Source organism: Mucilaginibacter sp. OK283 (assembly GCF_900110415.1).
In the GTDB taxonomy this organism is placed as follows: Bacteria; Bacteroidota; Bacteroidia; order Sphingobacteriales; family Sphingobacteriaceae; genus Mucilaginibacter.
Genome location: NZ_FODR01000004.1, coordinates 1 through 57,671, shown reverse-complemented (window position 1 = coordinate 57,671; position 57,671 = coordinate 1). Strand labels below are relative to the sequence as shown.

The following is a 57,671-nucleotide window of genomic DNA, read 5'->3' as shown; positions in this document are numbered from 1 at the left end:
CAGCATTTTCAAAACCATATCGTTGTTCTATACTTCTGCTATTAAAGGTGGATGTGGCGCTGGTGGTAATATCACCCGGCGTAATGGTATGATGCAGGACATTCAATCCGAATTTCAGCATGTGATCATTGCCCATGGAAAATTGAAGGTCTTCTTTCAGGTTGATATCCGTAATTTTTGAAGTTGCCTTAAAATCGGAATTGCCTTGAAAGCTTTGTATGGCGTAATTATAGTTACTGAATACCAGGGATGTATTGGAAAACAGCTGGTTGTTAAATATATGGTTAAACCTGATTGTGCCTGTGGAATTACCCCAATTAGTGCCAAATGTGTTTTTTATACTTAAAACATCCTTGCCAAGGTATCCCGAAAGGTAAATCGCGTTCTTGTCATCAAAATGGTAGTTGGCCTTAGCATTAATATCATAAAAGTAGAGGGAACTGCCTTTAATGGACGAATCTGATGAGGCTTTTAAAAAAAGATCGATATAGGTCCGGCGTGCGCTGACCATAAACGATCCTTTATCATTTATTAATGGCCCCTCCACTTTGAGACGGGAGGAAATCAGGCCCAGTCCGCCCTGAGCAGCAAATTCCTTTTTATTGCCGTCGTTCATTTTGACATCCAGCACTGAAGACAGCCTGCCGCCGTACTCGGCCGGCATGCCGCCTTTGTAGATACTGACGTCCTTGATAGCATCGGAATTAAAAGTTGAGAAAAAGCCAAAAAAATGCGAAGCATTATAAACCGTTGCTTCGTCCAGCAGGATCAGGTTCTGATCAGAAGCCCCGCCACGTACGTAAAATCCCGTATTTCCTTCCCCTGCTGACTTTATACCGGGTAACAGGGAAATAGTTTTTAGTATATCTCTTTCGCCCAATAATACCGGTACCTGGTTAATCTGCGTCATACTTAGCTTTTCAACACCCATTTGCGGTGAAACGATCTGATCATTATTGGGCTTGTTCGAACTGATTACTACTTCTTTCAGTTCGCTCTTTGGAGGTAATTCTATATTAATTGTTTGATTTTGGTGCATGGAAACCTGGCGTGTAACTGTCTGATACCCTACGTATGTAAACAAAAGGGTATATTCGCCCTCATAAGCCGATATCGAATAAAAACCATAGCTGTTGGTCGCTGTTCCGTTTTGAGGGAGTTCTTTTATTTTTACCGTAGCACCGATCAGTTGCTCGCCGGTTGCTCCATCCCTGATAATACCGCTGACCGTATGTTTTTTTTGTGCGAAGGATGACGATACTGATGTTATCAGGATTATAAAGAGTAGTACTTTAATCATAGAATTGAGCTTTTGGGGGTTATTAATACTAAAAGTACTGTTGGCTGCTATTGACTTTTACAGAATTATATCAAACCCCATTTAATTTATACGTAGTGCCATTTGTTATAGAAACACTAAAGACAATACCCATAAAAGTATTTCGGAAATCCATGCTAACGGCCGATTTGCAGTTTCCGGGTGTTTAGATAATTTAGGGACATTGTTTATTACGTGGGACGGCAGGTATAGAATAAGGCGAACCCTATCTATTTAATTAAATAGCAAAATCAGATATGACGCAAACCGAAATTGAGCTGGAATCCAAAAGCAGAATACAGTGAATAGTTTAATCTGATATCTATTTAATGACAACGAGCAAGGGCGGTATGCTGATGAACATAAACGGGAAAGATCTTTATGTGGCGTTTCAAAACACTTATAAAAATGCCCCGACAATTGTATTTCTTCACGATTCTTTGGGTTGTGTAACCCTCTGGAGGGATCTGCCTCAAAAACTCGCAGACGCAACACAATGTAATGTATTGGCGTATGACCGTTTAGGTTACGGTCAATCTGAACCAATGAACTCGTACAAAAGGCCGGTTAACTATTTGGAATTAGAGGCAGATGTGTTGAATGATCTGTTGAATACATTTGACATCGATCAAACAATTCTGTTTGGTCATAGCGACGGAGGCTCCATTGCCCTGATTGCAGCAAGCAAATATGCGGTACGGATTACGGCGGTGATATGTGAAGCCGCTCATATTTTTGTGGAAGATGTGACGTTAAGGGGGATTTCTAAAGCGATAGAAGCATATAGGAACACCGATCTGGCTGAGCGTCTGCAAAAATATCACGGTAATAAGGTGGATACCATTTTTAAAGCCTGGACAGAAACCTGGACGGGAAGCGACTACAGAGATTGGAATATTGAGCACTTTTTACCATGTATTAAATGCCCGCTTTTGTTTATTCAGGGAGAAGCAGATGAATATGGCACATTGAATCAGGTAGAAAAAACAATAAGCGGAATAAGCGGTAAGGCAGAAAAGTATATTATCCCGGATGTAGGCCATACACCTCATAAAGAGGCAGCCGGATTAACCTTCAACTCCGTAAAAGGATTCATAAATAAAATATATGCCTGACCGGAATTTAATGGCTGCATCGGCCAAACTCTTTATATTTTCTCCTAAATGTCGGTTTACCGGGCCTTTTGTAGAAGGAATCACGGGCTTGGTATAAATTCCACTGTCTGCCGGATGAAATATCCTATTTTTGTTTTACTCAATCCTCCAGATATATGGACCGATATACCGATGCGCAGAAGAATGACCAGGCAATTAACGTATTGATTAATACGCGTTACCGGCTTCTGCGACATATTATATTCTTACTCGGGCTTTTTTTCTTTATATATAGCTCCGACTGGTCTAAGGAATACGGCGAGGCGTACAGATATTTCCGATTGTTCGATGTTTATTTTGGTTTTGTCGCGATGACTTACCTGAATATGTACGTATTGGTGCCGATTTTTTTCTTTAAGGGCCGATATTTTATTTATATGATTCTGCTGATACTGATGGTCTTCAGCACATTAGTGTTAGTATCCTATCTGTTGGATGCTTATTTTGAGGCTAGCGGAATTGCAAAATCATTATCGGATTCGGATAATATCGGCTTGTATGCAGGCACGGGTGTATCTATTGCCATTATTCTGGTAACCACCATGATGAAACTTTTCGGACAATGGATCAAAGACAAGGAGCGGATTACCGAATTGAATAATTTAACCCTTAGAATGGAGCTGAACGAGCTGCGAAACCAGATCAATCCTCACTTCCTGTTCAATATGCTGAACAACGTAAAGGCGCTAATCCGCATCGATCCGGAAAAAGCGACTACGGTTATCATGAAACTTTCCGAATTTTTAAGGTACCAGTTATACGAGAACGGCGAGGCGAAGACCTCTTTACTCTCAGAACTGGATTTTCTTTCTAACCTGGCGGAATTAGAAAATATCCGCCGTGATAAACTTTCGGTTACTATGGAGGCGGCAATCCCCCAGGGCCGTCTGAAAAACATCTTTTTGCCGCCAAATCTATTTACCACGTTCCTGGAAAATGCCATTAAATACAGTGTGGACATGACGGAAGAGCAGGAATATATCCGCATTAATATCTCGGTTAACGATGGAAATCTTTATTTCAAGTGCCGTAATTCCAAAGGCCCGGATATCTGGCCTGCTGACCGTAAAAACAGTGGTTTAGGGCTGGCCAACATCAAACGGCGGCTCGAACTGTTGTATAAGGATGATTTTATGCTGAAGATATCTTCAACGGATGAAGAGTATTTCGTAGATTTAATCATACCCTTATGAATTGTATCATTGTAGACGACGAGCCCCTGGCCAGGGACGAAATGGAAATATTGATCAGGGAAGTTTCGTCCCTTGAAGTGCTGAAGAAATTTTCCAATGCATTTGCAGCTATGGAATTCCTGGCTAAAAACGAAGTAGATTTGCTTTTTCTGGATATCGAAATGCCTGGCTTGAACGGAGTTGATTTCGCAGCCAGTATCCCGGGAAAAAGCCTGACCATCTTTACCACAGCCTATCCCCAGTATGCGCTCCGGAGCTATGAGCTTGATGCTATTGATTATTTGCTGAAGCCTATTGACAAAGTCCGGCTGGAGAAAGCGATCCGTAAAGCGGATATGTATAACAAGCTATTGTCTGACGATACTGCGAAAAACACCGTAGAGTCTAATACTAACGACTTTTTTTTTATCAGATCAGAACGAAGGACCTATAAACTTAACTTCACTGATATTCTTTACATCGAAGGGTTAAAAGACTATGTGGTCATCTACACGCAAAATCAAAAATTGATTACTGCTATGAATATCAAAACCATCCATCAAAAAATACCGCAGCGTTTATTTTTCAGAGTAAGCAAATCTTTTGTTGTAAATATGGAACAGGTTACTTCCTATGATAATCATGCTGTATATATGGGGGAAACGGAAATTCCGCTTGGAGAAATCTACCGGACTGATTTTGTCAAAAAATATGTTGAAGGACATTTTGATCCAGGGCTCTAAAATTGCTGTTTGTCAACCAAACATGAACGGAGGACCTTTAGTCATAAAAAAGAGGCTGTATCATAAGCCATTTTAGCGTTTAAGTCATCCTATTAAATTCTTTAAGCAAGTCATCTCTTAATAAAAACGGCAATTTCCAAATCTGGAATTGCCGTTTTTATATTCATCTTTATATTATTTTCTGGCTATCAACATTCAATTTTGTTCTATAATTATAATTTTTGACTTGCGAGACCGACTCTTGGGTAGCCCATTCAGACAAAAATATAAATTGTATCCAAATTGTTTTGAACCATAATTTGATCAGGTCCATTGTTTGTAAAATTGATCAGTTAAACAGCTCCTCGAGCTTTTTCTGCAGTTCGGGACCGTGAAGGTTCTTTGCAATGATAATTCCGTTTGGATCAACAAGGAAATTCGACGGGATGGCATGGATTCCATATGCTTTCATTGCGCCCCCGTCAATATTGGCCGGGGAAAGCAACTGAGTCCAGGGCATACCGTCATCTTTTATCGCTTTTATCCATTTACCTTTATCTTTTTCAAAATCTATCGATATGCCTACAACAGTAAAATTCTTTGTTTTATAAGCATTGTAAGCTTTTAAAACATTGGGGTTTTCTGCACGGCATGGATGGCACCATGACGCCCAAAAATCGACCAGTACATATTTACCTTTAATGTCTTTGAGCTTAACGATCTTGCCTGATGTGTCAGGCTGGGCAAATACCGGTGCCCTGGAACCCACATCTGTTGCTTTTGATCCCAAAATCACCGCATTGATAATCTTGCCATTATAACTTTCCTTTAATTCAGGATCAAGTGTGCCCCAAAGCTCATCCACTTTTTCAACTACAACATAAGGTCCCATCAATTCGGTTATGGCCTCGATGCTGAAATAGGACTTAGGGTGAGATCGCACATAAGCCTTAAGCAGTTCTTCTCGCTTTATGGTTGTTTCGTCAATCTTTGCCTTGAGTTCAGCAGCTCTTGGCAGCACCTTTCTATCAGCGGCTTTAATTTTAACGTATTCGTCCCAAAGTGGTTTCCGCTCCTTCGCAATCACCTCTAAAGGCGCCATAAAACTTTCATATGCTGAATTTATTGCAGAACCTACCACTCTTGCTGTCGAAATGGAATCCTTTGCGACAATTTTAAAACTGCCGGGTTCAATGTATATACTCTTAGAATCGCGCCAGGCCAGTTTGATATCTGTTGCCCGCGTAGGCTTAAAAGTAAAGTAGGCTCGTTGAATACCTGAAACTTTCCCTTTAAACTCAAACCTGCCATTGATTACAGGTGTGCTGTCCGCAACATTAATCCCGCGTTCATTATAATTGTAATGAACCTTACCGTCCATATCTTTTTTGACAAATGATCCCTCTATCACAAACTCTTGCCTCTGCGCATAGAGCGACATCGGAAACAGGGTAATCAGCATTATAATAATCTTTTTCATGTGGTATTTTTTAATCTATAAACATTTTTTATAACTAATAATTTGCGTTAGATCGGCATCGCTGCAGACGAGTGATCAAATGTCCTATGGAATGCAAGGACCTTATGCCGGCTCGCCGGTCCATTATTCCAGTACCTGCTTTAACTTAACCGTTAGCGCATCTCCCCTGAGGTCTTTCGCGAGAATCTTTCCTGAAGGGTCGACCAGGAAACTGGAAGGGATATTTTTTATACCGAAATAGGTCATCAGCTCGAAACTCTTGCTGCCTGATCCCCGAACCTGCACCCAGGGCAACTGATCTTGTTTTAAGGCCTTCACCCATTTGTCTTCCTTTTCATCGCAGGAGACTGATAATATCGTAAAGTTCTTATCCTTAAACGTTTGATACGCTCTTAGTAAATTGGGGGTTTCTGCCCTGCATGGCGCACACCAGCTTGCCCAAAAGTCGACCAGGACGAACTTCCCCCTGTAATCTGCGAGACGAATCGTTTTCCCAGTCGGGTCATTGAATGCAAAATCCTGCATTTCTCTTCCAATGGAACCATTTTGGATGGCTGATAACTGCGCCTGGATCATTCGACCTTTAACAGTGGTTCTCATAGCCGGTTGTAAGCTTTCAAACAGGCGTTTAGCCTTATCATATGCTCCTGTATTGGCAATTTTAAGCAGGAGTTCCAGACTCAAATAGCTTCCCGGATGCTGTTCTACATAATTGTCGTTCTCAGTAACAAAGTATTGGCGGTAATAGGATTCCGCCTGATTTTTCAATTCCGGTACTTCCGAAGCGGGTGCCGATTTTAACAGTTCTTTTGCATGGCTATACTTTGCGTAAATACTTGCCATTTGAGTGCAATACTGTACATACTCGTTTTGTGTATTTGACCCTGTTACCGACATTTCCTTAAAAGTGGCTGGCGTGGCCGCGTCTCCGCTCAACTTTTGTTCTCCGGGTTCTGCGAATAGCATAAATGACATTTTTGATTTGCCTACCGGCATAATCACGTTTACAGCTGTTGTTTCTGTCCATGAGGATAGCCATTCGAATTGACCGTTATGAACGGGTATTTTAACCTTTTCCTGCTTCGATTTCACAGAAGCATAAATCAGCAGGATGGAATCCGCATTGAGATTTTTGACATTCCCTGTTATCTTTAACTGGCCGAAGGCAAATGCCGGCAGCACAAGCAACATAACGCATAATATCGTGTATGATTTTTTGTAGCTCATTACTTGAATTTTATTTGGTCCCGCTTGTCTCAAAATGAATGCTGACCATTGACTGGCCAGCATTCAAGACCGACATCGGTGATGTTCGCGTATAGCATCGACCTTGTCCAATATTTATTTCAATAGCCCGGATTTTGAACCAGGGCCGGATTATTCGTCACCTGCAGTGCCGGGATCGGATATAGAACGTCCGTAGACTGCCATGCCGATCCTTTGACCGGGGCGAGCACAGCATCTGCACGGCCTGTGCGTTTCAGGTCAAACCAGCGATGTCCGAATTCACCGAATAGCTCGACCTGTCTTTCGTGTTCGACGGCCAGCAACAACTCTGCCTGGTTCTGAGCGGTTGCCGGATGGAGCCCCGCCCTCGAACGGATAACATTGATGTCAGCCAGGCTTCCGGTAAGATTGTTCTGCTGCGCCCTCGCTTCGGCTCGGATCAGGTATTGTTCAGCCAGGCGCAGTACGACAAAAAATTCTGTATTCGCGGCGGTGATCGTTCCGTATTTAGCGATGTAGTATTTACCACTGGCTGATGTTTTCACCCAGCTGTCAAAACGATCATCCTGATAATCCGGCCTCAGGGCATCCCGCTCAAAAGCGGCCGCCAGTGAAGCGGTCATCGCATGGTTTGGATCAGCGCTCGCCGTGAGCGGGATAAACACCCTGGCTATAGAAGTATAACCATACTGATTCGTATTAAAAGCCCAGATAGTTTCAGTGCTGGCCTTCAAAAACACGTTGCTTAATTTGGCAGGAAGGCTGTACATGCTGGATTGAGCGATCACCCTGGAGGCTTCTGCTTCAGCGTTGACATAATCTTTATTATACAGGTAAACACGGGCCAGCAAAGCAGTGGCAGCCCAGCTGTTTACCCTGGTCCGCAAGCCGGCCGACCAGGAATAATCCTGGGCCAGCGATCCCTGCGCATCTTTCAGATCGCTGATGATCTGGCTGTAGATCTGTGAAACTGTACTTTGCGGCTGGGTCCTGGTCACAGCGATGTCCGTGGTGGTGATCAGCGGCACCGCTCCATACAAGTTGACCAGGTAGAAATGGCAAAACGCCCGCATAAATTTAGCCTCGCCAATCAGCTGTTTTTTGAGGGTCGGAGACAAGGATGACGCACCCATTCCCGCAATGATTTCGTTTGCCTGGTAAATGATCTGGTAGTTTTGCAGCCATACCGTATTCACCGTACCCGTCCCGGGTATCAGGCTGTTATTTGCGAATTCATCAGTTGGGGTAGCAGGCAGGTAAAGTTCGTCTGCTGAGCGTGCTGGTAGCGTACTGGCGAAAACACTGTAATTTGTCGTCAGATTCGCAGAGGCGCCGGTGTACATAAATGCATACATGCCGTTTACGGTGGCCTGCGCGGTGAGGGAATCCTGGAAGGCAGCAGTGGACGGGATCTGATTTACCGGAACGGCTACTTCTATCGCTTTTTCGCAGCCGGTGATGGCAACTACAAAAGGCAGCAGCATATATATAAAACCTTTGATAAGGTTAATTTTAAAGATCTCTTTCATGGTCATTTATTTTAGAATGAAAATTGCAATCCGGCGGTGAACATTTTTAAAGGGGGCAAAACTGAGCCCTGCGTTTCGGGATCCAGCCCTTTATAATTGGTTACAGTTACCAGGTTTTCTCCACGCAGGAAGATCTGACCGTTTTTAACCTTTACCGCATCGAGCCATTGCCGGGGGAATGAATAACTCAGCGAGAGGTTCCGCAATCGCATAAAAGAAGCATCAACAATCACGGCATCTGAAGAAAGATACCTGGTGTAGGAGTTATAAGCTGCTGAAGAAGTTGATGCGCTGGGCTTAAAGGGCGATTGCAGCAGATCATCAAGCTGCGAGCCGAGCAAACCGGGAAATGCGGTTTGCGCAATGCCTTTCTGCTTAACAAAGTTGATTAAAAAATCCAGTCTGAAACGCTTGTAACTCAGGCCTGACGTGATACCTCCGTAAAACTTCGGATCACGGCTGGCAATAATATAAGTATCATTGGCCAATCCGCTGGTGACAGCACCATCGCCGTTCCGGTCCGCGAACTGGGCAACGCCGTCAACAAAGCCCGTGTTTTGATAGCCGATAAACGAACTGACCGACTGGCCCACCTGATAAGTGTTGGCGTAGAGCGTCGCTACCTGCGCGGGGATGGAAAGAATCTTGTTCCTGGCTGTTGTAAAATTACCCGAGAGGTCCCACCTGAACACTTTGCTTTTGACCGGAACGGTATGAAGGTTAAATTCCCAACCCTTGTTTTGTACCTGCATATCAAGATTTTCAGTATAACTGGCAAAGCCGCTTTGGGCCGGCAGCGGAGAAGAATTCACCACCATATTGCCGGAGCGGTTCAGGTAAAATGCCGAAGTTAACCGGATACGATCATCCAGGAATCCCAACTCCAAAGCCACTTCAAACTTGCGGTTCGTTTCCCACCGGTAATTCGGATTGGCTATTCTCGTTGGGTAAAACCCGGGGTTTCCGCCGTAACTTGTACTTGTACTGGTGTAGGTGTCCAGGTAGCCGTAATTACCCACCTGATCATTACCAGTTATGCCGTAACTGCTGCGCAGCTTGCCAAAGCTAAATAGATTAATATCCTTTATAAACTGTTCTTCAGAGAACAGCCAGGCAGCCGCAACCGAACCGAAATTTCCGAATTTTTTATCAGGTCCGAAACGGGATGAACCGTCTCTGCGGAAAGTACCGTTAAACAGGTACTTGTCAGCGATATTGTAATTGATCAAACCGTAAGTGGAGATATATTTATATTCCTGCGACAAACTGGAAACAGTCGGAAAACTTGCCGCATTGCCCAGGTTATTCAGCAAGCTTTCTGACGCGAAAGTAGATGCCTGGATGTAATAGGGCATGGCAAACATATTATGCTGATACGAACCGCCAATAGTTGTACTCAGTTTACCCTTCCATATTGGGGTTTCATAATTTAACTGAGGTTCAGCTATTAATGTCTTGCCGTTACTGCTCGTATATATCCCCTGCGACGGGAGTGAATATATCGGGTTAAATGTACTGGCAGGAACGGTATAGCGGTAAGTTTGACTAACGATATCATAACCGGCATTTGTTCTGAATGTCAACCCTTTGACAATCAAATAGGAAAGATTAGCACTGAAAACCATATTGCTCGTTCCCATATCAAAGGTTTGCCTTGAGGTGGCTATCGGGTTATTGAAATCGGTGACCCAGTATAATTTGCCGGCGGCATCATATAAAGGATAATTGGCCGGCATGCTGATAGCCGCGGAAGTATAATCAGCGCCGGGCATATTGTTAGAGCCAAATGTTAAATTAGCCCCCAAGCTCAGTTTCAGGCGATTATCACCGGAAGTATGCTGGGCCCCCATATTGAAACCACCTCGTTTGTAACCGTATCCGCCGTAAAGCACTGATTGCTCATTATGGTAATTGCCGCTTAACAGGATGGATGATTTATCGGTTCCCATGGACAGCGACGTCGATGCGTCGGTAATTTTGGCCGTATTGCCGATCAGCATATTCTGGTAATTGGTGTTGGCATTCTGATCCCAGACCATCAGGTCAGGAGCAAGGGCAGCAGTCGGCGTTACATTATCATTGGCGAATCCCTGGCGACGTAAGGCCAGATAATCCGATGAGGATAGCAAGGCTCGCTGTTTAACAACCTCCCCTATTCCGCTCGATACATTGAAATTCAGTGCCGGTTTGCCTTTCACCGCTTTTTTGGTCGTAATCAGGATAACGCCGTTAGAGCCCCGTGAACCGTATATCGCGGTTGCGTCGGCATCTTTGAGGACAGTGATGCTTTCGATATCAGTCGGATTGATGTTGTTTAAAGGGTCTGTCGTCCCGTTAGGCTGTCCGGAAGTGATAAAACCGCCGATCTGCTGATCTGTAGCTGTGCCGTTATAAGGTACGCCATCCACTATATACAGAGGCTGATTGCCGGAATTGATTGAATTTCGGCCACGAATCAGCACGCTCGAGGTGGAAGCCGCGACCCCGGAGCTTTGTTTCACATATAAGCCGGGAACGAGGCCTTGCAAGGCTTGTATCGGATTAGTTAGCGGCTGCCGTTCAAGATCGGCAGCGTTGATCTGGACGGCGGAGCCTGTGTTCAGGCGCTCAGTTGTGGTATAGTATCCTTTATTAATCACCACCTCGTTTAAGCTGGCCATGGATGGCTTCATTTCAACTTTTTTAAGGTCGGCGGTTACTTTTAACCGCACGGTTTCGTAGCCGATGAATGAAATTTCGATCAGGGCGTTTTCCGAAACATCTTTCAACTGCACAAAGCCATTGACATTAGTAATCAAAATGGGGCCGTTTTGCAGTATTTTTACCGTCGCGCCCTGAAGCGGATTACCTTTTTCGTCGGTGACAGTAACAATAAGACTCAATTTGGTTTCAAAGACCTTCCTGATCCGGTCCAGTAAGGACTGTTCCTTCGCTTTCAGCAAGATGTTTTTATCTACGATTTTATAAGTCAGCGGCAAATTCGCCAGACAGGCCGAAAGGGCCTCCTCTATCGATACATTTTTGAGGTCAACAGTGATGGGTAGTGCCGGCAGTTCATTTTCATCAAAAAGAAATACGTATTTGGATTGTGTTTCTATCTCATGCAAAACCTGCTGCAACGGTACGCTCTTTCGATGAATCGTAATCTGCGTATAACCCTTCGCGCTGATTTGCGTAAGTAGTATAAAAAACAGAAAAGCGGTCAAATTTATTCTCATGATGATCTTCCTCCTTTTTTGAGGACTTACTGAAAGCCATAGCCTGGGTATGGCCATAGAAATGGCATTAAAATTCATTACATTTGTTACTGTAAGGTTAACATTAGACTCAACTCAGAAATTGTTTGTCTGTCCCGGACCCCGGTCGGGGACAAAAGGGTTAACCTGACATTCTCCGCGGAAGTGCTTCGACTCACTTTCGCGGTTTTTAAGGACCCTTATCCGGTGGGTTATCGTAAATATCTTATCATATAGTGTGCTTTTTAATGGTTAATTGATAATGGTTATTTTATGGCCTTCAACAATAAATTTGACATTGAAATAGGTCAATATTTCCAATGCTTCCGATAATTTTAAGGTGCGGTATACTTTACCTGTAAATCTCTTTTCAGGTATATCACCGACATAATCCACCTCAATATCATACCAACGGGCAAGCTGCCGCATAACATCTTGAATATCCGCTCTTCCAAATTGAAAAAAGCCGTTTGTCCAGGCCATTGCGGCTACGGTATCTGTTGGGATTATGGTGAATATCGAGCTGGCAGAAGTTAATCTCGCCTGTTCCCCCGGTTTCATTATTTGCGCTCCGGCCCGGCCGGATATCTTTATCGAACCGCTCATTAAAGTAGTCGCCAGATAAGGTTCATCGTGATAAGCATTGATGTTAAAATGCGTACCCAAAACCTCCACGATCTGTTCATCAGTCTTTACCTTGAATGGCAGGGATCTGTTATGAGCCACCTGGAAATACCCCTCCCCTGTCAGCTCAACCACACGTTCTTTTTGATGCGCGAAGGATACCGGATATTTTAGAGAAGAGGCCGCATTCAACCACACCTGGGTACCATCCCCTAGTATGATATGGTAATCACCTCCCCGGGGTGTTAAGATTGTATTAAATTTCGCGGTTTGTTGCCCGGTTGCCAAGCTATCATTCTGTTTATCGCTGCCTGCAAAGTATACCCTGCCATTAAGTGTCCGCTGCAACCCGTTATTATAGATGATAACAGCGCGGCGTGATCCGGGCATCAGGTCATGCGATTTAAAGGACACCAGTTCAGATGTGCTGTTTTGGGTAAGATATTTTATCGTGATAAGGGCGGCGATACTGATGAAAATGAGAACGGCTGCCGCTGATACAAATTTCTTCCAGTTGATATGGTAAATCCAGGCTTCCTGCCGGAGCGAAAGTCTGTCCTGTATGCTGGCCCACATGGCGTTTTCGGCATCTTCCAGCTCTGATTCTGAGAGCGAGGCATTTTGATCTCCTCTAAATGTTAAAAACCACTTTTTTATTAAGAGTTTCTCTTCCTCTGTACAAGTACCATCTTTATATTTTTGAAGAATATCAGCTGCTTTTGATTCGCGCATATTGAAATAATATTAACTCAATATTACCATGACGGGTCAAAAGCACCAAGGGGGTACATCTTTTTAAAAAAAATGCAAAAAAAATCACTCCGACAGCAAGAATGCGATAATTAAGATCAGTTTCAGTCTAAGGCGAAGGATTTTTAGCGCCCTTTTGATTTGCTTGGTTACCGTTTCTTCGGAAATACCTATTTTTTTTGCTATTTCCTTGTGAGAATAATTTTCTTTACGGCTCAGGATGAAAATTTCACGCATTTTTGGTGGCAACGACTGAATTTCGCGGTCTATTAACGCGGAAATATCCTTTTCCCGCACCAGATAGTCTGTTGTAGACTGAGGAAGATCAATAAATTCCTGAAAAGAGGCAACGTAGTCACTTTTGATTTTTTTATGCGCGAAGATATCCAGCGCCCGGTTTCTTACTGCACGGAAAAGATAAGAAGGCAGAGATGTTTTTAGAAGAAAAGATTCCCGGTTACTCCATAGCCTGATAAATAAATCCTGCACAATGTCCTTCGCTTCTTCCTGATCTTCCAGTTTTTTATACGCATAACTGTAAAGCAATTTGTTATAACGCGTAAAGATCTCCTTTAGAGCCTGTTCATTCCCCTGTTGTAACAGAGTGACCAGCTTATCATCAGGAAGATCAGTATATGTGCCCATGTTTAATCAGATCTCTAAATTACAACATTTATGGGTTCCAACAAGTATATTGGATATTCCGTGAGGCCTGACCATGAAATTCCGCACCCTAAGTTCATTTAACTGTCTAAGGGCATAATTAAATATTTATATATAAGAGATTAGTCGTAATCAAAAATTATCGGAACGATTCCGCTTGTTTTGTCATTATTTTCTAAACATTGAAACCGGGGTCAACATTCACCGTTTTTCTTGCGGACAGCTAATTGACAAGCAGCGTTATCACAAAACCCAAAATACCGTCGTCATTTACATGCCCTCATAAAGCCGCTTCATACCGGATGGTATGAGTACACGTGCCCGGGTTAATCGCGCCAGGTTACATTTTTTGCTTATAATAAGGACATACCCGTGATGAAGCGTCATCTTAAATGTCTCTGTTAAGAAGCCCCGGGTTACCGGGGCTTCTAATTTCTGAACTTATCAGAACTTCCGTATTCAGTTACTGTTGCTTAAGCGGCATCAATTGCTTCGCGGAGTGCTTTGGCGGCGGCCGCAGGATCTTCGGCACCATAAATGGCGGCACCGGCTACGGCTACCTGGGCACCGGCTTTGATAACTGCAGAGACGTTGGTCAGGTTTACTCCACCTGCTATTGAAACAGGCACACCTGCCCTTGCTGCTTCATCGATCAGTACCTGGATAGAATATCCTGCTGTCCATTGTTCGTCCAGACCAGCATGCAGTTCAACAAATTCGACACCTAATTTAATCACTTCCTGAGCTCGTTTTACGCGGTCGGGATAGCCAATAGTATCCACAACAACCCCTTTACCGTGCGCTTTGGCTGCTTTAACCGCTCCAATGATAGTTGCATTTCCTGCTGCTCCCATGACCGTAACTAAATCAGCCCCTGCTTTAAATGCAATATCGGCCTCCAGTTCTCCTGCATCGGCGGTTTTAAGATCAGCAAACACAAGTTTGTCAGGATGTGCATTTTTCATCGCTGTGATCACGGCGGAACCCATATTCTTTATAAGTGGAGTACCTAATTCAATGATGTCCACATAAGGAGCCACTTTAGCGGCAAGCGCTAATGCGTCCCCGGTTGTCAATAAGTCGATTGCTACTTGTAATTTTGCCATTTTTCTATTTATTAAATTTTACTGATATGATTGATTATTATTTATTCCATGTTAGCATGACGCTTCCAAAGTTCTTCGGCAGATGTACCATCAATTTTCCATAATTCTATAAAAACCGCGTCTCCCAATAAGAGCAATGCTTGTTCAAATAAGCTTCCCGCATACTGCTTTGATCGCGCCCCGCCATGATCCTGTTTTTCAGCGGCAGGTATCAGTATATGCGTGTCCGCAATTTTTGCAAGAGCCGACGATGTATTAGTGCTTACCGCAATTACACTGGCCCCAACCTGTTTTGCTTTTTCCGCTGCTCTTACAATTGTTCCAGTACTACCGGATCCCGATGCTGCCCATAACAGATCACCCGCGTTAATCGCTGGCGTAGTCGTATCGCCAACGAAAAACACTTTTAACCCCAGGTGCATCAGGCGCATTGCGACCGAGCGCATAGAAAAGCCCGAACGCCCCGACGCTATGAGAAAAATGGCATTGGCTTGTTGGATACTTTCTACCAGCTCCGAAAAACCGGAGTAATCGATATTTTCGGTCAGCGCTATGTTTTCCTGTAATATCAGTTTAAGATTGTTATGAATGGCTATTGCCGTCTTTTCACTTTTTTCATATATCAAATCCATTGGATAGCGTTTTTAATTCGGTGACAAAAGTATTCCGCGCCCGGACAGAAACGGTTACACAAAAAGCCCGATCAGGTGGACTATCAGGAAATTCCATCAAGTCAAAGTCATAAATAAACTAGCATTTACCTATCATTTCCGAATAGTCCACTATAATTAGCCGATTATCCACTACATTAAAATCGAAGTACCTACCTTTATAAAATGATGAATCAGTCAAAAGAAAGTCGCCTGGAAAGTGCGATGATCTACATCAGAAACTTACATAACTGCCCGCCCAGTTATTTAAATGATCCGGGCAGGAAGGATTTTTTTGAAATTGTATGGTTAAAAAATGAAGATCCGTTACATGCTTTAAAAACAAATGATTTCGAAGTAAAAGGCGACTGGATTTACCTGATCCCTCCTTACCGGGTACACCAGCTGAATAAAGCGGGAAAGAATGGTGAGTTAATCTCCTTTAAAAGGGAGATCCTGGAGGAGGAAGACAAAGAGTTTTTGCTGGATATTTTTAAAATATTTAACGTGCAGGGAGAATTTTCCTGTTTAAGATTAGATAAAGCTGCCGCGGAAGACTTAAGCGGTATTTACCAATTATTGATTACGGAATATCAGAAATCGCCAGATGAACTAATTATTCTGAAGGCATTACTTAAAGTCTTCCTGTTGAAACTGATCAAAGTTAAAGAGCAGGAATTTACCGGACATGACATTCACCAGAAAAGGATCTATGAGTTTTTAATGCTGCTGGAAGGTAACTATCTACAGGTTCGTAATATTGATTTTTATGCAGGCAAACTGGATATCAGCTCCAAAAGGCTTAATCAGATTTTAAAGGAAAAACTGGGTAAGACAGGTACACAAATCATCCATGACCGGATCATATTAGAGGCAAAGCGGCTCATTATTCACAGTGAACATACGATCAAAGAAATTGCGTATGAGCTGGGGTTTTCTGACCGTCCGTACTTCAGCAGGTTTTTCAAAAAGCAGACCGGGCAAACAGCGGAAGAGTTTCAAAAACAGGCGCAAAGTCATTTAAAATTAAAAGCTAATACCTTAATTTGATACAAATTAAATCAGGCATCAATCGTGAATAAAGAAAATTTACCGGTAGCGGCATTGTTAAAGTCCTTTGAACAATACTTCCCGCTAAACCATCTTGAACGTCAGGAAATACCCGCGAGATTTACAGAGCGCAGTGTCAAACGACGCGGCTTTATTTTGCAGCAGGGCGATATTTGCAAATACTTTACTTTTATTGTGTCCGGCTGTTTCAGGCAATATGCAATTGACGAAAATGGAAAGGAGCACAATTTGCAGTTCGCAGCCGAGAATGAATGGATCACTGATCTTTCGAGTTTCTATGCTGAAGAGCCCAGCGGCCTTTATATCGAAGCGGTTGAGCCGTCTGTAGTACTACAGATCAAACACGATGATCTGCTCTATTTATATACTAATTATCATAAGTTCGACCGTAATTTTCGGATTATTGTTGAAAGAAAATACATAGATCTCCAAAACCGTGTAATGCAGAATATCAGTGTTACAGCGGAGAATAGATATATCAACTTTATGGACCGTTATCCGAATTTGGCTAACCGTTTACCCAATATTCAAATCGCCTCTTACCTCGGTATAACGCCTGAATTTCTAAGTAAGGTCAGAAAAAAAATGGTCCATAAAAACTAATTCTTAAACAAGTTTAAGAATATTTCTTAACAAAGGTTATTGGCCCGTTAACGTTAGTCTGCTCACTTTTGTATCGTTAAATAAATAGAACGATGAAAGGATTAGTAAAACTAGTGGCATCCGTGAAAATTTCAAAACTTGCAATTACCGCATTTTTAATATTGTGTGGGTCTGTTGCTGCAAAGGCACAGGAATATGTGTCGTTAACACAACCGGCGAAACCCGGAAGAGCGCCTGGTGCAAAAGTAAAACTGTTAAGCACGAACGGAAAAACCAAGACTTACCTGTTGGTGCTGGCAACCGGCGATGAAGTAACCTCGGGTATAGCAGAATTCGCACAAAAATATCAGGTAAAAAATGCGCACTATACGGCGTTTGGCGATGCGACCTCAGCCAAACTTGGCTGGTATGATAAAGATCGCAAAATGTTTAAGCTCACTGACATCAGCGAACCTTCTGAAGTAACCGGCCTGACAGGCGATATTTCCCTTTATAATGGTAAACCATTCGCGCATTCACATGCCAGTGTAGCGACAAGTGACGGCTTATGCCATGGTGGGCACTTGCTGGAACTGATCGTAGGCCCCACATTTGAATTCTACATTACTGTTGAACCTACAGCAGTTTATAAGAAAGTTAGTCCTGAATTTAATGCCCTTGTCGTAGATCCCGATTTAGAAAAATAGTAATCGTGGCTCTAAACAGGCTATTCTAAGAAAGAAATAAATAAAAAAAATGAAATTTATAAATAAGAAATCAGGCATAATGCTTGTTATCATATCGCTGATATTTTCACTCGGAACCAATGCCCAGGACCTGAATCACCTGAGAGGTTTTATGCAGGCGGGGGCGACACCTGACAATGCAATTCCCTATGGCAACAATCCCAAAGCGGGACACTACCTGAACACGGGGAACGCCCGTATTTACTATGAAGTTTATGGCAAGGGAAAACCCCTGGTCATTTTACACGGCGGGATTTTCGGATCAACTTATGAAATGGGAAGATTTATTGACAGCCTATCCAGGACTTATCAGGTAATCGCTATTTCAACCAGAGGTCATGGAAAGTCAGAAATGGGTACCACCGAACCCACCTATGAGCAGAAAGCGAATGACGTGAACGCTATCGTACAGGCAACAACCAAAGATAGCGTTATCGTTTTAGGATTCAGTGACGGCGGTTATACCGCCTACTATTTCGCAGGTATATATCCGGAAAAGGTAAAGAAACTGATTACGATCGGTGCAGGAGAATGGCTAAAGGGTTCAAGAACATTCAACGTAACCCGGAAAGACGCGTTTGGCCTGGATAGCCTTTATTGGAAGCAACAACTGGCGCTGTCACCTCAGCCTGAAAAGTTAGATGCCTGGCTGGCATCGATCAATAAGTATTACAATTCTGTAAATATAAGCAGCGAGGTGTTTTCTAAAGTTCACTGCCCGGTATTGTTGATGGCGGGCGAGCTTGATCAAAATGCACGGCTTAAAACCGTGATCGCAGCTTATTATATGTTTCCTAAAGTTCAATTGGCTATAATACCCAATGCTCCGCACCCAGCCTTTTTGGTGAATTTTCCGGCGGTATGGGCAGATATTGTGCCTTTTCTGCAACAATAATTGATACGTAGAATGAACAACAGGTTTATATTTTACAAATTTCAAAGATCCATATGAGCACTATAAATGAAAAACAAGCTGCAGAACAATTGTTGTACGGCTATGCAGCAGTATTGAACAAGGCAAACCCCGCATCAATTTCTTCCTTCTATGCCTTTGATGGCCTGTTTATGCCTGACGGATTTAAAACGTTGACGAAAAAAGATTTAGACGCAGCAGGCAGTAAATTCCTTCAGAACAAGACTTTTAAGATAAAATACGATATACAAAGCGTTACAGTAGGAAACGAATTCGCCTTCATTGACGCTACCGCCTGCACGACAATCGTCCCAAATGGCGGCGAAGAAATACACCAAAGCAGCAGGGATTTTTTTGTATTACGGAAAGACGGTACAGATTGGAAGATTTACCGTTACCTGTTTAACAAAGGACAGAACTAAAATATTTCGCTTTAAAGACAAAACCATACCTGGCATGAAAGCAGCATTAATTTATCGTCCCGGTGGTCCCGAAAACTTTGTTTTAGAGGACTTACCGTTACCTGAACCCAAAAGCGGATGGGTACTGATTCAAGTTAAAGCTTTTGGACTCAACCGTTCGGAATTGATGACCCGAAAAGGCTTTTCCCCTGACGTCAGTTTTCCGCGGGTGCTGGGTATTGAATGTGTTGGTGAAGTAATAAACGATCTTTCGGGGGAATTTCAGCCGGGGCAAAAGGTAGCCGCCTTTATGGGTGGTATGGGCAGGGATTTCAATGGCAGTTATGCAGAATTTGCATTGTTGCCCAAGCCTCTGCTCAGTTCCTTTGAAAGCCAGCTGTCCTGGGAGCAATTAGGAGCTATGCCGGAGATGTTTCAGACGGTATATGGTTCACTGCATCTGTCCTTAAAGATCCAGCCCGGCGAAACTATTTTGATTCGCGGTGGGACTTCCTCTGTTGGCCTGCTGGCTGCACAGCTGGCTAAAAACAGCGGTCTGACTGTGATTGCAACAACCAGGAACCCGGATAAAAAAGAAATGCTGCTGAAAAATGGTGCAGATCAGGTAATGATTGACAACGGCGATCTGACCACGCAAATTCATGCGGTTTATCCTTTCGGCATAAATAAAGTGTTGGAACTGATTGGTACTGCTACGCTGAAAGATTCGCTCAGCTGTGCCGCCCCCGGTGGCATTGTATGTATGACTGGCATGCTGGCGGAGCAGTGGTCTTTTAATGAATTTGCACCCATGGAATATATCCCGGCCACCGTCAGCCTGACCGTTTATGACAGCGGGCAGATCAGGGTCGATGTAAAAAACTTTCAGCAATTTATCAGGGACGTAGAGGCAGGGAAAATCAAACTCCCAGTCGGCCGCACTTTCAGCCTGGCAGATATAGCGGCGGCACATCAATTGATGGACAGTAATGCCGCCGGGGGAAAGGTTGTAGTGCTGCCTTGAAGCCTTGTACATTTAATTGATCTATAGACTTATGAAAAAACTAATCGCTTTGACTTTACTAAATGGCTTCCTGTTGACCCATTCCCCTTCCTATGGGCAAAATATCAAATTAAACGCGGCAAGCCTTTCCCCTGTCCAGGTTTCCATGACTGTCCGGAAACTGGATGGAGAAGACGTGGTAAAAGTTTGTAAGGATACTGCGGTTAAGGCCGTGGATCAGCCAACATTTGCCAGATTGAACAAAGTTATTTTTAAAAACGGCAGCATCGAGGTAAAAGTGCTCAGCAGGCTGCTTAAAACCGCCAAAAAAGACGACCGTGGTTTTATAGGCATCGCATTTCACATCAATGACGACAATTCCAAATTTGAAGGAATTTATATTCGTCCCACAAACGGCCGCGCGGACGACCAGGTCCGCAGAAATCATACGGTGCAATATTTCTCATTTCCGGACTATCCTTATTCCCGCCTAAGAAAAGAAAATCCCGAAGTATATGAAACACATGCGGATATCGGGTTAAACGAATGGATAAAACTGAAAATAGAAGTAAAAGGAAATCAAGCCAAACTCTATATCAATGACAGCAAGTTTCCAGCTTTTCTGGTCAACGATTTAAAACTCGGCCCTGATACAGCGGGAGGCATTGGCTTATGGGTAGATGTGGGAACCGAAGGTTTTTTTCGCGATCTGCGAATCCTGCCAACTAATGAATAAATTAATGAATTTGAACTCAACTCTTGAGTCGGGCATCGGTGCGCCCAACCTTTCCATTAATAAATTTGAGGAAGAAGTTTTGCAGGGCCTTACAGAAACGCCCAAAAGACTGCAATCGAAATTCTTTTATGATGACCACGGCGATTTGCTGTTTCAGCAGATCATGGCATGCCCGGAGTATTACCTGACGGGTTGCGAACTGGAAATTTTCAGCAACCGGACAGCAGAGCTGGCCGGCAATATCTGTTCATCGGGTGAACCCTTTGATCTGGTAGAACTGGGTGCAGGCGATGCCACGAAATCAGAACACCTGCTTTCTTACCTTGCAGATACAGGGGTAGATTTTAATTATTTACCCATCGACATATCAGGTAATATTCTTCGTGTGCTGCAAGAAAGAATAGAACGAAAAATACCGAAACTGTCGGTTATTCCCTTAGCAGGTGAGTATTTTGAAATGCTTGCGCAGACTTCACTACGAGGCCAAAGACGCAGGGTGATCCTGTTTTTAGGGGCCAATATTGGAAATATGAGTGAAGAAGAAGCCGTTTCGTTCTGCGAAACCTTGCGTGAACATCTGCTGCCGGGGGATCTGCTGATAATAGGTTTTGACCTGAAAAAAAATCCGCGAACGATCCTTAATGCCTACGATGACGCTGCGGGGATAACGGCGAAATTCAATCTGAACCTGCTTTCAAGAATCAACAGGGAACTTGAAGGCAATTTTGACCTGGGACATTTTGAACATTATCAATCCTACGACCCGGAGAACGGAGCTTGTAAAAGCTACCTGGTCAGTTTATGTGATCAGCTGGTTTCTATCGGAGGGCAATACGTCCATTTTGCCAAAAATGAAACGATTTACATGGAGGTATCGCAAAAATATACTATTGCCGAAACAGACAGGCTGGCTGAACGGAGTGGTTTTTTGCCTGTTCAACACTTTTTGGACTCAAAAGAATGGTTCGCAGACATCTGCTGGAAAGCTATTTAACAAAAATCTCCGCTTAATGGATAAGCGGTATACATTCATATATACAAATCAAATGAATAATTCAATTAAAAGCGTGCTCGTTACCGGCGCAAGCAATGGAATTGGTTTCGACCTGACCCAAAAATTATTGGCCGAAGGAGCTGAAGTGATTGCCGTTACACGTTCCGGCAAAGTTGCTGATTACACGCATCCAAAACTTACCGTATTTCAGGCTGACATCAGCAATGCAGAAAGCATCAATAAAGTAGCTCAGCAGATCGAAGCAGCCGGGATCAAAATAGATGTACTTATCAATAATGCGGGCGTTGGTCTGGACTTAGGTGATGAAGTGCCGACAGCTGAATTGATGAATGCCACCTTTGCGACCAATACAACTGGAACAGTTTTGTTCACAGAAGCATTATTAAACAATTTAAATGAGGGCGGACAGATCGTGTTTTTATCGACCGCAATGGCTCTGCTTCGTAATGCTGCGCCGAATGCACCGGCTTACCGGATGTCTAAGGCCGCAATTAACATGTATGCCGTTATGCTTAGCCAAAGGCTCGCTGAAAGGAATATAAGGGTAACGCCATTGCACCCTGGATGGGTACAGACCAGAATGGGCGGTGATACCGCACCGGTTACTATTGAACAATCAGTCAACGGCATTTTCAAAGCCATTACTGAAAATACCGAGACTGGTAAATTCTGGAATATAGAATTAGGCATGCTTGAAGAATATTAATTACAGCTTAGTTTTAAAGTCAAAAAGATTAGGCAGGCATTAATATGCCTGCCTAATCTTTTAATAATTAAGGCACGTTACATCGTAATTCCGCCGTCTACCGCAATAGCCTGCCCTGTGATTCTTGGCGACGTCATTAATAGAGACTAGCGCTTGCGCAATATCTTCCGGAGCCGATCGCTATCTTATTCCTTTCCCAGCATTAATAATAACAGGATACCCGGATCTGCTATCGTTTGTACCCCATTGAGCAAACGTCATGATACCGATACGGTCACCTTTAGTCATAAGCTTTGTAGCCGGCCCGCTTATGCAACAGGTGCCATCGCCGCTCGTTGCCTTACGAACGTAAGTTTCGATACGTGCCCCATTAGCTTGACTACAGATCAATACTTTTTCGTTTTCTAAAATTTTTGCTGCTACTAAAATAGCCTCGTCGAGCTGCAAAAAATCTTCACCGGAAGGATCTACTGCTGTAACCAGAATATGTTGTATCTCAGATTTAAGGACGATTAGCATATAAGCGAATATTACAAGTTCCAATTTTAGTACTGTTCTTTATCGTTTGGGAATTTTCGGGACTTAACATCTGAAACATAAGAGGTCGTTGCATTTGCGATCTGGCTGTACAGGTCAAGGTATCGACGGAGGAATCGCGGGGAAAAATCCTTGGAAATACCTAATAGGTCGTGCATAACCAGCACCTGTCCGTCAACGTGTTTACCTGCGCCAATTCCGATAATCGGAATTTGAAGCGACTCTGTGACTTTTTTACCTAAAGTGGCGGGAATTTTCTCTAATACGATGGCAAAACAACCTGCATCCTGTAAAAGCTGTGCATTGTGCAACAAAGTGTTTGCCTCATGTTCATCTTTGGCCCGGACAGTATAGCTTCCAAATTTGAAAATAGACTGAGGTGTAAGCCCAAGGTGCCCCATCACCGGAACGCCCGCCTGGATGAGCCTGTTGACCGATTCTATAATTTCTTCTCCGCCTTCCAGCTTAAGCGCATGCGCACCGGCTTCTTTCATCAGCCGTATCCCTGAACTGAGCGCTTGTTTGCTGTCGCCCTGGTAAGAACCAAAAGGAAGGTCCGTGATGATCATTGCTCTTTTGACCGCTCTTGCTACACTCTGTGTATGATAGATCATATGCTCAAGCGTTATTGGAAGCGTAGTATCATAACCTGCCATGACATTTGCAGCTGAGTCACCCACCAGGAGAACATCCACACCTGCCTCGTCAAATATCCGGGCCATCGAAAAATCATAGGCGGTCAGCATGCTGATCTTCTCACCGGTGTTCTTCATGTCCTGAAGAACTTTACTTGTAATTTTCGGAAATGCTGTTTGAACTGACATTGAATCTTTTTTTATTGCCGCCGAAATCAGCTGCAAATATTTACCTATTGTTGTTGATGCAATATTACAAATCGCTTAAGTGGCCGGTTTGTCGATATGGCTTGACAATTTGTTTAAATGGAGCAACCTGAAAAAATTGGTTTTAAAATGGCAAAAAAGAATATCAGTAAAATCAATATCGTAATTTCACATCAATGAAGGAAATCAAGACCTTTTCACTTTCAAGACATAGCCGTCTTTTTGCTGTACCTGATACCAGCAGGGAATATTTGTTTATTCCTGCTGAGGGGCATCCATACCTGGAAGAACCATACAGGGCCGAGAGCTACGCCATTGCTTACCTGAAAGAAGGGGCCCTCTTCTTACAGGCCGGGCTCAACCGGTATGAGATTAATGCGCCATCCATTATCACGCTCGGCCCTTCGGTCATCCGCAGTTTCCGTAAGCGGAGTGAACTGTTGAAAATGGATATTATATTTTTTAAAGACGCCTTTTTGCTGGAAAAGTATGTCGATGTTCTTTTTTTTAACAATTACGATTTCTTTGAAAACGCTGATTTGCATGTATTCAACTTAAACGAGGTTTATGGTATTAAATTCAGCAGGTTTTTTGAAATTATTCAACTAACCCTCGCAACGGCTAATTATAATCAGGCTCCGATCATCCGCAATCTTATCTTCGCAATCATCTATGAGATTGATGCTTACCATCGGCTCCATAGCGCAGCAAACCAGTATTCACTAACCGGCTATACACTTTTTTCAAAATTCAAACAATTGCTCAGCCGCAATTTTATGCACGAACGCAGACTTGAATTTTATGCTGATCATCTTCATGTAATGCCCAAGTCACTTTCTGCCGCAATCAAAAAGCAATCGGGCAGGTCTGCCGGTAAATGGATCGACGAAACAATAGCCCTGGAAGCCAAGGTTCTGCTGCAAAATAAAATGCTTACCGTTTCCCAGATCAGCGATATGTTAAATTTTTCTAACCAGTCGGTGTTCAGCAAGTTTTTCAGGGCAAATTCCGGCATGTCACCTGTAGCCTATCGCAAAAAACTCCTGTAATTCCTGTATTTTTTTCAAAGGATCTGTAATTCTTCAAACGAATGAATTTGCGCAGATAAGTCATTTCGACAAACACTGAGGTGGTTTGGGCAATTTTATTGCCTGTTTTTAAAGGAATTTTGCCATATCAAAACTTTTCAGGGTTGGATATGACTGAGCACAAAGATTATTCGTTACAAAATCGCAGGCAGACACTATTAAGAGCCGCCGAGGACCTTTTTGCCCAACATGGCTTTGATGGAACATCGATCAGGATGATATCGAAAGAACTCGGTATCAACTCGGCGATGATTAGTTATTACTTTGGCTCGAAAGAGGCACTCTATCTGCAAATATTCCGAAACAGGTTATATGAAATAGCAGAAGAAATCAGCCGGTTCGATCAGCTCGGCCTTGATCCCGTTCAAAAACTCGAAGCCTACCTGGCAGTTTACATCAGTAGGATATCCTCCAATAAAAGTTTTCACCGGCTATTGTACAACCAACTGGCAACCGGACAATATCCGGCCATTATTTCCATGGTCTCAGAAGCAAGGGCTCAGATATATTCCTTCCTGCTTAAAATTATTAAAGACGGTATCCAGTCCGGGCATTTCAATGTCATTGACGCAGAGATTTTCGCACTCAATATCCTGTCATTTATACCGTCTGTATTCACAGGAAATTTGCTTTCACTTATTCATTTAGGCGAACCTATGAGAGATGATTTCACCCGGCGGATGATCGATCATATAATGCTGATGGTTATTCCTTCAGGAGGCCAATCTAATAAATTGTGTAATGTTTAATTATAGCTTTTACAATATGAAAATTCACCTGGCAGCTGCCGCTTTTTTGTTGGTCAGTTTAGCCGCAGGTATACAGAATACGTACGCGCAAGCGCCTGATGCCGGCTTCCGTGTTTCACTATCGGAGGCAGTGCAGTTTGCAAAAAGCCAAAACAAGTGGGTACAAGTTGCCCGCGCTGAAGAAAGTGCGGCTGGTGAAGACCGGCTGGACGCTTATCGGGCTGCACTGCCAACAGTGAATGTAAACGGTTCCTACCAGCGCTTTTCTGATCTTACTTTATTTACTGAAGGTCTCAGTCATTCCACTACCGGCCCGCGAAAACCGACGCCAAATGCTGCTGCATTGGGGATCGATGCCTTATTTAATATTTACAGTGGCGGACGCCAGCGGGCTTTTCAAAAAGAACAAACCTCCCGTCAGTCATTGGCTAAACTCAATACAGAAGACCAATCCGGAAATATTGCGCTGCAAACTGCCAGCCAGTATCTTGATTTGGTCCGGCTTGCTGATTTGAAAAAGTACATCCAGGATCAGTTAAAAAGGGCGCAAACCCGCCTTAAGAATATTAACACGCTTTATAAAAATCAAAAGGTTACTAAAAGTGATGTATTACGCGCCGAAGTAATGCTGTCCAATGTAGAACTATCGTTGCAACAAACAGAGAATGATATTAGTATAGCTAATCAAAAACTGGATGTGCTGATGAATGTGCCGGACAGTGTGCGCCTTAATCCGACCGATTCTGCGGGCATGCTGAAGCCCCGGCCAGACTCGCTGCTGCAATTGATCGAACGGGCGGGAATATCTTCTTACAGCGTACGTAAGGCAGCAGAAAATGTGGAAATACAGCGTGCGAGGGTCAATGGCATCCAAAGCGCCAATATGCCCACTTTGGGTTTCTATACTGCTTACGGGCTGAATTACCCTAACTATTTATTTTTCCCCTCAGTAAATCAGGCCTATGCAATCGGTTTTGTGGGTCTTAAAGCGCAATATAGCATTTCGTCACTTTACCACAATAAAAGTAAAGTGGCTGCCGGTAAACTCAGGGTTAAAGAACTGGAACTGCAGCAGCAGGCAATCGCCGATAATATTACTATCGATGTCAAATCTTATTACATCAAATATATGGAGGCACTGAACCGTATTTCGGTAAATCAGCGCTCTGTGGAACAATCACAGGTCAATTACCGCATCGTAACTACCAAGTACTTTAATCAACTGGCTTTATTAACGGATTTGCTTGACGCCGACAACCTCTACCAGGAATCGAGGTTCAACCTCGTCAAAGCCCAAACCGACGCACTCACCATTTACTATCACCTCTTATACACCAGTGGCAACTTGTAATTAATGCCTTTGACATGAAAAAAGAAAATCAAAAAATCCACCCCGGAAATATCGTCATAACGATCATCGCCATTATAGTCGTCCTGTCCGGAGTATTTTATTTTATCCAATACTGGGGTTTTAGCCGGCATTATGAGGAAACCAATGATGCACAGGTAGAATCCTACATTAACCCGGTATCTGCAAGGGCAGGCGGGTACATCGAACAGGTTAAATTCGAGGAACATCAACTGGTTAAACGGGGCGACACACTGGTCATACTTGATGACAGAGAATACAAAGCACAACTCGAAGCTGCGGAAGCCGCTATTGAGGACGCTCGGGCTCAACTTACTGTTTTGTCGGCCGGAATCCGTTCATCGGAATTAGGTACTGATGTCAATAAAGATCAGATCAAAGGCGCGGAGGCAAAATACGTGCAGCAGCAGCAGGATATCAGGCGTTATAAAAATCTGGTTAAGGAAGAAGCTGCGACCGGGTCGGATCTGGAACAGGTACAGGCTCGCTATGATGTTGCTGCAAGTGATTACAGTGCCGCCCAAAACAGCCTTAAAACCAATCAGGCACGGGTTGCCGAAATGAAAACACATTTCGCACTGCTTAAAGCAGATATCAAACGGAAGCAGGCCGCGTTGGAATTGGCGAACCTCAATCTCTCCTATACCGTCATAAGAGCACCTTATTCCGGGAGATTGGGCCGGAAAAACATATTGGAAGGCCAGCAAATCCAGCCAGGTCAGCCGCTGGTCAGCATCATCAATGAAAATCAAAAGTGGATCACCGCAAATTATAAAGAAACGCAGGTGGAGGGGATGTATATCGGCCAACCGGTAGAGATCAGGGTTGATGCCATAAACGGTAAGGTTTTTAAAGGTAAGATAGAAGCCATTGCAGGCTCGACCGGTTCCAGATTTTCCTTATTACCAGCGGATAACTCAACCGGAAACTTTGTTAAGATTATTCAGCGGGTCCCCGTTAAAATTGTATTTGATGCAAAAGACACAGATCAGTTTATACCAGGGATGAATGTTACTGTCGCCGTTAAAAAGAAAGCATCATGAGCAAGCCCATCTATTTTAAAAACTGGATCAATGACTGGCAGTGGGGTGTGAGGATTGCCTTATTTCTAATCCTGCTGGTCTCGCTCATGCAGTTCGGTATGTTTTCGCTGACTCAAAACTACATGGTTTCTTACCTTGGTGCACAGGCTGAGGATATTTCGTTTGCGCTCTTACTAACCTACGCCGGTATCATCTCGATACTGCCTGTTCAGTTCCGGTTCCTGAAATATTTTGAAACAAGAAATTATCTGATCGTCAATATCATCCTTGCTGTATTCCTGAATTGCTTATGCGTGAACTGCCAGGACATCAATGTCTTTTTTGTCCTCCGGTTTTTACAAGGAATATTAGTTGGTAACACTGCTGCCTGCGCGCTGATCCTGATCTTTACACGCTTGGAAAGCGAACGCGCACAGGCGATCGGTTCGGCCGTATTTTATGGCACCATTCTCGCCAATACGGTACTAATAGGTTTAGTTGCCGCAGCAGTTGTAGTTTCAGCAGACTGGAAAATCACCTACTATTACCTGATGGGGTTCCAGATACTCACACTTATCATTTGTTTGCTGGTTTTGCGGGGAACATCAGGCCATAAAGCCTACCCTCTACACCAGATCGACTGGGCCGGGTTTATCCTGTTTTCATGTACTGTTGCGGCTTTTGCTTATACCATGATCTACGGTTCAAAATATTATTGGTTTGCAGACCCGCGGATACTTTGGAGTACATTAATTACGGTGTGTGGTGCAGGGCTCTTTTTTTACAGGCAATCGATTATCAAAAGGCCGTTGATCAATATTAAGGCCTTTAAATACCCGAATTTTTTGATTGGGCTTTGCCTGCTGGCCATCTATTATGGAAGTAAAGACAGCATTAACCTGGTTTATAATTATGCGGGCGGGATTTTGAAATGGAGTACGCTCCAGGTAATTTGCCTCGGATTGTGTAATGTGGGCGCTATAGTGATTTCGCTGATCGTCTCTACACAGCTCACCTTAGCTAAACGGCATTCCACCAAAGGCTTTCTGGTAGCCGGTTTTCTGCTCATGGTCGGTTATAATCTTTGGATGTGTTTTATCATAACACCCGATCTGTCTTTTACCGACCTGCTATTTCCTGTCATGCTGCAAGGGGCAGCTTCGGGTTTTTTGTTTGTTCCTATTATCATTTTTACGGTCTCCTCTTTGCCTGCAGAAACAGGCACAACTGGCCTTGTGGTGGCTGCATACGCCCGGTTTACGGCATCTTCTAATTCAGTTGCTGGGTTTTACAATTTGCAATTGTACTTCAACCAGCACTTCAAAGAAGGATTTTTGGGATACCTGACAGCAGACAACGTAATCACAGCCGACCGCCTCAAGGGATACCAGGCGATCTATGCAGCTAAAGGATTTTCTCCGGATCAGGCAACGGCCCTGGCTAATGCGGTGCTCGGTCAAAATCTTGCACAGCAAACCCAGTTACTGACTAACCGTGCCGTATTTCTAAGCATTGCGTTATTGCTTTTCGGGGTGGCTATGCTTATACTGATGATACCGGCGATCAATAAAACCTTTTTACACTGGAATCGGCGCATGGTTGTGCCATCAGGTAACCTTTAGATTTTCAGAAGACTTAATACAAATAAATTAATCAAATTATTCACTACTTAATCAAACATTATGGAAATCACAGCAGCTGTCGTTAAGGAACAAGGCAGCGAATTTGAATTGGCAAAAGTAATTTTAGATCAACCCAAATCCGACGAAGTATTGGTCAGGATCGTAGCAACAGGTATATGTCATACCGATATGGTTGCGCGCGATTTCGTCATGGGGTCTCCCAACTTTCCCGTGATCCTGGGCCACGAAGGGTCGGGTGTTATCGAAAGTATCGGCGAGGATGTTCATCACCTGAACGTGGGTGACCACGTGGTACTGACCTATGGCTATTGCGGGGAATGTGAGATTTGCCGGTCTGGTACACCAGCATATTGTTATGAATTTTTCCCACGAAATTTCTCAGGTGCCCGAGTGGACGGTTCCCATAACCACCATTACCCTGATGGAAAAGTGATCAATGATAACTTCTTTTCTCAGTCCTCCTTCGCAACTTATGCTATAGCCCATAAGAATAACGTTATTTCAGTACCAAAAGATGCGCCATTGGACATATTAGGTCCGTTAGGCTGTGGGATTCAAACAGGTGCGGGAGCTGTGATCAATTCTCTGAAAGTTAAAATAGGAAGCACCATCGTCATCACAGGGACCGGGGCTGTCGGGTTAGCAGCATTAATGGCAGCAAAGGCATCTTCAGCGACAACGATCATCGCCGTTGATATCAACGAAGAACGATTAAACTTTTCAAAAGAATTGGGTGCAACCCACACGATCAATAGTTTAACTGAAGATGTGCAGAAACGTATTCGGGAAATATTGCCTAACGGTGTACAGTATGGCATCGATACAACCGGCAGAAACGAAGTAATCAATAATGTGTTATCCAGCCTAGCTCCGGTGGGCGAAATGGTTTGCATTGGCGTGGCGCGCAAACCACTGGAGCTGGAAACCAACATCTTCCTTACTAAGGGTTATAAGATCAGGTGGATCAACCAGGGAGACAGTGTTCCACAGGAGTTTATTCCCAAATTAATTCACATGTATCAGCTGGGGCAGTTTCCTTTTGACAAACTGATCAAAAAATATGCGTTTGAGGATATTAATGAGGCTGTCGAAGATTCGGAAAAAGGGCGAACAATCAAATCTGTGCTGTTAATCGGCGAGTACAAACAATAGGCCGGCAATCTGTTAAGTACATATCCCCTATTGCGGATATGTGCTTATATATCAAAGTTCATTAATGTCTGACCCTTTATTAATAATCAAAACAAGAGAAATCATGAACAAAACAATAGGTATTCTCGCAGGAAGTCTGCGCAAGGAGTCATTTTCAAAAAAGATAGGAAACGCCGTATTGGCTATGGCACCAGAAGGATTCGAGTTTAAAGTTATCTCTTTAGCTGATCTTCCAATATATAATCAGGACTTCGATGACAACAATGAAGTTCCCAAAGCCATCGTCGTGTTTAGGGAAGAAATGAAGAAAGTTGATGGCGTTATATTTATCACACCGGAATATAACCGGTCAGCACCGGCCGTTTTGAAGAATGCCTTAGATGTAGGCTCAAGGCCTTACGGAAAGAGTATATGGAATGCAAAACCTGCTGCCGTTTTCAGCAACTCGCCTGGAAATTTATCTGCTTTTGGCGCTAATCACCATTTGAGGCAAAGTTTGGTATTCCTGAATATGCCTACTATGCAGCAACCGGAAGTTTACCTACCGAAAGTAAATGAGCTGTTTGATGAAAACGGAATTTTAAAAGAAGGTAGCACCCAAGAATTTCTGCAAAAAGCAGTAAATACTTATATAAACTGGTTTAAAAGAAATGCTATATAATTTATAAATCAATAATTATGAAACAAGAAGAATATCGTTCTGCGGCTACGCACGCTGAACCTGGGAAGGCTCCGAATATGAAAGTTAAGTTGTTGAGTACAGTTGGAGATGTTCAGACTTATATTTTGATTTTTTATAAAGGAGATGAGGTAGTATCCGGTTTGACAGAATTTGCTTTAACTTATGATGTCAAAAGCGCCCATTTCGAAGGAATAGGAAGCGCCTTCAGCGTGGAGCTAGGCTGGTTTGATTTCGAAAGACTGGAGTACCAGGTAATTCCGGTCGGAATTGCAGAAGTTACCTCATTGATGGGTAACATCACATGGTATGAGGGCAGACCAGTCGCCCATGCGCATGCGACAGCTTCAGAAAGAGGCGGCTCGGTAAAAGGGGGACACTTATTGGCAATGATCGTAGGGCCGACTGTAGAGGTTATAGTTACGGTAGAGCCCACAGCTTTGAATAAAAAATTGAATTCCGAATTTAATGCAACGATGATTGATCCCGATTTATAATGGTAACAAAATTTGATCCATTATATAGAAACAAACGCGACTGAATTCATACCCGAGGCAGTAATTAAAAATTCGGGAAAATGCTAAAAACGTTGCCTGAACAGTCAAACTGTAAAGCAATACAGCTAATAAACTTCAGGATTAAATATTGTTTTTTATCTTAGAAGGTTTTCGGAAAACCCCTGATGAAAAAAATAAGCGCCTCGTCCGATGAAGAATTGATCGCCCTGTTAAAAGATGGTGATTTCCCTGCATTTGGCGAATTGTATGACCGCTATTTAACCCCAATGCTCGCAAAAGCCTTTGACCGGCTAAAGAGCCAGGAGGACGCTGAAGAAGTGGTTCAGGAGCTTTTTATAAAATTATGGCGGCGGAGAGCACGTATAACCCTTCAATTTTCGTTTAAGACTTATATTTTTGCCGCACTGCGCTATGAAATACTCGATTTTTTAGCCAAACAATTATACCGAAAAAACCACCTTTCCATCGATGAAACAGATCACCTGCAGGTTTTAGTCCAGGGAGAAGGATTTTATTCACTGGAAATGAAAGAACTCCAGCAACAGGTGAATGAAATAATCGATAACCTCCCGGAGAAATGTCAGCTGATATTTAAAATGAGCCGAAATGAAGGCTTGAGTTCGAGGGAAATTGCCGATGAACTCAATTTGTCGCACCGAACTGTGGAAACACAAATAAGCAAAGCCATTAAAACGCTCAGGCAGGCATTAAAAAATATAAACTTTCTGCTTTTTTAAACTTAATCTTTCGATTTCTAAAAAAAAGCAACAAAAACTTAACTTTTTTTTCATGTCGCGTACGTGTTATTCTGAAAAACACAGGCTATAGTATTAGTAAATTGATGCTACAGCTATGGATGTTCCTGAAAATATCAAATATCTAAGCCTTAAATGGAAAAAAGGCAGTTTAACTGAGGCGGAAAAAATTGAATTAAGGAACTGGTATGACGCCCCTCTACCTGAATTTCTGGAACTGGAAGGTACTGATGAACAGCGATTGAAAGCACTGCTGTTTAAAAGGATCAGTAAAGAGCTGGGTAATGAAGAGAAAAGCACGGTCAGACAGTTTCCGATATGGCTAAAAACAGCTGCAGCTGTGCTATTGTTCTTTGGTATGGCATTCCTGGCCTATCAATATTTTAATAAAGCAGCCGCACCATCTGCAAATCAGCAGGTAGTAAGTACCGGGGATATTCGGAGGGTCATTTTACCAGATAGCAGTGTTGTATGGCTAAAGGGAAAAAGTAAGCTAACGTACCCGGAAACTTTTGGAAAAAACAACAGGGAGGTGTCGCTTACCGGTGAGGCGCTTTTTGAAATCAGACACGATGCGCGCTGGCCATTCGTGGTAAGGTCCGGAAACTACTTAACTACCGTATTAGGAACCAGCTTTAACCTGAAAACAGGAACCGCCGACCGGGATTTTGACATTGCCGTCCTTACGGGGAAAGTTGGTGTCTTAAGAAGAATATCAGGGCAGGACAGCAAGGTGGTTTTTGTGTCGGCCAACCAAACATTCAAGGCCGAAGTGGGGAAGGTAGAAAGTATTGACAGCCGGGTGAAAAAAGAAAGCATTCAGTCCATTACGGCGGGAACGCAGTATGATATGGCCTTTGAGAAAACGCCATTTGAGGAAATAATGCGTCGTTTTGAACAAAAGTTTGATGTTCATTTTGAAGGATATACCGGAGAGTATAAGTCCTGCAAAATAACGGCCGATCTTACTAATCAATCTCTGGAACAATCACTCAGGCTCCTTTGCGGGTCAATTAATGCCACCTATAAAGTTCATGATAACAAAATTCAGTTAACAGGGGGAGGCTGTTTCGATGAATAGATAGTCTTTACTAAATTAAAACGGAGGTGCTTCCAACACCCCCGTCAATTGGTTCCTAATTTTTTTAATCTCAAAATTCAAACCTAACAAATGTATAAAAAAGATTTGACATGGCCTTTCTGTGCCTTATCCAAACGGCTCATTCACAAACAACATTCGGGTAAAGCAGCATCCATTGCGTTGAATATTAAAAGGGCACTTTTCAATGGCCGCCCGGCACAGTTCTTTTTACTTGCTGTATTCATCATGCTCTCCTGCCCCGCGGTTGCACAATCTTCCGCGGAAAAGATCATTACGATTGCTTTTAATAACGTTTCGCTCGAAAACGGCATCAAGCTGCTCGAAAAGCAGAGCCATACCAAGTTCGTTTATAATGACAAGCTACTTGATAAAAAAATAATACTTAATCAGTCATTTACCGGTCAGCGCCTTTCAGCAGTCCTTAACTGGATACGCGACAAGTATGGTATTAACTACGAGATCATAGATGACCAGTTTATTGTACTGAAAAGCAGCAGGCCCCTGCCGCTTCCGACCGGGCCACCTGCTACCGGTGCCCGGCAGCCTTCCTTAACGGGATTTGTACAATCAGGTGTGGTTAAAGATGAAAACGGCGAGCCGATGCCGGGTGTTACCATTCATCTTAACAATGCAGCAAACGGTGCTCAGACCGATAGCCACGGAGTTTTCAATATCGGAATCCCCAATGACGAATCCATCCTGATTTTCACCTTTATAGGTTATAAAACCGCTGAACGAAAGGCTACCAGGAACCAGGAAATGGTCTTTTTGCTGGAACCGGACCCGGCCAGGCTGGACGAAGTTCAGGTCATTGGATACGGCACTGCTACCAGGAGAACAAGTACCGGATCACAGGCTGAGATTTCAGCACAAAATCTGATGAATACGCCTGCAACCAATCCCGCCTCAGCCATTCAGGGCAGAATGGCCGGCGTTTACGTTTCGCAGGGTAATGGTTTACCCGGCAGCCCGATGACATTTACGATAAGGGGAACAAACTCCCTGGCAGGCAGCAATAATCCGCTTTTTATCGTGGATGGTGTCCCTTATCTCGCCGATGCGATATCTTCGATGGATGCCGCCAACGGCGCGACCAGCCCGCTTAACAGCATCAATCCTGCAGACATCGAGAACATCACGGTACTGAAGGATGCTGATGCCACGGCCATATACGGATCGAGGGGGTCAAACGGAGTTGTACTGATCACTACAAAAAAAGGTAAACAAGGCGATACACGCGTCGAAGGACTTGTTAAACACGGGGTGTCGAAGGTCAACCATTTTGTTAAAACCCTTTCCACCCCGGAATATCTGGCGATAAGGCGAAAAGCCTACGCGAATACAGGTATTGACCCTGCTACGGATGCCGCATTTGATTTAACACGGTGGGATCAAAATGCTTATACTGATTTTCAGAAACTCCTGATCGGCAACACGGCACATACGACAGATGCGAACGTCGCACTAAGCGGCGGGGACGCGCTGACCAATTTCCGTATTAGCGGAACACATCACCTGGAGGGCAACGTCTTTACCCCGGATCAGGGATATAAACGCAGTTCCCTTAATTTCAACCTTGGTCATAAATCCTTTGATCAAAAATTTGAAGTTAACTTATCTGCTATTTATAGCGCGGATGAAAATGACATCTCGGTTCTGGATCAAACTTCTGCAGCTTATTACCTTCCGCCAAATTTCCCGCTGCATAATCCCGACGGCAGTCTTTACTGGAGCGGTGTCGCCTACGGTGTTCCGCGCAATCCGCTGGGCCAGCTCAATCAGGTGCAATCCAACAAAGGCAGTAACCTGATCAGTAATATGACACTTGCTTACCATATGGTCAAAGGCCTGACCTTCAAAACCTCTCTCGGATTCAGCCGGTCAGATATGGATCAAAAACGATTATCGCCAAAATCATCAATGGATCCGGGCATCAGTTATAATGTGTCGGGGAGCATGTTTGCCTACAACGTAAGCAATAATTACATTATTGAACCACAGCTTACCTACTCAACAAAGATATCAATGGGGGAATTAAGCACTTTACTTGGGGGAACCTGGCAATACCAAAGCTCCAGAACACCTTATTACACGCTTGCAACTGATTTTCCTTCGGATGATTTACTGGAAAACCTGGCTTCCGCACAAAATGTGAGCACCAGCAGCGGGTCCAGTCAATATAAATACGTCTCTGTTTTCGGGCGTGTAAACTATAACTGGGAACAAAAATATATTCTGAACCTGAATTTCAGAAGGGATGGGTCCTCCCGCTTCGGACCGGATTCCCGCTTCGGAAATTTCGGATCAGCAGGCGCGGCATGGGTATTTACGGAAGAGAAATTTGCGAAAGCATTCCCTTTGATCAGCTTTGGGAAACTAAGGGCAAGCTATGGTGTTGTCGGCAGTGACCAGATCGGTGATTATCAATTTCTGGACTCCTACGTCTCCGTACCATATGTATATAATGGTGCGACCGGCCTGGTGCCGTCCCGTATTGCCAATCCCACCTACCGCTGGGAGCAAACCAGGAAACTGGAAGCGGCGATAGATCTGTCGTTTCTGAAAGATAAACTTTCCTTTACCGCCGCTTTCTATCGAAACCGTACCGGCAATCAGCTTGTGTCCTATCCGCTCAGCATACAGGCAGGGTTTTCCAGTTATCAGGCCAATATGCCGGCCAATGTGGAGAATAAGGGCTGGGAGTTTACTTTATCTTCTCAGAATATTAAAAGCTCGTCGTTCCGGTGGAGCAGTGAATTTAATATCTCGTTCAACCGGAATAAGTTACTGTCCTTTCCCAATATTCAAAACACGTCCTATTACTCCCGCTATGTTGTCGGAAGACCGCTCAGCAGCGTTTACCTGTTTAAATATACCGGCTTCAGCCCGCAAACAGGCCTGCCAACTTTTGCAGACCTGAACGGGAACGGAACCATCAACTTCGGCTTTGCCGAAACCGGACGCGGGGACCGGTATTTCGCGGGATATACACAGCCTAATTACTACGGAGGGCTTTCCAATACGTTCATTTACAAGAACATTACACTGGACTTCCTGTTCCAGTTTGTTAAACAAAAGGGAAGATCGGTTTTATCCCAGTCATTTTATCCTCCGGGAATGATGTATAACGGAGCAGCAAAGCCTGTTCTTCAATACATCAATGCGGGCTTGCCGGGCCAGCCGCAGATCACCAGTACCTATAATAATGCCTATAACGCATATTCCAATTATGTTTCATCCGATGCAATACTTACGGATGCTTCCTTTGTCAGGCTGAAGAATATCAACGTCGCTTATGATTTTACAGGCGACTGGGTAAAACGGATGAAGCTGCAGAAGCTCAGACTGCAGTTACAGGGACAAAATCTGTTCACTGTTACCAATTACCTGGGGTTTGATCCGGAGTCTCAGGGTTTAAACGTCCCACCGTTGAGGACTATCGTCGGTGTTATTCAATTTACCTTTTAATTTAACTGCCATGATTAATATATCAAAACTTATTAAGTCAGCCGGTTTAGCCTTTCTTATTTTCATTAGCACGGGCTGTCAAAAATTACTGGACATCAAACCTCCCAAGAATGAACTTCCCTCTGAAATAATTTTCAACTCGGTAGAATCGGCAAGAGGAGCCTTGTCGGGGGCATATAGTCAATTATCAGGATCGCAAAGTTATAGTTTGAACTTAACTCTCGCCGATGCCCTGGCCGCCGATGAATTACACTCTCTTTCCGGTTCGGCCCGGTACGCCGCATTGGAAAACAATACCTACGAGCCACAAAGCAGCAGCTACACGTCAGATATATGGACAGATTCTTATACATCGATCTACAGTTTCAACAGCATTATCGAACGATTGACAAACAATACTGCTGTAGGAGAAACTGCCGCGAGGCAAATGCGTTCCGAAGCGCTGGCTATGCGCGCTTATTGTTACATGCAGCTCGTCAGTCATTTCGGTGATGTTCCGCTGGTGGTCAGCACCAACGTAAACGTGACAGCCCTGCTACCCAGGAGTTCCGCTGCTGCCGTTTATACACAGATCATACAGGATTTAACCGAGGCAAAAGCGGGTTTGAGCGAAGCGTATATCTCCAATTCCGGCGTCAGCGGCCGTTCCCAGGTCAACCGGAGCGCCGCGACTGCCTTGCTGGCCCGGGCCTATCTGGCTACGGGCAACGCGCAAGGCGCCGTGAGTAATGCAACGGAAGTAATTAACCATACGGATCTGTACGGATTATTGCCCGGAAGCCAGCTTAGGAACGTTTTTCTTGCAGGTTCCAGGGAGGCGATCTTCCAACTGGGTTCGGCGCTTAACGAAACCTCTGGTTACACCAATGAGGGACAGGAGTTTGTCAGCGGCATTTATACATTCGCCTTACCCTATACCTTAACTGATGCACTGTTAAATTCATTTGAACCAGGTGACCTGCGCCGATCCGCCTGGGTGCGTGACGTAACCCTGGATGGCGTGAACGCATCGGAAGCATTTAAGTATGAGAACTCTGATAATGATGATGCTGTCGCATCCGGAAGAAACGAGGCCCCGACAGTTATCCGCCTCGCTGAAATGTATCTGCTGCGGGCAGAAGCGAATACAGGCCTTGGTAATACCACGGCAGCCTTAACGGATGTCAATATAATCCGTAACCGTGCCGGGCTTCCCGCGCTCACAACCGGTATAAACTTAAATTTAGCTATCGAGCATGAACGAAGAATAGAGTTATTCTGCGAGCGCGGCGACCGCTGGCTGAGCTTAAAAAGAACCGGACGGATCAATGCGGTACTTAGCGCCGCCAAACCTACCTGGCAATCCTTCGCTCAATTATTCCCTATACCGCAAACGGCTATTGATGCTAATCCGAACCTTACACAAAATCAAGGATACAGATAGATGAACATGGTTTGGTATCCCGCGCCATTTTGGCGCGGGACATCAGCCTCAAACTTAAATTAATGGACAACAATATAGTAAGACTGATCGGGCTGTCGCACCGGTACGGAACCTCATGGGCTATCCGCGACATTAGTTTTGAAATCAGTGAGCATGGCGTACTGGGCTTATTAGGCTCTAACGGCGCAGGTAAATCTACCACGATGAACATCATGTGCGGTGTACTTAACCAGACAGAAGGCATAGTCGAGGTCGGTGGTTTTACCATGCAGGACAACCCTATAGCGGCCAAAAAACTAATCGGATTCCTGCCGCAAAATGCCCCCCTTTATATGGAGCTTACGGTGAAGGAATACCTCACCCAATGCGCCTATCTCCGGTTGATTTCCAAAAAAGATGTGCCTTATGCTGTCGACAAAGCGATGGAAAAGTGCGGTGTTTCGCATTTTAAAAACCGGCTGATCGCCAATTTGTCAGGAGGCTACAAGCAACGGGTGGGGATTGCACAAGCCATCATTCATGAACCGCGGCTCGTCGTGCTGGATGAACCCACAAACGGGCTTGACCCCAACCAGATCACAGAGGTACGTAAACTGATTAAAGCTGTAGGTGAAGAAAAAGCGGTTATATTCTCATCCCATATCCTTTCAGAAATACAGGCTACCTGCAGCAATGTCAAGATGATCGAGAACGGGAGAATGGTTTTTTCTGACAGCATGGAAGCCTTCAACAACTACATAGAACCGGATAGCCTGGTTATCACGCTTCAGAATCCCCCACCCTTCGAACTGCTGGAACATATTGATGCGGTAAAAAGTGTAGAGGTATTGAGCGATACCAGATTCCGGATTCATTTTACTGGGGGGCCGGAAATCTGTGAACATCTTATCCGGCGGAGTATCGACCAGGATTGGCGCATGCGCGAGATCACGCTGGAGAAAAGCTCCCTCGATCAAATCTTTGCCCAATTATCAACCAAAACATCTAAGAATTAAGCATGAAAAACATTTTAAGGATTGCCCGGATCGAACTGAGCCTTTTATTCTATTCGCCGGTAGCATGGATCGTATTACTGGTATTTATCATCCAGTCCGGCTGGGGATATATGTCCACCCTGGAACGGCTGGAACAAGCTCAGCAAATGGGAATGAACCTTAGCGGCCTGACCGATAATGTTTTTGCAGGTTTCAAAAGTTTGTTTCCAAAAATGCAGGAATACCTATACCTGTATATCCCACTGCTGACGATGGGCCTGATCAGCAGGGAGACGCATAGCGGATCCATTAAACTATTATATTCTTCGCCGATCAGGGTTTTCGACATTGTTGCCGGGAAGTACCTGGCGATGATCACCTACTGTTTTCTTCTGATGTGTATATTGCTGGGGCTGGGTGTGTTATCTATCTATACGATCAAGGACGTTGATTTTACTTTTATTCTTTCCGGCATCATCGGACTGTATCTCCTTATATGTGCCTATTCAGCAGTAGGCCTCTTTATGTCCAGCTTAACAAGTTACCAGGTGGTGGCAGCCATCAGTACACTGGTTGTTCTGGCTGTCTTAAATTTTATTGGCGGCCTGTGGCAGGATATTGAATTTGTCAGGGATATTACTTACTTCCTTTCTATTTCCGGGCGCGCGGAAGAATCCATCAACGGGCTTTTAGGAAGCAACGATGTCCTGTACTTCCTGATCGTCATTACCATGTTTCTCGGTCTGACGTTTCTGAAGCTGCAATTTGAGCGCAGAACCATTTCTTTGTCGCTCAAAGCCGGAGGCTATACCGGTTTAATTGCCTTGATGCTGCTGATCGGCTATATCGGCTCGCTACCTCAGTATATTTTTTATATAGATATGACGGCGGATCAAACCCGTACATTAACAAAACCAAGCAGGGACGTGATTGCAAAGATTAATGAACCTGTCGTCATGACCACTTATGTGAACCTTTTGGATGAAAATTATTTTATGGGAATGCCCATATTTCAGAACAATGATAAGAAGTCCTTTGATAAGTATTTCAGGTTTATGCCCTATATGCGAATGGATTATGTTTATTACTGGGATCATTCTGAAAACGAGCGCCTGTACAAGGAGAATCCAGGATTAACTGATGAACAATTGGCCAGAAAAATGGCAAAAATTAACGGGATGGATTTCGATAAGTTTCAGCGACCGGAACAGATCAGAAGGATCATTGATCTCAAGCCCGAGCGAAACAGGTTAGTCCGGACACTTTCGTATAAAGGTAAGAAAGTGTTTCTCCGCATGTTTGATGATATTATGAAATATCCGTCAGAGAAAGAGACATCTGCCGCATTGAAAAAACTGATAACAGAATCCCCGAAAGTAGGTTTTGCCACGGGACATCGCGAACGGGATATCACCAGGACCGGGGACAACGATTACGAAGTGTCCACCAATGAAATAGCCTTTCGCTACTCTTTGCTGAATCAAGGTTTCGATATCCGCTCTGTCAGTCTTGCCGGCCCCGGGCTGCGTAAGCAAGTGGATGTACTGGTGATCGCTGACCCGCTGACAGCGTATACGCCCGGGGAATTAACAAATCTTGCGGGCTATATCAATGAGGGCGGAAACCTGCTGATCGCGGGTGAACCAGGTAGTCAGGCTATCTTAAATCCTGTTTTGAGTTTAGCAGGTGTTGAAATGGGAGACGGTATGCTCGTGCAAAAGAGCCGGAACTTTGAGCCTTCCTTCGTATTAAGCGGGCTGGCTACAAAAAACTGGCTGCAAATTGCAGGCAACGCTGAGTATTTAAATAAAGACAGCGCTTTTGTGACCACGCCGACGGTGGCTCCTCTAAAAGTTCTTCCTAATTCGCCTTTCCGGGAATTACCAATTCTGGTAACACAGGCGGCCAATACCTGGTTGAACCCAGATCTCCGGGTCGATAAAACAAAAGAATTGACAGATGTCCGAAAGAATGAAGACAAAAAATCTTACCCGGTAGCCCTGGCCCTTCGCCGGGCAATCCCCCGCGGCGAACAGCGCATTTTTGTTATCGCTGATGCCGATTTTATGAATAATGCCGAATCAAGGAGAAGAACTCCCCGGTCAATCAATTTCGCTTTCGTAACGGAATTGTTCAAGTGGTTCAGTGATGGCGAGTTTCCCATTGATACCACCCGTCCCGAGCCTCAGGATAACCGCATTCTGATGAATAGCACTCAGTTAACCTGGATACGCTGGGCATGGATGGGCATTCTGCCTTCGCTTATCGCCCTTTCAGTTTCTTGGACCTTAATTGCCAGAAAAAGGCGATAGACTTTTACAGAAAGTTTACATCGTGTGCCGTTTTAAGTAACCATCCGGTCGGCAAGGTCGGTAAACCCGTTTCGAACTTCAAACCAACTATAGTGCCGTCTACCCGGCCTTTTTAAAATGAATTATAATCAATCAATATGCAAATTCCCAAATTGTCCTTTTTCGCTGGAATATTAATCCTGTCCTCGGCAGCAATAGCGCAGCAAAAACCACTGCCGCTTGATCCCGCTGTACGTACAGGCAAACTTGCCAATGGCTTTATCTATTACATCCGGCACAACGAAGAACCTAAAAAGCGCGTCGTCTTTTACCTCGCCAACAAAGTGGGTTCGGTGCTGGAATCTGAAGACCAGCGTGGATTGGCGCACTTCATGGAACATATGAGTTTTAATGGCACCAGGCATTTTCCCAAAAACGAACTGGTAAATTACCTGCAAAAAAGCGGTGTACGATTCGGGGCAGACCTGAACGCTTATACGAGTTTTGATGAAACCGTCTACCAGCTGCCGCTGCCGACCGATAACCCGGAACTCCTGCAAAAAGGGATCGCCATCATGCGGGACTGGGCACAGGAAGCCTCGCTGGATCCGGTTGAGATCAATAAAGAACGCGGGGTGGTACTGGAAGAAAAACGCCTGGGCAAGGGCGCACAGGAACGTATGCGCAGGCAATACTGGCCGCAAATCCTGAATAACTCCAGGTACGCGGTACGGATTCCCATTGGTACAGATGAAGTACTGAACAATTTTAAACCCGAAGCCATCAGGAGATTCTATCACGACTGGTACCGTCCTGACCTGCAGGCGCTGATCGTAGTGGGTGACATCGACGTGAACCGGATGGAGCAAACCATCAAATGGCAGTTCAGCAGCCTGAAAAATCCCCTGCATGAGAAAACACGCACGAAGTATGGTGTAGCGCTAACCGGGAAGAATCAATTCATCTCTGTGACAGATAAGGAAATGACGGCCACCGTAGCAGAGGTGCTGATCAAGCGACCGATGCTCCCTGTACATACCGCTTCCGAATATCGTAAGTCTGTTGTCCGCGAACTTTACAACCAGATGCTCATTGAACGTTATGCGGAACTGACCCGCCAGGCTAACCCTCCGTTTGTCCGCGGCAGTGCGGGAATCAGCAGTTTTATCGCTGACCTGGATAATTTTGATGTCAGTGTTGTCGCAAGGCCCGGTGAACTGGAAAAAGGATTTAAAGCGGTTTGGCGTGAAACTGAACGGCTCAAGCGATTTGGCTTTACCACCACTGAGCTCGACAGGGCGAAACAAAGTTACCTGAACAATATGGAGTCTGCGCTTAACGAAAAAAACAAGACCAATTCAGAAAGTTATGTACAGGAATATCTCGCTTATTTTTTAAAAGGGACCGCGGCACCCGGTATCCAATATGAATATGAGATGGTCAGAAAGGATCTGCCCGGAATCGCACTCAGCGAGGTCAACGCCTTGTCAGTTGAATACATTACCCGTACTGACCGAGATATTCTGCTGATGGCTCCCGAAAAGGACAAAGATACCCTGCCGGATGAGACAACGGTGAACAGCTGGATAAAAGCTGTGGAAGATGAAAAGCTGGAACCTTACAAAGATGAAGTAAGCAGTCTGCCTTTGATGACCGTAAGTCCCGCAAATGGAAAAATAACCGGCGCAGCTAAGGACGATAAATTAGGTACAACGCTGCTCACCCTGAGTAACGGTGTCAAAGTATTGCTCAAACCTACCGTCTATAAAGACAACGAGGTGCTGTTTACTGCCTTTGCCCCCGGCGGTACTTCCCTTTACCCGGATTCAGATTACCAGAGTGCAGCCAATGCGGCTGGAATCATTCCTTCTTTCGGAGCGGGGAATTATAATCCCACTCAATTGGATAAATTTCTTTCAGGAAAACAGTTAGTAATAAGGCCCTATATCAGCGAACGTATGCAGGGCGTCAGTGGAGCGGCAACTCCTAAAGACCTCGAAACCGCGTTACAGCTTTTGTATACGTATTATACAGAACCCAGAAAAGATACGGAACTGTTTCAGGGCATCATTGCCCGCTCGAAGGCCCAACTGCAAAACCGGGCCAACGATCCGTCCAGCGTTTTCAAGGATACGGTAAGTGCTGTATTGGGAATGCACAGCATACGTCGTACAGGTCCGACTTTGGCTAAACTTGACCAGATCAGCTTAGACCGTTCTTTTGAGATTTATAGGGAGCGCTTTGGCGATGTATCCGGCCTTGTTTTTACTTTTGTGGGCAGTTTTGATGTAGAACAGCTTAAACCCCTGCTCGAGAAATATATTGGCAGCTTGCCGGCCAGCGTACATAGCGCCCCTGCCAGGGATTTGGGCATCGACGTACCCACGGGAAATATTGAAAAAACAGTCTATAAAGGCAGCGAGCCCAAAGCCAACGTACAGTTATATTGGTCGGGTAATTTCAAGTATAGTACCGCCGAAAAGGCAACCATCGATGCATTGAGGGAATGTCTTGAAATTCGATTACTCGAAAGGTTAAGGGAAGATGAAAGCGGGGTATATTCTCCCGGCACTTTTGCAGAGACTTTCAAATATCCGAAGGGCCGTTACCTGTTCGGAGTAGAATTTGGATGCGGGCCGCAGAACACAGAAAAGCTCATTGCTTCCACCCTTGATGAGATCAGTAAAATGAAGAGCCTGGGGCCGCCGCAGATCAACGTGGACAAATGGCGGGCGGAAAGCATCCGAACCCGGGAGTCGGAAAGCCAAACTAATCGTTGGTGGCTCAGATACCTCAATAGTCAGCAATCAAATAATGACGATCTGCATTCTTTGGATACTTATCAATCGGATCTGCAATCGGTAACACCGGAACGCATCAAAGCGGCCGCGAATACATACCTGAGTGGAGAGAATTATATACAAATGGTATTACTACCCGAAAATCAAGCCAAACCATAATCTCAGGGAATGCTAGTCTGTTGGATCTCCGTGATGCCGCGTCAGTTGCGCGCCGCACTGCTGATTTGTACGATTGAACTGAGAAGACCATCATCTATCTCTAATTAAGATAATCAGAATATTGCTCCATCGTTCTTACGTTTTTTTCATAACGTTATATGAAGATCAGTTAATAATAATCGCACCTCCCGGAGCTGGGGGTGCTTTTTTGATTCAAATGGTTAACATGACCGCCGCTACGACAATTTGAGCTATTCCGATTACCATTGCCCGGTAAAAAAGACCGCGTAGCTACCTTCACAGCTTAAGGAAGTCGGTCCTTGCCATTTCGGAATCAGACTTAGCATGTTGCAGAGAATTATAACAGCCAAATTTTTGAATGGTGTCGGTAATTTTGGATTTACTGCGACCGATATCATCAACTTGGATGAAGTTAGGTCGTTGCCAATAGATTGAAGCTATCCCCTACTTTCTGACTAGCTCCTGATCCTGACGACCCAAACTGCTGGTGGACAACAATTAGGACAACTCCGGCCTTGGGCGTCATAAACCCAGCTGTATCTTTTTCAGGTTAAATGGTAGAAACTTCTATTTTACTTTTGCCGCTTGCCAGCTTATTTACTATGATTTGTGCGGGGATACGTTCCATCAACTCCTGGACGTGAGAAATTACGCCGACTTTCCTTCCCTGATTATGCAAAGCTTCCAGAGCGCCCATAGCGATCGTTAACATCGTTGGGTCCAGCGTACCAAATCCCTCATCGATAAACAGCGATTCGACATTCATCTTGCTTGACGAAAGTTCGGCGAGCCCAAGCGCCAATGCCAATGATACCAGGAAGGATTCGCCGCCCGAAAGTGAGTACACTGTCCTAACTTCGTCACCCATATCCCTGTCCACCACCTGTAAGCCCAAAGTATTTTCTATACGCCTGATAAAATACCTTTTGCTTAGCATCTGCATATGGATGTTGGCGAAACCCAACAGAACGTCCAACGTAAATTCCTGTGCCATTTGACGGAATTTTTTACCGTCAGACGACCCGATAATTTCGTTTAGTTTGCTCCAATTTTCGTAAATAATGGCTTTCCCCTCAATCTCCGATAGTAACCCGGCAATAATTAGCAGGTTAATCTGATGGTGCTGTATTTTAAAGTTGTTCTCGGTCTTACTTGTATTTGCTACCTGAAAGGAAATTTTTGCTTCATTTAACAAATCTGTGATCTGCTGCAGATTCTTATCAGAAATCCGTACGGAGTTGTGCTGTGCAAGTTGATTGGTTCGTTCGTCAAACACAGACTGGCACCTGGTTACCGCGTCATCAATTATTTTTATTTCGCGCCGCTCCGTTTCTATCCACTGATGATCGAATTGCAAAAGTTCAATCAGTTCCTGTTCCGACAGCTTTATTTCCTGTTTCAGGTTATAATCATCAAGCCACTTCGTAATTTTTGCTGAATGTTCCGTAATCTGAGTTTTAAGACGGGCGGCTTCAGCAGCCAGGTTTGACAACCGGGATTGTGCTTTGATCAGATTACCCTCCACTTCCTGGGATTCGGTTCTTGCGTCTGCGATTCGTTTTTCGTTATCGGTTATCTGTTGGTCGAAGCGTTTTTGTACGACAGCGATATTTTCGCCCTGGAAAATGTTATTCCGCTCTTCTGTAAACCGTTTAAGATCGGCTTCCAATAAGGAGTACATATTTTGCACTTTCGCCAGTTTACCGCTCAGGTCGCCGGATTTTGCGGTCAAAGCGGAAAGTGCCGCTGATGCGATCTCTTCCTGTCTTTTGGTTGTTTCAAGTGAGTGAGTTTTTTTGCCCCACAATTCACTAAAGTCGTTCAATTGTTTTACAAATCCTTCCGCATCTTTTTGCCAGGTATCAAACCAATCTCTTATTTCGAAATAAGGGTCGAGCTCTGAATGTATTTGGTTAAGGTCTGTGTCGCAACTTTTTTCCAGTGTTTCGAGATGTGTATCGGTTGAAACTAGCGTATTTCTATCACCTTCTTTATCTTTACGTTGATTCCAAAATTCGGATAGCGAGTTCTTTATCCTGTCAACCTCGAGTTGAATTCTTTCTATCTGTTCTTTATTCTTATCAAACTCATTTATTTGATTTTCCAGTCCTTTCTGCTTACTTCTCAATCCTGCCAGCTTTTGATCAAGCCAGTTTTCCTTTTGGTCGTTCGAAACCGTATCAATTTCCGGCTTAACGGAAAATAAATTCCACTTTTCCGAAAGCTGATCAATGTTTTGAGACCTTGCTGTCAATTGACTTTGAGCGGCTTTGACAACCGCTTCCAAATGGACGATCTGTGAAAGCAGATCAGTATTTTTCTTAACACATGCCTCATAATGACTTTCTGCAGTGCGGAAATCTTCCTCTATACCGTTGAGCAAAGCAGTCAATACGGAAGAATGCCCCTTATCAGGATGCTCGATGCTGCCACAAACCGGGCATGGTTCACCGTCAACAAGAGTCGCCCTTAAGTGCTCAACATTTTCAGCAACTCTCAGCTTCGCCTTATCAAGAGTTTGGGCGGCTGCATCCCGCCTGATCCTGGCTTCATCGAGTTCCGCTTTTACAGCAGGTGCGAGATTCCTGTTGTTCGTTAAAGCATCCTGATTCGATGTCAGGCTGTCTGATAAACTTTTCAAATCGAGTTGAGCCTGATACAGCTGCTTCCAATGCGCGACGGTTTCAATAATTTGGGTTATGCCAGTGTCAGCAGACTGTTTATCATTTCTCAAGCTTTTGATATCGGTGTCTTGTATTTTTAGCTGATACTCGTTGATCGTTTTCAGTTTGGCATTAAGCGTTTCGGTTTCTGCCTGAATGCTGTCAGTCAAATTTTCAATATCTGTACGCAATTTCTCCAATTTTAGAGATGTTGCTTTTCGGCTGTTTTTTGCCTGGTTAAGCTGGATAAGCGTTCTGCCGGCATCGGTCAGTTTTGAAGTAATGAGGTTTAAGTTCAAAACTAACAGTTCCCGGTGTTTATTCTTTTCTTTCCATTGTTCCAGGTCCTGAATAACGTTTTTCAGGCTTTTTACTTCTTCATCCTTCTGAAGACACTGTTCATCATGTTTTTCAATTTCGGAACGTGCCGCTGATAATTCAATTTCACAATCATTTACCTGAGTACGTTTTTCGCCAATCTTTATGTCAAGCCCGCGGGCTTTTTCAAACATTGGCCCTGCATCGCTTACTTTTCTTTTCAAATCCGTCAGCGCGGTTTCCTCATTAAGCAGACGATTTTTGCTTCTGGAGCTGGCATCGGTCAAGCCGGTGATTTCTGTCGACACTATGCCTGCCTGCACCTGATTTTCATTCAACTGATTCGACGCCTGTTCTCTCGCATCGTTGGATGACCTGTTTGCCTGCATCGCATTAATATGCGATAGTTTCGTGACACGCCCGGCAGCATTGGTTTTGGCTTCAATGGCGGAATCAACGCCGTTTTTGGCAGTGCCGATCAGGTTTGTTAATTCAATTAAACGGGCATGCCAGTTTCTCTCGCCTTCCAGGTCTTTGATTGATTTCTCCAAATCGACGATTTGGAGGTCAAGCTCCTTTTGCTGGCCGCCGATCAGCGCCAACTCTTCTTCGGAAAGAATCTGGACACCTTCTTTTTTAATATTGAGTTCCCTTAGTTCCAGCTCAGCCTTTCGCCACTTTTCAAAAACGAGCTGCGATATTCGCGTATAGATGAAATTACCGGTAAGTTTTTCCAGCAGAGCAGCCTTCTCTTCTTTGTTTGCCTTTAAAAATGCTGTGAAATCACCCTGCGCTAATAGAACCGACCTGGTAAATTGTTCGAAACTAAGGCCTACCACGTCCTCGATAATATCTAAAGTATCTTTTTTCTGACCAGATGTAATGGTATTGTTATCCAAACGGGTCAGTGTTATCGTATCCTTCTGAAGCTTCCCATCCACTTTACCATTTGCGCGCCTCACCTGCCACAAGGACTTATAATGGTATCCGTCAATTCCAATGAAGTGAACTTCGGCAAAGCCCTCCCCTGTACCGTCCCGAAGTATTCCCCTGACATCGCCCTGTGAAATCTTGCTGTTTTTTGTATCGTCTATCTCGATGCCGCTTTCTTTTGCCTGGACATACCGGGGCGTTTTTCCGTAGAGCGCAAGGCAGATGGCGTCCAAAATGGTCGATTTGCCCGATCCCGTAGGTCCGATGATGGCAAATATACCTGCCGAACATAAGGGTTCGGCTGTAAAATCGATTTCCGTCTCGCCATCCAAAGATGCCAGGTTTTTTATCCTTATACCTAAGATTTTCATTTTTCCTCCTCCGAAGACGCTTCTATCAGAACCTCGTTAAAAAGACCCGCTAATATTTCGGGAACCGGGCTATGATACTTTGCTTCATATACTCTTGTAAATACCTCGACCGGCCGGATATCTTCAAGCTTTTTACCCGCTAATTCCTGCGTTTTCGCCTCGATCCCTGCCTGGAGATATTTGATATCGATTTTTGCCAATCTTGCATATTTACCTTTAAGTGCGTTTTCAATCTTATACCGCAAACCCGGCTCGGGACCTTCCAATAATACCCGCACTTCCAGGTAAGGAGCATTTACCAAATCTTCATCACTGTCCGGCGACCCGTTTATCAGAGAAATGACTTCGTGAAACGGCTGATGCGCCGCCGGGATCCGAAGAAGCGGAATTGAGACAGGGACATCAATTGGAGCAAGATTTTCCAGCGTCCGGTTATTTATTTCAAAAGAAAGCACCTGGTGCCTGTAATTACTTTCTGTGAATGACATGGGCACAGGTGTGCCGCAATACCTGATGTGGCCGTGACCACCGATCACTTGCGCCCTATGTATATGTCCCAACGCCACATACGCCAACCCGGTTGGAAACGCGGCCGCTGATACGCACTCGATATTGCCCAATATCGGCCTTTCCTGGTCATCATCTGACGACTGCTGTGCGCCCGCGGCGAACAGATGCCCCATCGCTACCACCGATTGATCTGCATGCTTTTTACCAACGACAAGTTCGTAGGTCTTTTTATAAACCTCTGACACACCCTCCGCATAAGGGTCGCTGCATTCTGTAATGACCGGATATTCACCCATTCTCAAAAAAGGCACAGCAAGACAAAATACTTCTGTTTCCCCGTTATTGCCTTTCAATGGAATGATGAGTTTTTCATAATCAATATTGCCCTCACCGTCTTTTTCGACCAAACCCACTATGTGAATATTCGACGATTCCAGTAATGGCTTGGGCGACTCAAGCCTGGACGGCGAATCATGGTTGCCTGCTATGATGACAATCTGAATCTCAGGGTTAGCTTTAACTGCCTTGTTGAGGAATGTGTAAAACATTCTTACCGAAGCGGCGGAAGGATTAGACTGGTCAAATACATCGCCACTTATGAGTAAGACATCTGTCTGGCGGTCTCTGATAACTCCCTCCAGGAAAGTTAAAAAAGACAGATGCTCGTACGAACGATCATATTCATAAAACAGCTGCCCCAAATGCCAATCGCCGGTATGGATGAATTTCATTTATTTATTTTTTTCTTCTATGGTAACAATTTTCGAACTCTCGAGGGTAGCAAGGATTTCGCCGATATTCTCGGTTGACTGGCTGCGCATCCTGCCGTTTTTATCGGGCCTTTGATGGCAAAATGTAAAGACCACACGTTGCTTTGCCCGCGAGAGCGCAACAAAAAATGTGCATTTATCCTCATCGGGATTGTCCTGAAACTTCCAGAAGGCGCCATCTTCGAGGCCGATAAAAATCACGGTATGGTATTCAAGCCCTTTGCTTTTATGAACCGTCATTACCGGAATAGTGTCTTTCCCCGTCAACTGATCTAGAGCAGCAGGCATGTCGCTTGCGTAAACGCCGCTTTCGACCATTTTCTCCAGAATGTCTTTTATCAGATCGTTGAGGTATTTGACATTCTTATAAGCAGGATAAAAGGCTTTTATCCTGTCTCTTCCGGCAAAAGAAACAATCTCCTCAATCAGTCGTGACAACAAGTCTTCCGTAATCTCCTTTGCGGCGTACGATTTTGTTGCTTTTTTTATGAATTGATGAAAACTGCTTTCCAGCCGTAACAGTTGTTCGTCTTCAAATTCGGTGTGGATATTACTCAGAAAAGAGAGCGCAGTTTTTTTGTATTCGGCCTGTTTTTTGCCGAAAATCAAATAGAGCGCACTCACAATATATTGAGTTATCTCCTGTGTCAGCAAATCTTGAAAAGCATTTTCGTCTCTTGCTTTCACACCATGTTCGTTGAAATACCTTATCAGGCCTCCGGCATAGCTTCCTAATTGCTGTTTAACCAGGATGCAAATGTCACGAAGATTCAGCCCTTCGGCATCCACCCAGCTTTTTACTTCTTCCAGGAGCGACTGCATCTCTTCCTGCGGATTGTTATAGACCCAGACAAAGCATTCCCCCGCATCCGGGTCCCATTTTTTGGAAGGAGTTGCAAAATCATCTTTGCCAAGAAGATGTTCAGTTAAATGGTTCAGCAACTTTACCAGCCTGGGGGCACAGCGGAAATTCATTTTTAGCGAAACTTTGGCGGCCCCTGTGTCATTCATAAAATCTTCGAACACAGCATCGAGTGCACCCGCCCAAAGCATGATCCTTTGCTTGTCGTCGCCCACCGCGGTATAAATGGAATCGCTTCCCAAAAAACAGGCCTTAAAAAAATCATATTGCAGGTCAGTCGCGTCCTGGAACTCGTCCAAAAAAACATACTGGTAAGTTTGCTGCAGGTACGCCTTTATTTTGGGGTTTTTGTTGATAATTAACTCGGCAAGCCGCATTATCATTTTAAAATTGAGCTTTGACGGTGTTTCCGCCAGCATGCTTTTCCACACCTCCTTTCTCAGCCTGTTTGCAGCGCCTTTCGCGTGTAGAGGCAGACTTGATGCGGTATGCTTTTTTAAGGTAGCAAGCGCCAGGGGCTGGCGCTGGTCGTAATTGTTGTCGGGATCGGCCAGCTGGTAGTAACTCAACGTTTCGGTGTCCTTCATCGATATTTCATAATCGGCATCAATGCTATAATCCGATGGCAACGCCATTTTAAACCTATCCAGAATTTGTTTGGCAAAGGAATCGAAAGTCATCGAATCAAAGCGGCGCGACAGGTCATCGCCACACCTCAGCTTTACGCGTTCCCGCAGGTTAAATGCAGCGTCCCGCTTAAAGCTGATCGCCAATATTTTTCCGGGGAAGGTACATGCATTCGTTTGCAGCAAATAGCTCGCTCTTTGCGCCAACAGTTCCGTTTTTCCGGCACCAGGGCCTGCAAGAACCAACGAATTACCGGTAGATTTTACCACGGTTAGTGCATTGTCCTCCAATTCGAAGCCATCCGCCGGAACCCAATCTTCTTTTTTTATCGCTTTGATCATTTTTTCAATTAAAGCAGTGATTGAATCTCATCAAAAATGGTGTCAATTACCGGCGGTAAATTATCAAGGACGTCCTGGTTAGTCATCAAGGACAAGGCGTGAATATGCGTCGACGGTTTTCCCCGCCCTAAAAAGTGGTAGTTATACCAAATCATCAGTTCTTTTTGATCTTCGGAATAGGTTTCGGCGGTGGCGCTGTCCGACTTTAAGGTTGCGTGGATACCCGTTTCTATTTTCTTTTCAAATTCGTCCGGTTCGTCATCCTTGTCCGGAATTTCCGGTCCTCCGCCTTTGGGAATCGCTTTTTTATAAAAATCCGTATAATGTTCAAGCATCAAAAAGTCCAGATCGAGCGGCGCAGAAAAGTAAACGCGGTATTCAGTCAGGAAGTTAACCCAGGATTCCAGGTTTTCCCTTAGCTTTTTCGTGTCCAGTGTCCATTCATGCATTTTTTCAAGTTCCTCATCGCTCAAAATACTGCCATCACTTAACTTCAATAATTCATTTTTATCAACTCCATTCTCGATCAACTGGTTGAGGGCATATTTTACCCGCCCCCATGCCCCACCGTACCGCTCCGTATCGAGATCGAGCAATGTCAGATAGGGAATATTCAGTGCTTTGAGCAATCGCCAGATGTGGTTGACGAACCGGTGGCCCAGCGGGGCAAAGGTGATAATATTGTCATCAAAGTCCGTGTTACGGACTTCCATGAGCCTGTTGAACACGACCTCTTCGGTATCTCCTTCACCGATCACCACCAGCTTTGAAAAGTATATTTCCGGATAATTATAAATAGCCTCCTTTATGTATTTATAAGCCTCGTCGAGTTTTTTTGGCAGGACGATGCCGCTAACCTGAGTTTCAAATTCTTCGGTGATCCTGAAGTGATGGATGGATTCCGGATCAAGTCGTTTGACAATTGCAGGAGTATGGGAGGACAAAACCACCTGGCAATTGGCTCTTTTTGCAATCTCCTTCAGAATACTTACCACCCGGCCCAGCAATTGAGGAGCAATGTGATTTTCCGGTTCCTCGATGGCCAGGATAGTCATTAAGGGCCTGTTGATGCCGATGCTCTCCTCGTCTTCCTTTTCCGCAAATTTCTCTTCAATTTCCAGTAATGCGCAGACCAAAGTCAAATAGAATAATGACCTGTATCCCTCACCGAGGTCCTCTATGTTGAACTTTCGGTGGGTTGGCGTCGGGCTAAAGGAAATCTCTATTTTTTTAAGGATCGAATCGAAATCACTTCCGCCAAAACCGAGTTCTGTATCTTTATAGCGTTCATCCTTATGAAATCTCTCCCAGTAACCTCTGATCGCCTTTTCCACAGTAATCAATTCAGGCAATTCCCGGAAATCCTCATTTATACCCGCAATCGTTTCGTCGAATTTCTCCCTGAACTCATCCTCATACTTTATTTTCCTGAGTACGCGGTAAAGAATGCTTCCTGATGCATACTTCAATTGTTCGGCTGGGCGGCGAATTGCCGGGACGTACAATATTTGGAATAGCATTTTAAAGTGCGATGGTACGAGTTGCTTTATTTCTTCACCTGTGTCATCTTCCGAGATCTTGATGTAGTAGGTCTTAATATCGATACTGCCTTCCGGTTCATAGGCAATTTTTTGCCAGTTGGCTTCGAGGCGTATGCGCAGATAAGGGTCGGCTCCCTCCTCATCCACCACCATATAGCTGAAAAAGTGGGGAATATTTTCCTTTTCCTCTGTTTCGAAGTCTATTTTAACTTCAATGGATAATTCTCTTGACTCAATTTCCGCGGGATCCTCATCTTTCTTGATATGGAAATCTTCAAGTCGAATATCCCGTTCATTAGATGTGCCGAAGACCTTTCGCAGCGCATCTAACGCAGACGTTTTACCAGAACTATTAAGGCCGATAAACGCAGCAAGGTCTTTTTTTACGAAAATGGTTGTCTCGCTCCCGAAAGAGCGAAAACCTTTTATTTTTAGTTGACTGACAAACATGTTATTTCAGGAATTAAAATTTTAACAAAGAACATTGTCAAAATATTCAGAAGATAACCTGAACATTTTTTTCTTCATTTTCTTATTCTTTTATTGAAAAAGAGGTGGAGGCAGCCTGATAAAAAAGATGGCTTATATTTAAAATACTGGAGGCTTTTCGAAAAATTGGTAATAAAAACGAAATAATCAATGGTTTCATCATAATAAGGTTTATTAAATATAGAAGTATTTTGTTAAATATAATAAATACTGAAAATAACAATTCAATCTTATTATAATGGTTCATTATGGTATTCATTGCAACTATGGCATATTCCTCCAACTCGGGTTCCCCTCTACTAAGTTTCTCAAATCGAATAAATCAATTTTATAGCAATTTCGGACTGGCTGAAATAAATTACTAAAATATTTAGTTTTTCTATATATTTACTATTATGATGGCAGATGAAATCGAGGTAAAGGTACAGAAGGTGGTCAAAGAACCGAGGATCTCTTTGACGATGATTTCGCGATACATAGTGGCGACTGAAAAAGGCAAGAAACGCATCTTATTGGGATGTAAATACCCGCCCGATTATATTCCAAGATTTTATGAAATGGCCAGAAAATTGGTTTGCGAATTATTTTCGGGCAACTTTAAAGACCAGTACGAGTTGTACTTCGAAGAGTTCAGCCGTCAGTCGGCTGTTTGGAAGAAAGAGGCCCTATCTACCCTGTGAAAAAAGACGACCACAAAAACAGGGTATTCTCTGCAAAAGGTTTGGATGGTATTGTTGCGATGGAGTTTTTGTTGACGCCGATCTTAAATAATTATACGCTTAACAGCAACCTTAGCCAAAGAACGAGCGCTATTACTAAGAATGGGGTTAAGATTGGGGCCGTAGCCGATATGCTGCTGTCGGACCAGTTAGGTGATCAAGTTGGGTTTTTAAAATTCAACTTCTCATCGGAAAAATTAAAAAAAGAAGAGGCTGAGGTTAAACTTCACGTGCTAAAAACCTTCTTTGAAAATAAGGGCTTAAATCTCCAACCTAAAAGCTGTATGCTAGTCGATGTGGCCGCCCGCCGTATCTACACTATTGCGGATGTCAAGAACAGTGAACTCGGACTCCAAATGGCCACTATTGAAATAAGAGATAATTGGAATCTTATTTAATAAGTCTTATCACAAATACATATCGTGAGATAGAGATATCTCTGGATAATGTTGAGGCTTGCACCTCGCCCAACCCATAAAAAAGGCATGCGAAAAAACTTCAGGGCCAGTACTAAAAGCCTGGTCAGCTCTGCATCAACATCCAATTCCATCGAATAATATTTCAAGTCGTACAGTACTTAAACATAATTAGCCATAAATGCCAATTTCTTCAAATCCTCTATAAAGGTGTTCGAGAATTGCGGTCGCAAGGTCACCTTTAAACCCCATTTGCGCTATGTAAATGGGTTTTTTTATTAAAAGTGGTTAATGTTTTGTTAGTCCAAAATCATTATGATTCTTTAACACTCTGCTTTAACATATGCAGCTCGCAGATAGCGTCCTCCATTTTTTCTCTAAATTCCGATTCTGGCCTCCTGTAATTCGATAGTATTTTAAGGGAAATTACATCTGTCAACCCACATCAATGGCCTCGGCAATAGATGATCGGTTCTGCACATCGAGCCGTGCGACCTGGGTATTCGGCAATTGGTTAAGTTCCGGTTCATTTTTGGGGGAGCTCGTCGTAGCGATAATATTCGAATCTTTTTGCTGGAACAGTTGGCGGGTTCCCGCCCAATTCCGGAGGACGCGCTGGTGATCAGAATAGTTTTTTTCTGCCTTATATCATTTTGTTGATACAAAATTCCGGCTATCCTGCTTCCCAGACTTGACTGTATTTATGCAATCCTCGACAATTTCACGGTAGAAGCATCTTAAAATTTAAAAAAGGGAAATAATCACAACTAACCGGGAATTCCACTAATAGCCCGGGGCAGGTATTCACCGCATCTTTGTATCGTCAACAAAAACAAAAAACTTAAAAACTTAAAAACTTAAAAAAATGGAAACTCAAGCAAAATCTCAAACAGTAAAAAATGTAGTATTGGTACATGGCGCATTCGCCGATGGTTCAGGATTTAAAGCGCTTTACAGCGAATTAACTAAAAAAGGGTATAACGTATCGGTTGTACAAAACCCGCTAACCTCATTGGAAGACGATGTTTTGGCAACACACGTTGCTCTTGATAGGATCGGTGGCCCAGCCATCCTTGCCGGACACTCATGGGGTGGCGCTGTGATCACCGAAGCTGGTAATCATCCAAATGTTGCCGCCCTGGTTTATATCGCAGCATTTCAGCCGGATAATGGCGAATCTGCCCTGCAATGGTTACAAACTGCTCCGCCTGCACCTGAGAACGGCGTGCTTCCTCCGGATGAGAAAGGAATTGTATACTATGACAAAGATAAATATCATGCAGGCTTTTGTGCAGATATCGATGCGGATGAAGCAGCGTTTATGTATGCTTCTCAGGGTGCTTTTTATGCCAAAGGCTTTGTAAGCCCCATCACCGATGCTGCCTGGAGGCACAAACCTGCTTATGGCCTGATCGCTACTGAAGATAAAAGCATTAACCCGGACATACAAAGAAATATGTATAGCCGGTCGAATACACAAGTAACCGAAGTTAAAGGCAGTCACGTTATCTTCATGTCGCAGCCCGGGATCGTTGCATCTGTTATTGTTGAAGCTGCTAAAGCAATATCAGCACAGTAAAAAAAAAACAATTCGCCCACAATCCCCATTTGCTATAACCGTGACTGTTGCACAACTAAACAAGCCAACAGTGGCTTTAGAATTAAGTTCTTTGAAATATTGATTAAAATATTGATTATTAGTATATTAGTACAT

General features: G+C 44.1%; 45 protein-coding genes (1 of these 45 running past the window's edge). 30 read left to right on the top strand and 15 right to left on the bottom strand.

The genetic code is table 11. The annotated features are described in order from the left end of the window. On the bottom strand, positions 1-1,300 hold the 5' portion of the coding sequence (locus BMX56_RS11155; protein WP_090646438.1) for a TonB-dependent receptor. It extends 1,025 nt beyond the left edge of the window; 1,300 of the gene's 2,325 nt are visible here — the first part of the coding sequence; it begins with the start codon at positions 1,298-1,300; its stop codon lies off the left edge, out of view. A gap of 347 nt (positions 1,301-1,647) precedes the next feature. Between BMX56_RS11155 and BMX56_RS11150 the strand changes: the two genes are divergently transcribed. From BMX56_RS11150 to BMX56_RS11140, 3 genes are all read left to right on the top strand, one after another. After that, on the top strand, positions 1,648-2,433 hold the full coding sequence (locus BMX56_RS11150) for an alpha/beta fold hydrolase (protein WP_218152408.1): 786 nt from the start codon (positions 1,648-1,650) through the stop codon (positions 2,431-2,433). A gap of 416 nt (positions 2,434-2,849) precedes the next feature. Beyond that, on the top strand, positions 2,850-3,665 hold the full coding sequence (locus tag BMX56_RS11145) for a sensor histidine kinase (protein ID WP_255369822.1): 816 nt from the start codon (positions 2,850-2,852) through the stop codon (positions 3,663-3,665). Beyond that, on the top strand, positions 3,662-4,387 hold the full coding sequence (locus BMX56_RS11140; protein ID WP_090646427.1) for a LytR/AlgR family response regulator transcription factor: 726 nt from the start codon (positions 3,662-3,664) through the stop codon (positions 4,385-4,387). Before BMX56_RS11145 ends, BMX56_RS11140 begins: the two co-directional genes overlap by 4 nt. A gap of 328 nt (positions 4,388-4,715) precedes the next feature. Here the strand turns inward: BMX56_RS11140 and BMX56_RS11135 are convergent, their stop codons facing one another. From BMX56_RS11135 to hxlB, 8 genes are all read right to left on the bottom strand, one after another. After that, positions 4,716-5,846, bottom strand: coding sequence for a TlpA disulfide reductase family protein (locus BMX56_RS11135; protein ID WP_090646424.1), 1,131 nt, complete (start codon positions 5,844-5,846; stop codon positions 4,716-4,718). Between the two features lie 123 nt (positions 5,847-5,969). Then, on the bottom strand, positions 5,970-7,073 hold the full coding sequence (locus BMX56_RS11130) for a TlpA disulfide reductase family protein (RefSeq protein WP_177183779.1): 1,104 nt from the start codon (positions 7,071-7,073) through the stop codon (positions 5,970-5,972). 119 nt (positions 7,074-7,192) lie between these two features. Then, positions 7,193-8,602, bottom strand: coding sequence for a RagB/SusD family nutrient uptake outer membrane protein (locus tag BMX56_RS11125; protein WP_177183778.1), 1,410 nt, complete (start codon positions 8,600-8,602; stop codon positions 7,193-7,195). Between the two features lie 11 nt (positions 8,603-8,613). Next, the gene (locus BMX56_RS11120; protein WP_177183777.1) at positions 8,614-11,820 is read right to left on the bottom strand and encodes a SusC/RagA family TonB-linked outer membrane protein; all 3,207 of its coding nucleotides are present in this window, start codon (positions 11,818-11,820) and stop codon (positions 8,614-8,616) included. Positions 11,821-12,090: 270 nt separating this feature from the next. After that, positions 12,091-13,194 (bottom strand): FecR family protein, encoded by a 1,104-nt coding sequence (locus BMX56_RS11115; protein ID WP_090646411.1) that lies wholly within the window; start codon positions 13,192-13,194, stop codon positions 12,091-12,093. 84 nt (positions 13,195-13,278) lie between these two features. Next, complete coding sequence (locus tag BMX56_RS11110; RefSeq protein ID WP_090646403.1) at positions 13,279-13,857, bottom strand: RNA polymerase sigma factor; 579 nt, start codon at positions 13,855-13,857, stop codon at positions 13,279-13,281. Between the two features lie 491 nt (positions 13,858-14,348). Further along, the gene (gene hxlA, locus BMX56_RS11105; RefSeq protein ID WP_090646400.1) at positions 14,349-14,981 is read right to left on the bottom strand and encodes a 3-hexulose-6-phosphate synthase; all 633 of its coding nucleotides are present in this window, start codon (positions 14,979-14,981) and stop codon (positions 14,349-14,351) included. A gap of 41 nt (positions 14,982-15,022) precedes the next feature. Continuing rightward, a complete protein-coding gene (gene hxlB, locus BMX56_RS11100; RefSeq protein ID WP_090646397.1) occupies positions 15,023-15,613 on the bottom strand; it encodes a 6-phospho-3-hexuloisomerase in 591 nt (196 codons plus the stop codon). 204 nt (positions 15,614-15,817) lie between these two features. On the opposite strand from hxlB, the gene BMX56_RS11095 reads away from it, so the two are divergent. The 9 genes from BMX56_RS11095 (at position 15,818) to BMX56_RS11055 (ending at position 22,804) form a co-directional block, all read left to right on the top strand. Next, a complete protein-coding gene (locus tag BMX56_RS11095; RefSeq protein WP_090646391.1) occupies positions 15,818-16,681 on the top strand; it encodes a helix-turn-helix domain-containing protein in 864 nt (287 codons plus the stop codon). A gap of 24 nt (positions 16,682-16,705) precedes the next feature. After that, positions 16,706-17,305, top strand: a complete 600-nt coding sequence (locus BMX56_RS11090) for a Crp/Fnr family transcriptional regulator (RefSeq protein WP_255369821.1) — start codon at positions 16,706-16,708, stop codon at positions 17,303-17,305. 92 nt (positions 17,306-17,397) lie between these two features. Then, complete coding sequence (locus BMX56_RS11085) at positions 17,398-17,991, top strand: PPC domain-containing DNA-binding protein (protein WP_090646386.1); 594 nt, start codon at positions 17,398-17,400, stop codon at positions 17,989-17,991. Between the two features lie 49 nt (positions 17,992-18,040). Then, positions 18,041-18,925 carry an alpha/beta fold hydrolase gene (locus tag BMX56_RS11080; protein ID WP_090646382.1) on the top strand — a complete coding sequence of 295 codons (885 nt, stop codon included), beginning with the start codon at positions 18,041-18,043 and terminating at the stop codon, positions 18,923-18,925. Between the two features lie 53 nt (positions 18,926-18,978). After that, positions 18,979-19,365: a nuclear transport factor 2 family protein gene (locus BMX56_RS11075; RefSeq protein ID WP_090646378.1), complete on the top strand. Its 387-nt coding sequence runs from the start codon at positions 18,979-18,981 to the stop codon at positions 19,363-19,365. A gap of 34 nt (positions 19,366-19,399) precedes the next feature. Next, positions 19,400-20,368 (top strand): zinc-binding alcohol dehydrogenase family protein, encoded by a 969-nt coding sequence (locus BMX56_RS11070; protein ID WP_090646374.1) that lies wholly within the window; start codon positions 19,400-19,402, stop codon positions 20,366-20,368. A gap of 31 nt (positions 20,369-20,399) precedes the next feature. Next, on the top strand, positions 20,400-21,083 hold the full coding sequence (locus BMX56_RS11065; protein ID WP_090646370.1) for a 3-keto-alpha-glucoside-1,2-lyase-like domain-containing protein: 684 nt from the start codon (positions 20,400-20,402) through the stop codon (positions 21,081-21,083). Then, positions 21,076-22,077: an L-histidine N(alpha)-methyltransferase gene (gene egtD / locus BMX56_RS11060; protein ID WP_090646365.1), complete on the top strand. Its 1,002-nt coding sequence runs from the start codon at positions 21,076-21,078 to the stop codon at positions 22,075-22,077. The genes BMX56_RS11065 and egtD overlap by 8 nt, the downstream gene beginning before the upstream one ends. Positions 22,078-22,129: 52 nt before the next feature. Next, entirely contained in the window at positions 22,130-22,804 is a 675-nt protein-coding gene (locus tag BMX56_RS11055; RefSeq protein WP_177183776.1) for an SDR family NAD(P)-dependent oxidoreductase, read from the top strand. A 180-nt stretch (positions 22,805-22,984) separates the two neighbouring features. On the opposite strand, the gene BMX56_RS11050 is transcribed toward BMX56_RS11055, so the two are convergent. Together BMX56_RS11050 and panB are read right to left on the bottom strand one after the other, a co-directional pair. After that, complete coding sequence (locus BMX56_RS11050) at positions 22,985-23,347, bottom strand: aspartate 1-decarboxylase (protein WP_143065427.1); 363 nt, start codon at positions 23,345-23,347, stop codon at positions 22,985-22,987. Positions 23,348-23,349: 2 nt separating this feature from the next. Then, entirely contained in the window at positions 23,350-24,165 is an 816-nt protein-coding gene (panB, locus tag BMX56_RS11045; RefSeq protein WP_090646353.1) for a 3-methyl-2-oxobutanoate hydroxymethyltransferase, read from the bottom strand. 194 nt (positions 24,166-24,359) lie between these two features. Here panB and BMX56_RS11040 point away from each other — a divergent pair, with 194 nt between their 5' ends. The 15 genes from BMX56_RS11040 (at position 24,360) to BMX56_RS10970 (ending at position 45,376) form a co-directional block, all read left to right on the top strand. Continuing rightward, positions 24,360-25,232: a helix-turn-helix domain-containing protein gene (locus tag BMX56_RS11040; RefSeq protein ID WP_090646348.1), complete on the top strand. Its 873-nt coding sequence runs from the start codon at positions 24,360-24,362 to the stop codon at positions 25,230-25,232. A gap of 149 nt (positions 25,233-25,381) precedes the next feature. Further along, positions 25,382-26,020 carry a TetR/AcrR family transcriptional regulator gene (locus BMX56_RS11035; protein ID WP_090646344.1) on the top strand — a complete coding sequence of 213 codons (639 nt, stop codon included), beginning with the start codon at positions 25,382-25,384 and terminating at the stop codon, positions 26,018-26,020. Positions 26,021-26,036: 16 nt separating this feature from the next. Then, the gene (locus BMX56_RS11030; protein ID WP_218152407.1) at positions 26,037-27,371 is read left to right on the top strand and encodes a TolC family protein; all 1,335 of its coding nucleotides are present in this window, start codon (positions 26,037-26,039) and stop codon (positions 27,369-27,371) included. Positions 27,372-27,385: 14 nt separating this feature from the next. Continuing rightward, entirely contained in the window at positions 27,386-28,432 is a 1,047-nt protein-coding gene (locus BMX56_RS11025; protein WP_090646336.1) for an HlyD family secretion protein, read from the top strand. Continuing rightward, the gene (locus BMX56_RS11020; RefSeq protein WP_090646331.1) at positions 28,429-30,033 is read left to right on the top strand and encodes an MFS transporter; all 1,605 of its coding nucleotides are present in this window, start codon (positions 28,429-28,431) and stop codon (positions 30,031-30,033) included. Before BMX56_RS11025 ends, BMX56_RS11020 begins: the two co-directional genes overlap by 4 nt. A gap of 60 nt (positions 30,034-30,093) precedes the next feature. Further along, positions 30,094-31,206, top strand: coding sequence for an NAD(P)-dependent alcohol dehydrogenase (locus BMX56_RS11015; protein WP_090646328.1), 1,113 nt, complete (start codon positions 30,094-30,096; stop codon positions 31,204-31,206). Positions 31,207-31,309: 103 nt separating this feature from the next. After that, a complete protein-coding gene (locus BMX56_RS11010) occupies positions 31,310-31,867 on the top strand; it encodes an NADPH-dependent FMN reductase (protein ID WP_090646324.1) in 558 nt (185 codons plus the stop codon). 17 nt (positions 31,868-31,884) lie between these two features. Beyond that, positions 31,885-32,382, top strand: a complete 498-nt coding sequence (locus BMX56_RS11005; RefSeq protein WP_090646320.1) for a PPC domain-containing DNA-binding protein — start codon at positions 31,885-31,887, stop codon at positions 32,380-32,382. A 185-nt stretch (positions 32,383-32,567) separates the two neighbouring features. Beyond that, the gene (locus tag BMX56_RS11000; RefSeq protein ID WP_090646316.1) at positions 32,568-33,140 is read left to right on the top strand and encodes an RNA polymerase sigma-70 factor; all 573 of its coding nucleotides are present in this window, start codon (positions 32,568-32,570) and stop codon (positions 33,138-33,140) included. Positions 33,141-33,255: 115 nt separating this feature from the next. Then, positions 33,256-34,239 carry a FecR family protein gene (locus BMX56_RS10995; RefSeq protein WP_090646312.1) on the top strand — a complete coding sequence of 328 codons (984 nt, stop codon included), beginning with the start codon at positions 33,256-33,258 and terminating at the stop codon, positions 34,237-34,239. Positions 34,240-34,329: 90 nt separating this feature from the next. Then, positions 34,330-37,728 (top strand): SusC/RagA family TonB-linked outer membrane protein, encoded by a 3,399-nt coding sequence (locus BMX56_RS10990; RefSeq protein ID WP_090646308.1) that lies wholly within the window; start codon positions 34,330-34,332, stop codon positions 37,726-37,728. Between the two features lie 10 nt (positions 37,729-37,738). Next, the gene (locus BMX56_RS10985; RefSeq protein ID WP_143065426.1) at positions 37,739-39,151 is read left to right on the top strand and encodes a RagB/SusD family nutrient uptake outer membrane protein; all 1,413 of its coding nucleotides are present in this window, start codon (positions 37,739-37,741) and stop codon (positions 39,149-39,151) included. A 62-nt stretch (positions 39,152-39,213) separates the two neighbouring features. After that, positions 39,214-40,146: an ABC transporter ATP-binding protein gene (locus BMX56_RS10980; RefSeq protein WP_090646302.1), complete on the top strand. Its 933-nt coding sequence runs from the start codon at positions 39,214-39,216 to the stop codon at positions 40,144-40,146. A 2-nt stretch (positions 40,147-40,148) separates the two neighbouring features. Beyond that, positions 40,149-42,437, top strand: a complete 2,289-nt coding sequence (locus BMX56_RS10975; RefSeq protein ID WP_090646298.1) for a Gldg family protein — start codon at positions 40,149-40,151, stop codon at positions 42,435-42,437. Between the two features lie 137 nt (positions 42,438-42,574). Then, the gene (locus BMX56_RS10970) at positions 42,575-45,376 is read left to right on the top strand and encodes a M16 family metallopeptidase (protein ID WP_090646294.1); all 2,802 of its coding nucleotides are present in this window, start codon (positions 42,575-42,577) and stop codon (positions 45,374-45,376) included. Between the two features lie 571 nt (positions 45,377-45,947). Here the strand turns inward: BMX56_RS10970 and BMX56_RS10965 are convergent. Genes BMX56_RS10965 through BMX56_RS10950 form a run of 4 tightly spaced genes read right to left on the bottom strand, consistent with a single transcriptional unit; the run spans position 45,948 to position 54,783 of the window. Continuing rightward, positions 45,948-49,682: an AAA family ATPase gene (locus tag BMX56_RS10965; protein ID WP_090646290.1), complete on the bottom strand. Its 3,735-nt coding sequence runs from the start codon at positions 49,680-49,682 to the stop codon at positions 45,948-45,950. After that, entirely contained in the window at positions 49,679-50,923 is a 1,245-nt protein-coding gene (locus BMX56_RS10960; protein WP_090646287.1) for an exonuclease SbcCD subunit D, read from the bottom strand. Before BMX56_RS10960 ends, BMX56_RS10965 begins: the two co-directional genes overlap by 4 nt. Next, positions 50,924-52,792 (bottom strand): UvrD-helicase domain-containing protein, encoded by a 1,869-nt coding sequence (locus BMX56_RS10955; protein ID WP_090646283.1) that lies wholly within the window; start codon positions 52,790-52,792, stop codon positions 50,924-50,926. An 8-nt stretch (positions 52,793-52,800) separates the two neighbouring features. Next, positions 52,801-54,783: an ATP-dependent nuclease gene (locus BMX56_RS10950; protein ID WP_090646279.1), complete on the bottom strand. Its 1,983-nt coding sequence runs from the start codon at positions 54,781-54,783 to the stop codon at positions 52,801-52,803. A 596-nt stretch (positions 54,784-55,379) separates the two neighbouring features. Here BMX56_RS10950 and BMX56_RS30505 point away from each other — a divergent pair. The 3 genes from BMX56_RS30505 to BMX56_RS10930 all read left to right on the top strand — a co-directional run bounded on the left by BMX56_RS30505 (position 55,380) and on the right by BMX56_RS10930 (position 57,536). Then, complete coding sequence (locus BMX56_RS30505) at positions 55,380-55,502, top strand: hypothetical protein (RefSeq protein ID WP_255369820.1); 123 nt, start codon at positions 55,380-55,382, stop codon at positions 55,500-55,502. Continuing rightward, entirely contained in the window at positions 55,499-55,939 is a 441-nt protein-coding gene (locus tag BMX56_RS10935; RefSeq protein WP_090646265.1) for a hypothetical protein, read from the top strand. The genes BMX56_RS30505 and BMX56_RS10935 overlap by 4 nt, the downstream gene beginning before the upstream one ends. A gap of 883 nt (positions 55,940-56,822) precedes the next feature. Further along, the gene (locus BMX56_RS10930) at positions 56,823-57,536 is read left to right on the top strand and encodes an alpha/beta hydrolase (RefSeq protein ID WP_090646262.1); all 714 of its coding nucleotides are present in this window, start codon (positions 56,823-56,825) and stop codon (positions 57,534-57,536) included. Positions 57,537-57,671 lie beyond the last annotated feature (135 nt).

Bases quoted from the DNA above. Each gene is read 5' to 3' on its own strand.
- BMX56_RS11150 (WP_218152408.1), top strand. From the start codon at position 1,648: ATGACAACGAGCAAGGGCGGTATGCTGATGAACATAAACGGGAAAGAT.
- BMX56_RS11145 (WP_255369822.1), top strand. From the start codon at position 2,850: ATGATTCTGCTGATACTGATGGTCTTCAGCACATTAGTGTTAGTATCC.
- BMX56_RS11140 (WP_090646427.1), top strand. From the start codon at position 3,662: ATGAATTGTATCATTGTAGACGACGAGCCCCTGGCCAGGGACGAAATG.
- BMX56_RS11135 (WP_090646424.1), bottom strand. From the start codon at position 5,846: ATGAAAAAGATTATTATAATGCTGATTACCCTGTTTCCGATGTCGCTC.
- BMX56_RS11130 (WP_177183779.1), bottom strand. From the start codon at position 7,073: ATGAGCTACAAAAAATCATACACGATATTATGCGTTATGTTGCTTGTG.
- BMX56_RS11125 (WP_177183778.1), bottom strand. From the start codon at position 8,602: ATGAAAGAGATCTTTAAAATTAACCTTATCAAAGGTTTTATATATATG.
- BMX56_RS11120 (WP_177183777.1), bottom strand. From the start codon at position 11,820: ATGAGAATAAATTTGACCGCTTTTCTGTTTTTTATACTACTTACGCAA.
- BMX56_RS11115 (WP_090646411.1), bottom strand. From the start codon at position 13,194: ATGCGCGAATCAAAAGCAGCTGATATTCTTCAAAAATATAAAGATGGT.
- BMX56_RS11110 (WP_090646403.1), bottom strand. From the start codon at position 13,857: ATGGGCACATATACTGATCTTCCTGATGATAAGCTGGTCACTCTGTTA.
- hxlA (WP_090646400.1), bottom strand. From the start codon at position 14,981: ATGGCAAAATTACAAGTAGCAATCGACTTATTGACAACCGGGGACGCA.
- hxlB (WP_090646397.1), bottom strand. From the start codon at position 15,613: ATGGATTTGATATATGAAAAAAGTGAAAAGACGGCAATAGCCATTCAT.
- BMX56_RS11095 (WP_090646391.1), top strand. From the start codon at position 15,818: ATGATGAATCAGTCAAAAGAAAGTCGCCTGGAAAGTGCGATGATCTAC.
- BMX56_RS11085 (WP_090646386.1), top strand. From the start codon at position 17,398: ATGAAAGGATTAGTAAAACTAGTGGCATCCGTGAAAATTTCAAAACTT.
- BMX56_RS11080 (WP_090646382.1), top strand. From the start codon at position 18,041: ATGAAATTTATAAATAAGAAATCAGGCATAATGCTTGTTATCATATCG.
- BMX56_RS11075 (WP_090646378.1), top strand. From the start codon at position 18,979: ATGAGCACTATAAATGAAAAACAAGCTGCAGAACAATTGTTGTACGGC.
- BMX56_RS11070 (WP_090646374.1), top strand. From the start codon at position 19,400: ATGAAAGCAGCATTAATTTATCGTCCCGGTGGTCCCGAAAACTTTGTT.
- BMX56_RS11065 (WP_090646370.1), top strand. From the start codon at position 20,400: ATGAAAAAACTAATCGCTTTGACTTTACTAAATGGCTTCCTGTTGACC.
- egtD (WP_090646365.1), top strand. From the start codon at position 21,076: ATGAATAAATTAATGAATTTGAACTCAACTCTTGAGTCGGGCATCGGT.
- BMX56_RS11055 (WP_177183776.1), top strand. From the start codon at position 22,130: ATGAATAATTCAATTAAAAGCGTGCTCGTTACCGGCGCAAGCAATGGA.
- panB (WP_090646353.1), bottom strand. From the start codon at position 24,165: ATGTCAGTTCAAACAGCATTTCCGAAAATTACAAGTAAAGTTCTTCAG.
- BMX56_RS11040 (WP_090646348.1), top strand. From the start codon at position 24,360: ATGAAGGAAATCAAGACCTTTTCACTTTCAAGACATAGCCGTCTTTTT.
- BMX56_RS11035 (WP_090646344.1), top strand. From the start codon at position 25,382: ATGACTGAGCACAAAGATTATTCGTTACAAAATCGCAGGCAGACACTA.
- BMX56_RS11030 (WP_218152407.1), top strand. From the start codon at position 26,037: ATGAAAATTCACCTGGCAGCTGCCGCTTTTTTGTTGGTCAGTTTAGCC.
- BMX56_RS11025 (WP_090646336.1), top strand. From the start codon at position 27,386: ATGAAAAAAGAAAATCAAAAAATCCACCCCGGAAATATCGTCATAACG.
- BMX56_RS11020 (WP_090646331.1), top strand. From the start codon at position 28,429: ATGAGCAAGCCCATCTATTTTAAAAACTGGATCAATGACTGGCAGTGG.
- BMX56_RS11015 (WP_090646328.1), top strand. From the start codon at position 30,094: ATGGAAATCACAGCAGCTGTCGTTAAGGAACAAGGCAGCGAATTTGAA.
- BMX56_RS11010 (WP_090646324.1), top strand. From the start codon at position 31,310: ATGAACAAAACAATAGGTATTCTCGCAGGAAGTCTGCGCAAGGAGTCA.
- BMX56_RS11005 (WP_090646320.1), top strand. From the start codon at position 31,885: ATGAAACAAGAAGAATATCGTTCTGCGGCTACGCACGCTGAACCTGGG.
- BMX56_RS11000 (WP_090646316.1), top strand. From the start codon at position 32,568: ATGAAAAAAATAAGCGCCTCGTCCGATGAAGAATTGATCGCCCTGTTA.
- BMX56_RS10995 (WP_090646312.1), top strand. From the start codon at position 33,256: ATGGATGTTCCTGAAAATATCAAATATCTAAGCCTTAAATGGAAAAAA.
- BMX56_RS10990 (WP_090646308.1), top strand. From the start codon at position 34,330: ATGTATAAAAAAGATTTGACATGGCCTTTCTGTGCCTTATCCAAACGG.
- BMX56_RS10985 (WP_143065426.1), top strand. From the start codon at position 37,739: ATGATTAATATATCAAAACTTATTAAGTCAGCCGGTTTAGCCTTTCTT.
- BMX56_RS10980 (WP_090646302.1), top strand. From the start codon at position 39,214: ATGGACAACAATATAGTAAGACTGATCGGGCTGTCGCACCGGTACGGA.
- BMX56_RS10975 (WP_090646298.1), top strand. From the start codon at position 40,149: ATGAAAAACATTTTAAGGATTGCCCGGATCGAACTGAGCCTTTTATTC.
- BMX56_RS10970 (WP_090646294.1), top strand. From the start codon at position 42,575: ATGCAAATTCCCAAATTGTCCTTTTTCGCTGGAATATTAATCCTGTCC.
- BMX56_RS10965 (WP_090646290.1), bottom strand. From the start codon at position 49,682: ATGAAAATCTTAGGTATAAGGATAAAAAACCTGGCATCTTTGGATGGC.
- BMX56_RS10960 (WP_090646287.1), bottom strand. From the start codon at position 50,923: ATGAAATTCATCCATACCGGCGATTGGCATTTGGGGCAGCTGTTTTAT.
- BMX56_RS10955 (WP_090646283.1), bottom strand. From the start codon at position 52,792: ATGATCAAAGCGATAAAAAAAGAAGATTGGGTTCCGGCGGATGGCTTC.
- BMX56_RS10950 (WP_090646279.1), bottom strand. From the start codon at position 54,783: ATGTTTGTCAGTCAACTAAAAATAAAAGGTTTTCGCTCTTTCGGGAGC.
- BMX56_RS30505 (WP_255369820.1), top strand. From the start codon at position 55,380: ATGGCCAGAAAATTGGTTTGCGAATTATTTTCGGGCAACTTTAAAGAC.
- BMX56_RS10930 (WP_090646262.1), top strand. From the start codon at position 56,823: ATGGAAACTCAAGCAAAATCTCAAACAGTAAAAAATGTAGTATTGGTA.